The sequence below is a fragment of the Nocardia sp. NPDC049935 genome (assembly GCF_055586645.1).
This window is the reverse complement of the sequence record NZ_JBVJHV010000007.1, coordinates 339,413-395,982: the sequence shown is the minus strand read 5'-3', so window position 1 is coordinate 395,982 and position 56,570 is coordinate 339,413. Positions and strand designations below refer to the sequence as shown.

Below are 56,570 nucleotides of genomic sequence, written 5' to 3'. Positions count from 1 at the left end.
GTAGCCGGTATGGTCCACGCCCGCGTACCCCGGGAGCACAGCGCCGTCGACTCGATGGCGGGTGTGGTCGAGGCGTGCCGAGGTGCTCGCGGTGTAGGGCGGGCGCTCGGGCCACTGCTGGAGTTCGAACAGGGTGCCCCACGGGGAGCGGTAGTAGACCCACCGGTTTCCGGCGATGGGCCCCTCCGGGATCTCGATGATATCGCCGAGGATCGTGGTATCCGGTTGCCGGGCGAGATAGTCGGCGGCGGCGTCGATATCGGTGACCCGCCAGCACAGATGATGGGTTCCGAGGTCGACCACATGGGGCGCGGTGCTGTGGCCCGCCGGATCGGCGTCCCGGAGTTCGACGTGGATCGCCGGATCGGCCGTGATGAGGGTGGCCGGGTTCGGATGGGCGGTGTCCGGGCGCACCGAACCTTCGCCGACGATGGCGGCGAGATGCTCCGCCGCGCGGACCCGGTCGGGTACCCGGATACCGATGCGGTGCCGGCCGGGCGAGGACACCGCGGTGGTGGGAGTGTTCACGGGATCACCAGCAGCTTTCCCCGGGTACCGCCGGCCGCGAGATCGGTGTGTGCCCGGCCGACGTCGGCGAGTGCGTAGGACCGGGCCACCGGAACGCGGACGCTGCCCGCGTCGATCCTGCGCGCCAGATCGGCGAGCATCGAACCGTTCTCGTCGACGTAGCTCTTGCCGGGGGTGATACCGCGCTGGGGTTCGGGCTGTTGATTGTCATCGATGGAGACGAACCGGCCGCCGTCGCGGACCGCCGCGATCGAGGCGGCCAGCCCGGCGGTGTCGACCACCGCGTCCCACACACGATCCGGGAGGGCCGAGGCCGTGGTGACGGCTTCGGCCCCGAGCTCCGTCAGCTCGGCGCGGTCGCTTTCACGGGCGACGGCTCCGACGCGATGGCCTGCCGCGACGAGCAGTTGGACCGCGATACGGCCGACCGCACCCGCGGCACCCGTGACCAGGACCTTCGTGGGTTCCCCTAGATCGAGCCTGTACAGCGTCTGGATGGCGGTGAGACCGGCCAGCGGAACCGCGGCGGCGTCGCGCAGCGGCAGCGAAGCCGGGGCGGGCGCGAACAGCGACGCCGGCGCGACCACCGTCTCCGCGTATGTCCCGTATCCGCGCGCGGGCTGGGCGACCATGCCGATGACCCGGTCTCCGGGCACGAAGTCCGTGACGTTCGCGCCGGTCGCCGCCACGGTCCCGGCGACGTCCCAGCCCAGGATCGCCGGGAATACGAGATCCAGGCGGAGAAAACCGGATCGGGTCTTCAGATCGACCGGGTTGACCGCCGCGGCGGCGACGGTGACGGCGATATCGTCCGGACCCGGTTCGGGTTCCGGCATATCCTCGACGACGAACAGTTCGGGTCCACCGACTCGCGGTATCGTTGCGGCCTTCACTGAGCTCCTCCTGCGGGTTGTGGCTCTCGGACAGTTGCGCTGCGGGCGTTCTCCTCGGCGGCGGTCAGCACCAGCCCGCCGTCGACCGTGAGCGTGGTGCCGGTCGTATAGCTGGACTCGGGCCCGGCGAGAAACGCCACCGCGGCGGCGATCTCGTCGGCGTGGGCGGGCCGGCCCAGCGGGATCGCCGGGCGGTCGATCGAATGCGCCGCGTCGTCGTGGGCGACACCGTTCATCGGTGTCGCCGTCTCGCCGGGAGCGACGGCGTTCACGCGGATTCCGTACTGCGCGAACTCCAGAGCCATCACCTTCGTCGCCATGGCCAGGGCCGCCTTCGCGGCGCAGTACAGGGTGCCGCCGGTGATCGGCGTCGACTCGTGCACCGAGGTGACGTTGACGATGGTTCCGGACTTCCCGGTATCGATCAGCCGGCGCGCGAAGGCCGAGGACAGCGCGATCGGGGCGAGCGCGTCGATCGCCAGCACCTCCTCCGCGTGCGCGACGCTCAGACGGTGGGCGGCGGTCCGATCGTTGACGCCCGCGTTGTTCACCAGGCAGCCGATCTCACCGACGGTTGCCGGTGCCGCGTCGAGAGCGTCCGCGAGGGTCGCTGTCGCCGCTGCCGGGTCGCGGAGATCGAGGGCGAGCGGGACCGCCCGGACACCGAATCGCCGCTCCAGCATGGAGGTCAGGCGTTCGGCCCGGTCCCGGCCGGTGCGGTAGCCGGCGAGAACGTGCCGGCCCCGGCGCGCCATGGCCACGGCCACGGCATGGCCGATTCCGCTGCTCGCCCCCGTGATCAGGACCGCTCCCTGCGCGGGAACCATCGTTTCAGGCAACGGAGATCACCACCTTCGGCCGGCTGCGCGGCGCCTGGAGCGCGGCGAACGCGGCGCCGATATCCGCCAGCGGTACGACCGCTTCGACCAGCTGCTCGAGCCGCGCGCGTAGTGATTCGTACAACCGCGCGGCGCGCCCGTAGTGGTCGACACCGTGCCGGACGCCGATCACGCGGATACCGGACAGCGCGATGGCACCCGGATCGACGGTCTCCGGGCCGGGGCCGACCCCCACCAGCAGGCAGGTGCCGCCGGGACGCAACTGCGAGATCGCCTGGGACAGGGCGCCGTGCGCGCCGGATGCCTCCACCACCAGGTCGTATCCGCTGTCGCGCCCGGCGGGTACCGAATCGAGCAGCTGCCGGTAGAGACCGGTCTCGAGGTGGGTCGCACCGCCGGGATCCACCACATCCACGGTTACGGCGGCCTGTTGCAGGAGGATGACGGCGAGGCTGCCGATGGTTCCGGCGCCCAGAACGAGCACCCGATCGCCGGGGCGGACCGGGGCCGCGGTGAGCGCCTCCAGGACGGTGACCATCGGCTCGATCAGCGCATGCGCCGGTTCGGCCGGTCCGCGCCCCAGCGAGGTGACCACCCGGCCCGGCATCGGCAGGAACTCGGCCACCGCGCCGGGATGGCCGTACAGGCCGACCTCGGTCAATCGCCGGCAGAGATTGCGGTTGCCCGCCGCGCACCGATCGCACCGCCCACAGAAGATCATCGTGCTACCGGTGACGATTTCCCCCAGCTCCAGGCCGTGCACGCGCGCACCGATCGCGTCGATCACTCCGACCCATTCGTGCCCGAAGGAGTGCGGATGGGTCGCGCGCCCGTCCGCGAGATACGGGGAGGTGCCGTGGAACAGCTCGAGATCGGTACCGCAGAGCCCGGCATAGGAGATCCGGATCAGCACATCGTCGCCGGATATCCGCGGATCCGGCAGGTCGACCACTTCGGCGACGTCCGGACCCTTGATCACCGCCGCGCGCATCATCCGGCCTCCGCTGGAGCCGCGGCCGGCCGGGCCGGTCGGCGCGAGACGGCGAGCAGGATCAGCGCCCCGGCCGCCAGCGCGGCCCCCACGGCCGGTAGCGCACCGAGGCCCGCCCCGGCGCCGAGCGCGATCGAACCGATCCACGCCCCGGCCGCGTTCGCGAGCTGGAACCCGGCGATATTCACCGTCGCCGCCAGATGGGGGGCTTCGGCGGCCGCGCCGATCAGTTTGGACGCGAGCGGGGGAATGATGGAGAACCCGGCCGCCCCGAGAACGAACATCCAGACCGTCACGAACCACCGGGAATCCCCGGCCACCACCAGGACCGCGAGGGTCAGCGCCAGCGCCGTCAACGCGACCACCAGCGTGCGGTCCAGGGACTTGTCGGCGAAATGGCCGCCGAGCTGGTTACCGACGACCGAACCGAGTCCGAACACGAACAGCACGATCGTCACCTGACCGGCGGGCACCCCGCCGATATCGGTGAGATAGGGCGCGATATAGGTGAACACCACGAACAGCGCCGCCTGGCTCAGCGCGGTGAGCCCTATCGCCCACAGCACCGCGGGTTTGCCGAACACCCGGATCTCGGTGACGACGCTTCCGGCCGGATGGTCGGGCGCCCGGCGGGTGGCGGCGACGAGTGCCACGGTGACGATCGCCTGGAACATCGCGACGATCACGAACGACCACTGCCAGCCGACCTGATGCCCGATGAGCGTGCCGAGCGGCACGCCGAGCACGGTGGCGAGGTTGAGACCCAGCGTGACCCGCGCGATCACCCGGCCCTGGAACTCGGGCTCCACCAGTGAGGTGGCCAGCACCAGGCACAGCGCGAAGAACGTCGCGTGCGGCAGGGCGGTGACGATCCGCGCGACGACCAGGGTGGCGAAATTCGGCGCCAGCGCGGTCGCGATATTGCCGGCGACGAACAGCGTCATCGAGCCGATGATCAGCGGAGTGCGCCGCATCCCCGCGGTGGCGACCGTCATCAGCGGACCGCCGATCATCACGGTGATCGCGTACACCGTGACCAGCAGGCCCGCGGTGCCCTCGGTCATTCCGGCGTCACCGGCGATCTCCGGGAGCACACCGGCTACCAGATACTCCACGGTGCCGACACCGAATACGGCCAGCAACATGAGCACGATCGCCCTGTTGACCGGTATGGACGCGGCGGTACCCGCCGTCTGTGTCGAGGTCCGAGTGGACATGTGCAGCCTTTCCCTCTTCGGCCGGAGTGTGGGGTCGGGTGGTGATCAGGGGATCGCGCCGGTTGCCTCGACGACGGCGCAACCCCAGGTGAACCCGACTCCGATCCCGGTGAGCACGAAGCGATCGCCCGGCCTGATCTCCCCGGATGAGGCGAGCAGATCCAGGCCGAGCAACGGATCGGCCGCACCGGTGTGCCCGATATCGCGGCCGAGCTCGACCAGGGTCTGGTCGGGCCGTATCTTCAACGGCTCGAAACACTGTTTGCGCAGCAGCACATCGCCGAAGTTCGGCACGATCCAGGTGTGGATATCGTCGTGATGGGTGCGGGCGTCGTCGAGCGCGGTCTCGGCGCAGCGCGCCAGCGCCGCGCCGTTGCGGGTCCAGAATTCGTCGATCGGCCGGGTCTCGGTGAATCCGGCGACCCGGGCGCGCAGGTCGATCGGCGACCGCTGGGAATAGGCCGGCATATCGAGGGTTTCGTGACCGCGATGCATCCGTTCGAGAGCCGTATCGCTGACGACCGAGGTCGACAGGACCCGGAACGGACCGGTACCGGGTCCGACGACGGCGGCCGCGGCGCCGTCGCCGTAGGCGAGCCCGCTGTCGGAGGACCAGCGGTCGAACAGTGGCAGTCGCCAGGCGTCGGCGGCGGTCACCAATCCGTGGGCCTTGCCGCCGAACCACCGGCCGACCATCTCGATGCCGACGATCGCACCGGCGCAGGCGGTGCGGATCTCGACCGGCAGGCAGTCGTCGATACCCAGCTCGTTCTGCAGATAGGCTCCGCAGTTCCAGGCCTCGAGCCCGTTGTGCAGGACTACCGCGTGGACCAGCAGATCGATATCGGCCGCGGCCACCCCGCTGTCTCCTATCGCGCACTGCGCGGCACGGACCGCCATCTCGGGGGCGGTCTCGCCGCGACCGGGTGAGGAGACCGCGACCGCGCGCTGCCCGGTCTTCTGCCGATCGATCTCGTCGAGGCGTCCGGAGGCCACCGCGTCGTGCGCTCGTTCTCGCTCGTCGGGCAGATACGACCCGATTCCGTTGAGGTACAGCGATTCCCACCTCATCGCAGGCTCCCGATCGGCGTGGGGCCGGCCTCTTGCCGGCGTTCGTCGAGGATGCCCAGTGCCCGGGCGATTTCCGCCGCCGTGACGTCGTTGGCGAATCGGTGCCGGCCGATGCCGTACGGGAGGGGGAGTCGTTGCTGACCGTCGCGATGCCGGACGGTATCGGCGAGCGCTTCGTCGAGCAGTCCCGGTGTGGCGAGAACATCGGTCCACACCGGCAATCCGAGCCGCTGCATGACCGCGAGGATGCGATCGAGGTCCGGGCCCGATACATCTCCGCGCAGATGCCCGATCACCGACGTCAATGCCATATCGATACCCACGGCCTCGCCGTGCAGCAGTTCCGGGAGTGCCTGCATCTCGAGTGTGGGTGAGAACGTGTGCCCGTAGTCGACACAGCGTTCCAGGCAGGTTTCCCACAGATTCGGCTGCAACTCCTCCAGCATGAGGTGGATCGCCTCGGCCATCACCTGGTGGGCCGCGGCGTCGAGTTCGGGTGTCGTGCCCTGGAACCGGTCGGCGATCAGCGCACCGCCGTGCCGGTCGAGCAGGTCGAACAGTTCCGTGGAGCGGATCAACGCCATCTTGAGTATCTCCGCCATCCCGTTGGACAGGTGCCTTTCGGGGACCGTCGCCAGGAAGGCCCGGTCGAGGAAGGTCGCGATCGCGGGCGCGTAGGTGCCGAGCCGGTTCTTGCCGCGCCCGTAGTTGACCCCGGTCTTGACGCCGATTCCGGCGTCGACCAGACCGATGAGGGTGGTCGGGATCCGGATATACGGAGTACCGCGCCGGTACAGGCTGGCCGCGAGGCCGACGACGTCGAGGAGCACGCCGCCGCCGATGGCGATCACCGGTTCCCGCCGGCGGTCGATGCCGAAACCGTTCATGGCATCGACGACGCGCTCGACGGAATGCCACTCCTTCACCGATTCGTCCGCCCGGATCGGCACGATCGAGCCGCGCACGCCCTGGCGGGCGAACCATTGCCGGATCCGGTCTCCGTGCAGCCGCTCGACATTGGCGTCGATGACGACCAGTCGGCGCTCTCCCGGCCTTATCGAGGCCTCACCGCAGCCCTCGAGTAGTTGGGTGTTGTCCGGATGGAACAGGTCACGTGCGGCGATGACGTGATACCTGACCTGCTTGACCGATTCGACGGTCCACTCGGAATTCAACGACTCGATATGGGTCAGGCCCAGTCGCAATCGAATGCCGCTTCGCATAGTGCCCCCATGTATTCACGTTTCGGTCGGCGGTCGATGCGATGCGCCTCGTCACGCACGGCATATCGCGGCCGCTCGGTAACAGTGCGGCACCATGCCCGCCTCGTCGCAGTCGACGATCCGCACACGATGACAGTAGCCCATTCGTGTAGCGATCGCTATGCGAGTAGAGTGGGGCGCGACACACTGGTCGCGCGGCTCGCAGAGGAGATTCATGGTCGGCGTCCCCGGACAAGGGCGGAAGTTCGATATCGATCGCGCCCTCGATATCGCCATGGAGCAGTTCTGGCGGTACGGCTACGAGGGCACCTCGGTATCCGGCCTCACCAAGGCCATCGGAATCGCTCCGCCGAGCCTCTACACCGCGTTCGGCGATAAGCAGCAGCTCTTCGATTCCGTGATCGAGCACTATCTCGCCGGTCCCGGCGGGTGGATGCGGCGTGCGTTCGCCGAGGAACCGTCGCCCGAGCGGCTGGTCGTCCGGTTGTTGCGGGAGGCGGCGGTCCACTATGCCGACCCGGCCCATCCCGGCGGGTGCCTGATCATCACCGCCGCGGCCTGCGTCACCGACGGCAACGATCCGGTCGCCCGGCGGCTCCGGGAGCACCGGAACCGGAATATCGCCGAACTGGCACAGCGCCTCGGCACCGGCACGGGCCCCGGGAATCCGCTGTACGACCTCGGGCCCGAAGCGGTCGCGGAATACATCGGGGTGACCATCCAGGGCATGTCCTCGCGGGCGCGCGACGGCGCGACCGTCGCGCAGCTGAACGCCGCCGCCGATATCGCGCTCGCGGGTCTGGGTCTCGATCGATCCGCCCGGCGATGACACGCGCACGGAACTTCGGCCCGCCGATCGCGTGAGTACCGGATCGATGCCGTGGTGGGTCGGTATCAGGCCTGCTCGAGAATGAGATCCGCGGCGCGCCGGGCCAGGGCCGAGATCGGCCCGTTCAGGTTGCCGGAGATCATGACCGGCAGCACCGAGGCGTCCACGACGCGCAGGCCGGAGACACCGCGGACACGGAGACGGGAATCGACCACCTCGTCGCCCGGGCCCATCGCGGCGGTGCCGCAGGCGTGATATCCGCAGTTACCGCCGACCAGCCCGGCCTCGATGATCTCCTCGGCGGATTGCACCCGCGGTCCGGGCGCGGTTTCGTGTGCGATGCGGCCGGCGAGTGGGTCGGTGGCGAAGAGCCGGCGGATGACGCGGAAGACCTCGGTGGAGGTGGCGCGGTCGTGTTCGGTGGAGAGGTAACCGGGGTCGATATCCAGGGGTGCGTCGGGATCCGGGGAGGTGATGCGGACGCTGCCCTCGCTGTCCGGGCGCAGCATATAGGCGATGCACAGGATGCCCGGTTCGCGCTCGATCCGGAGGGCCTGCCCGGGTTCGGGCGGCAGCATGGAATAGGGCGCGATCTGCAGTTGGGCGTCGGGGCGGTCCAGGTCCGGGCGGGTTTTGAAGAATCCGACGATATCGAACGCAGGCGCCGCGAGCGGGCCGCCGCCGGTCTCGAGGTATTCGGTCATCGCCTGCCCCCGGCCTTCCTCGGAGCCGAGTACGCGGTTGTATCCGATGTCCTCGGTGAGGCGGAACTGCAGGGTGAGTACGCGGTGTTCGCGCATCCGCGCCCCGACTCCGGGGCTGTCGACGACGAGGTCGACTCCGGCGGCGGCCAGGATCGCACGGTCGCCGATCCCGGAGAGTTGCAGGATCTTCGGCGTGGCCAGGGCACCGGCGGACAGGATCACCTCGCGGGCGGCGCGGTATTCGACGATCTCGCCGTCGCGCCTGCCCTGGATGCCGGCGGCGCGGCCGTCGTCGAGCAGGATCCGGTCGACGGTGGTGTGCAGGGCGAGGGTCAGGTTGGGCCGGTCGAGCGCCGGGCGGAGGAAGGCGTCCGCGGCACTGCACCGGCGGCCGTCGCGGATCGTGGCCATCGTGTAGCCGATACGCTCTTCGTCGGCCTCGTTGAGATCTCGCGCGCGCCGCCAGCCGAGGGCGGCGCCGGCGGTGATCACGTCCTCGAGTAGCGGGTCGCCGCTTTCGGCGGTGGAGAGGAGCAGCGGGCCGCCCGCGCCGCGCGACTCGGTGGCGCCCAGCGGATTGTCCTCGACGGCCCGGAAAGCGGGGAGCATATCGTCCCAGCCCCAGCCGGGGTTTCCGAGCGCGGCCAGGGCGTCGTAATCGGCCCGGTGACCACGGTTGTACACCATACCGTTGACCGAACTGGAACCGCCGAGGGTTCTGCCCCGTACCCAGTATTCGACCTGCCGCGCCGGTCCGAACGGACGGGTCGGATAGTGCCACGCCGTGGTGGGGTCCCCCAGGAGTTCGCCGAAACCCCGGGGCACGGAGATGAGCGGATCGGTGTCCTGATCGCCGGCTTCGACCAGCAGGACGGTGGTATCCGGTGCGGCCGAAAGACGTTCGGCGAGTACGCAACCCGCCGTTCCGGCGCCGACGATGATGTAGTCGAAATCTGTCACGGAAACTCCCCCGGGTTCGATCGTTGCGGCCCGGCCATGGTCGACAGTCTAGTGCGGCGGGGCCTCCCGTTGTGGATACCGGTAGGCCGATGGTCGGGTCCGGGTGCTACGCGAGATCGGCGCGGGGGTGGCACCATCCGCGCGCATGTCTTGCGGTGTGTCCTGTAAAGCTATGTAAGACAACAGGATTCGAACTCTCTATCGTCAGCAAACTCCGGCGTGTCGCGTCTGGCGAATCCGCGGGCCGCCGCTGTAGTGATTCCAGGCGGGTGTGCACCCGTGGGCGTACGACGATGGAGGATCATATCGGTTCTCTCCCTTCATATTTAACTGTTGTTCATCTGGTGTTGGTGACCGTGCGGATGATGCGGTGAAAGCCGCGCACTGGTGGGCCAGGTGATGGGAAACGCTGTCGATCAGCAAATTCGAATGACGCGGGGTCTGGTCGCGATGCTAACAGCCGGCATCATCGGTTGTACACCGTTGAGCACCAAATCGGCTACTACACAAGGAAATAAGTACGAGCCTCTGGCGGGTCGGCGATGTCCGGGCTACCATCGCTGGTGCCACATTCAATAGCCGGGGGATAGCTATTCGGCCCCCCAACTTCGTGCCCGACCTCGCCCGCTGGCGTCGTGGTCGGTACACATCCATCCCGCATCCGAACGTACGCAATCGCTTCTGCACGCACACATACCGCGAAACGGGAAGAAATCATGACCGAACTGGCCGAACCCATGTCCGGATCCACCGAAGCCGCGCCGCTGAGCCTCGGCACCGAAGCCGCGCGAAATCTGGCGACCACCACCAAATCCGTCCCGCAGATGCAGGGCATCACCTCGCGCTGGCTGCTGAAATTGCTGCCCTGGGTGCAGGCCGACGGTGGTGTGTACCGGGTGAACAGGCGGGTGACCTACACCCTCGGAGACGGTCTCATCACCTGCTTCACCACCGCCGGCCGGACGGAGGTCCTGGCGGCCGACCTGCGCGAACTCCGGCATCTGCGGGACTACCCCGACGATTCGGTGCTGCAGGGTTTGGCGGACCGCTTCGTCGAACGGCAGTTCCAGCCGGGAGAGGTCATCGCCGAAGCCGGCCGGCCCGCCCAGGAGCTGGTCGTTCTCGTACACGGCAAGGCCGAGAAGATCGGCACGGGCCGGTACGGCGAAACGGCGACCCTCGAGATCATGACCGGGGGCCGGTTCTTCGGCGAACGCATCCTCGGCACGGATCCTCGGCCGTGGGATTTCACGGTGCGGGCCGCCACCGCGTGCACCGTCCTGGTGCTGACCGACCGCGCATTGGCCGAGGTGGGCGATCAGGTCGATTCGCTGCGTGCGCACGTCCGGGAGGTCGAGCGGTCGGAGACGCTGCTGGCCGGGCGCTCCAATACCGACGGCGAGGCGTCCATCGACGTGGTCTCGGCGCATAGTGGCGAGCCCGTCCTGCCGGGCACCTTCGTCGACTACGAACTGGCGCCGCGTGAATACGAGCTGAGCGTCGCGCAGACGGTGCTGCGGGTGCACAGCCGGGTGGCCGATCTCTACAACAAGCCGATGGACCAGATCGAGCAGCAACTGCGGCTCACCATCGAGGCCCTGCGCGAGCGGCAGGAGGACGAGATGATCAACAATCGCGAATTCGGGTTGTTGCACAATGCCGCGCCGCGACAGCGGCTCAGCACCCGGTCCGGCCCGCCGTCACCCGACGATATGGACGATCTGCTCGCGCTGGTGTGGAAGGAACCGGCCTTCTTCCTGGCCCATCCGAAGGCCATCGCCGCGTTCGGCGCCGAATGCAGCCGCCGCGGCATCTACCCGGCCGGCACCGATCTGAACGGCCATCGGGTGCCGTCCTGGCGGGGGGTGCCGATCCTGCCGTGCAACAAGATCGGGGTCACCGCCGAACGCACCACCTCGATCGTGCTGATGCGCACCGGTGAGGCCACGCAGGGCGTGATCGGGCTGCGGCAGACGGGGATTCCCGACGAATACGAACCGGGCCTGAACGTCCGCTTCATGGGCGTCGACGACAAGGCGATCATCTCCTACCTGGTCAGCGCCTACTATTCGGCGGCGGTCCTGGTGCCGGACGCGCTCGGCCTGCTCGACGACGTCCAGCTCGGCGCCGGAAGCTGACATCGTGCAACCCTTCGAGTTGCCCGACTTCTATCTGGCGCATCCGGCGCGGCTGAACCCCCACGTGGAAGCTGCCCGCGCTCACACCAAACAGTGGGCCTACGAGATGGGCATGCTCGGCGATTCCGTCGGCGGCGAGGTGGTCTGGGAAGAAGCGAGTTTCGACGGGATGGACTACGCCGGTCTGTGCGCCTACACCCATCCGGAGGCGCCGGCGGCGGTGCTCGACACCGTGACCGACTGGTACACCTGGGTGTTCTACTTCGACGACCACTTCCTCGAGGCCTTCAAACGCACCGGCGATCTGGACGGCGCGCGGGAATACCTCGACCGGCTGGCCGGATTCATGCCCTCCGAGGACGCGGCCATGCCCGAACCCACCAACCCGGACGAACGCGGCCTGGCCGATCTGTGGACGCGAACCGTTCCGTCCATGTCGGCCGGCTGGCGGGAGCGGTTCGCGCAGAGCACCCGGAACCTGCTGCTCGACTGTGTATGGGAACTCCGCAATATCAACACGGCCCGGGTGCCCAACCCGATCGACTACATCGAGATGCGGCGCAAGGTCGGTGGCGCGCCGTGGTCGGCGGATCTGGTGGAGTACGCGCGCGGTACCGAGGTACCCGGGGAGCTGGTGGGAAGCCGGCCCCTGCGCGTGCTGAAGGATACGTTCGCCGACGCGGTGCATCTGCGCAACGACATCTTCTCGTATCAACGGGAGACCGAACAGGAAGGGGAGGTCAACAACGGGGTCCTGGTGGTGGAACGTTTCTTCGAATGCCCACCCCAGCAGGCCGCCGAGATCGTCAACGACCAGCTGACCTCCCGTATGCACCAGTTCGAGAACACCGTGGCGACCGAGCTCCCCGTGCTCTTCGAGGAGTACGGACTGGATCCCGGCGCGCGGGCGGCGGCCCTGTCGTACGCGCAGGGGCTGCAGGACTGGCAGTCCGGCGGACACGAATGGCATATGCGCTCCAACCGCTATATGAACGGTTCGGCCGGGCCGCGAACACTGTCTCTCGGTCCCGGCGGGGTGGGCACCGCCCTGTCCCGGCCCGGATTCTGGAAGGGGCTGGCCGGGCCGGGCGGCGCGCGGAGTCTTGTGCGGCCGCCGCTGCGGTGTACCGGGCCGCTACCGCTGCCCGATTTCGATGTGCCGTTCGACCTCAGCCTGTGCCCCCATCTACCCACCGCACGGGTGGAGAGCGTCGACTGGGCGGAGCGGGTGGGGTTCCACGATCCGCTGCCCGAACTGGGCGGCCGGCGGCTGTGGACGCGCGCCGATACGACCGGGTTCGATTTCGCGCTGTGCTCGGCGGGCCTCGATCCCGATGCGACCGCGGAGACGCTGACACTGTCGGCGGAATGGCTCACCTGGGGGACCTGGGGCGACGACTATTTCCCGGTCGTGTTCCACCCCGCGGGCACCGTGGGGGCGATGGCGGCCGCGAAAGCCTGCGCCGCGCGGCTGTCGCGGTTCATGCCGCTCGATCCGGCGGTGTCCGCCGAACCCGGCAACACGCTGGAGCGGGCGCTGGCCGATCTGTGGCCGCGCACCGTCGCATCGATGGCACCGGAGGCCCGCCGGGCCTTCCGGGCCGCGGTGGAGTCGATGGTCGACAGCTGGCTGTGGGAGCTGGCCAACCATATCCAGCACCGGGTCCCGGATCCGGTCGACTATCTCGAGATGCGCCGCCGCACCTTCGGCTCGGATCTGACCCTCACCCTCGCCAGGATCGCTCACGGCGGCGTCGTGCCCGACGCGGTATTCGAGACCAGCACTATGCGCGCACTCGACAACGCCGCCCAGGACTACGGCTGCCTGATCAACGATCTGTTCTCGTATCAGAAGGAAATCGAGTACGAAGGGGAGCTGCACAACGCGGTTCTGGTCGTGGAGACCTTCTTCGGATGCGGGCGGGACCGGGCGGCCGCCGTGGTGGACGATCTCATGCGGGCCCGGATGCGGCAGTTCCAGCGGCTCGTCGACGAGGAGATACCTCCGCTGTGCGACCACCTCCGGCTCGATTCGGCCGCGCGGGCGGCACTGGACGGCTACATCGGGGAACTGCGGGATTGGATCGCCGGAATCCTGCACTGGCATCGGGGCACGAGTCGCTACCGGCCGGAGAATCTGCGCTACCCGGCCGGGCACCCGCCCACCGGAACCCACTCTGCCGGGACCCGCGGCGCCGGCCCGGGGGAGGCATCCCCGCCGGTTCGCCGCACCCGGGCCCCGGGGCCCAGCGGAATCGGGACCTCGGCGGCGCGAATCCCCGCCCGCGCCGGGGTCGCCGGACCACCGGCGGCTCGCGGTACCGATACGGGAAGGACCCTTCCGTGACCACTCCCGAACATCTCGTGGAGCCCGCTACCGCCCTCGGTACCGCGGCGGCCCGCACCCTGTCCACCACCACCAAATCCATTCCGCAGATGCAGGGGATCACCCCCCGGTGGCTGCTGCGCATGCTGCCGTGGACGGAGGTGGACGGCGGTACCTATCGGGTGAACCGCCGGCGCACCTACACCGTCGGCGACGGCTACCTCACCTGCACCCTCGCCGGTGCGGAATACCGGCTGATACCGGCGGAGCTGAGGGAGTTCGGCAGCCTTCGCGAACTCGCCGACGACGCGGCCCTGGACGAACTGGCCGGCGGGTTCCGGCAGCGCGAATACCGGGCCGGCGACACGATATGCGTAGCCGGCGGCGACAACGACGCCGTTCACGTGGTCGCGTCGGGCCGTATCGTCCTGACCGTCCCGGGCGAATACGGCCGGGAGGTCCGTCACGAGGTGATCGACGACGGCGGCCATATCGGCGGCGGTATGTTCCTCGGCGGGCAGTCCGGCTGGGAGTTCACCGCGACGACCGAAACCGCCTGTACGGTACTGACATTGACGCGGGAACGGTTCCGGTCGATCCGTGACGGCAACTCTCGTCTGGCCGCCCACCTCGCCGCGGTGCGAGCCGGGATTAGCCGCGCGAACGCCGATAAGTTCGGTCAGGCCGCGATAGATCTCACCGCGGGCCTGAACGGCGAACCGGTGATATCGGGGACCTACGTCGACTACGACCCGCGGCCGCGCGAATACGAACTCAGCGTCGCCCAGCTGCGGCTGCGGGTGCACACCCGCGTCACCGACCTCTACAGCGAACCGATGGATCAGCTGGACCAGCAGCTGCGGCTCTCGGTCGAAGCTCTGCGGGAACGCCAGGAACGCGATCTGCTGACCCATCACGACTACGGTCTGCTGAACAATATCGACCCGGCGCAGCGGCTGGCCTCGGAGACCGGCCGGCCCACCCCGCAGGATCTCGACCGGCTGCTGGCCCGCCGCCGCAAGACCGCGTTCTTCCTCGCGCACCCCCGCGTGATCGCGCAATTCGGCCGCGAATGCACCGCCCGGGGCGTCTATCCAGACCATGCGGACATCGACGGCCGGACGGTGCAGGCGTGGCGCGGTGTCCCGATCCTGCCCTCGGACAAGATCCCGGTCGCCCCGGACCGGACCGGCACCATCCTGGCCATGCGTATCGGCGCGAGCGACGACGGCGTCATCGCCCTGCGCCGGTCGGGTGTGCCCGACGAGTACCGGGACGGGATCTCCGTGCGGTTCGCCGGTATCGACGACCGGGCCGTGGCGACCTATCTCGTCAGTGCCAACCATGCCGCGGCGATCTTGGTCCCCGATGCGCTCGGCGCTCTCACCGGAGTGCGGACCAGCCCCTGAAACCCATCCCTGCGAACCGATCAGGACACCGCTCATGACACGGGAAATCGCTCAGGATCAGCACACTCCGACACCCCCGCGCTCGGGCGCCGAGGTACTCGCGCACAGCCGCGAGGCCTGCGCCTCGGCCCTGTACGCGTCCGTGGACGGCATGCCCGCCGAAGTCCGTCGTATCGCGGGCTACCACTTCGGCTGGTGGGACCGGCACGGACGACCCGAACGACACGACGGCGGAAAGGCGCTGCGGCCCGCGCTCGTCCTGTCGGCCGCCCGGCTGACCGGCGGCGATATCACCGACGCCGTACGCGCCGCGGTCGCGGTCGAACTGGTGCACAACTTCTCCCTGCTGCACGACGACGTGATGGACCGCGACGTCACCCGGCGACACCGGCCCACCGCCTGGACGGTATTCGGTATCGGGCCCGCGATCCTCACCGGCGACGCCCTGGTCACCGAGGCATTCGCGTTGATCGCCGCGTCCGCGCGCGCGGGTACGCCGGCGGCCTCCGAACTGCTGAGCCGCGCGGTGCTGCACCTGGTCGAGGGACAGTGCGCCGACCTGAGCTTCGAACAACGCCGGGATGTGGAAACCGCCGAATGCCTGGCCATGACCGACCGCAAGACCGGGGCCCTGTTCGGTTGCGCGGCAGCGCTCGGCGGCTTGTCCGGCAGCGCGGGACCGGGTGATATCGCACGCCTGCAAGAGTTCGGCCGCCTACTCGGCCGGGCCTTCCAGCACACCGACGACCTCCTCGGTATCTGGGGAGATCCGCGGACCACCGGTAAACCGGTGTACTCGGATCTCCGCAGCCGTAAGAAATCCCTGCCGGTGGTGTTCGCCCTGTGTTCCGGCACGCCCGAAGCGGCGGCGCTCGCCGAGCTGTATCACCGCGAAAAACCGCTCGACAGTCTGGAACTGATCACCGCGGCGCAACTCGTCGAGGCCGCGGGCGGTCGGGCATGGAGCCGGCGCGAGGCCCGGCAGCTCGCCGAACAGGCCACCGCGACGCTCGCCGCTGTCGGCGGTGACGCGGGGGCGTACTCGGATCTGGCTCTGCTCGCGGCGCTCGCCGCCGACCGGGACAGCTGAGGAGCGGCCGGATGATCGATTCGGAAACCGCCCCGCCCGCGGGCCGCGAAGCGCTGCCGGTCGAGCTCGTCGACGTATCGGGCCGGGCGATCGGCGCCTGCCCGGTGGCTCGCGCGCACCGCGCGCCGGGGCTGCTGCACCGGGCGTTCTCGGTGCTGCTGTTCGACCGATCGGGACGGGTGCTGATCCAGCAGCGAGCCGCGGTGAAAACCCGCTTTCCGCTGCGATGGGCGAACACCTGTTGCGGACATCCGGCCCCGGGGCGGCCGGTGACCGAGGCCGCGGGCGTCCGATTACACGAGGAACTCGGGCTCGCCGCCGAGCTCGCCGAGGTCGCGACGTTCACCTATCGGGCCGGCGATCCGCGGACCGGCCGGGTGGAGTACGAGTTCGACCATGTCGTCATCGGCACCCACGGCGGCGCCGAGCCCCGGCCGGACCCGGAGGAGGTGGCGGCCTTCGCCTGGATCGAGCCCGCGCACCTGGTCCGGGACCTGTCCGGCCATCCCGAACGGTACGCACCCTGGCTGGCCCGGGTCCTGGACCTCGCCGTCCCCGCACACCTCTCCGGAGCGTAACGCCACCGGACCGATGACCGGTCCGCTGCGCAGGCGCCTGGACGAATCCGGGACCGTGCTCCGGTGCGGGGCGGTGCCGACCTCGGCGTGTGCTGCCGACGGCAGACCTCGTTGTCCCACATGCGAATCAACTCTTGACCCGCCCGGTGAGGGTGCGGAAAACTACCCGCAATAACCGGAGTATTCAGTCCGGTTTGTTTCGGCTTAGCGCCGGGAACTCGAAGAGGCGTTGTCCATGTACGAGCACAGCCGTCATGTTGTGCGGGGGATGCCGATGCCGTGCGGCTCCGCGCCGGTGCGCGGGCGGCCGAGTTCCATTCCGAGGTCATCGAACGTCGCACTTCCGCCACACCCGCACGCACCGGTTCCGGTGCATCTGTGCGGTCCCGCGGCGAGGTACGTCCGATCTCGGGATCTCCCGGCCACGAGAGGAATTCGTGATGAAGACCGGAAAACACCCCGATCACCAGCCCGCACCCCTACGGGCGGGCCGGCTGGCGGCGGTACCGCTTCGCAACCCGAACTCGCTGGCGGCGGAACTGGTCCGGCATTTCAGGCACAATGTCGCGAAATGCCGGACCCTGCCCGAGGATGCCCTGAGCGGCGATATCACCGCGGTGACCGCCAACTGCCTGCGGATCGCCGCCACCATATTGGACGGAAGTGATACCCCCACCGAATGCGAGGTCGCGCAACTGGAGGCCGCCGCGGCCCGATGGGCGCGGGAGGGTATCCCGGTGGATGTCATCCTGCACGCCGTGCACGAGGGGACGAAACTGGCGCATTCACTGGTCACGGGGCAGTCGGGTCTGACCTCGGCCACCGATACCGCCGGGATAGGCGCTCGCACGGTCGATCTGCTCGATCTGATGACGACCACGGTGACCATGGCCTATCTGCGTGAGTTCCGTGCGGTGGCGGGTCAGCACCACAACGCGGTACACACCCTCACCGCCGCGGTGCTCAGTGGGCAGGCCACCGTGGGGATGGCCCGCGAATGCGGTCTCACCGTCGCGGATTCCTACCACGTACTGGCTCTGTCGATCCCGCAGCCGGCGGGAGTCGACGCCGAGGCCGACAGCACGGTCGTCGCCCGCCGGGTGCTACGCCGCGTGCAGTCCGAGCTGGCCATCCACGGCGGCGCCGAGGTGCTGTCGTTGCTGAGTATCCACGGCGGAACCGTGCTGATCCCCGCCGCCGACCGGCCCGCCGACCGGCTGCCCGGCGTTCTGGAAACGCTGTCGGAGGTGGCCGGCGTCCCGCTCACGGCGGTCCATCTGGAGGTCGCCCTCGACGCGATTCCGGAGATGTCACGCACCCTCCACGATATGCTCGATATCGCGATCCGCCTGCACCAGGCCCTGTCCGCCCGGACCGGGACCCGGCTCTACCGGTTCGAGGATCTCGCGGCCGAATACCAGCTCACCCGGCCGGGAGCCGTCCGCGAGACATTGGCCGGGAAGCTCGATGTCCTCACCGAATACCCCGATCTCCTGGAGACACTGCGCGTCTACCTGCTCCACGACCAGAGCCGTCAGCGCGCCGCCCGGCGGCTGCATATCCACCCCAACACCGTCGACCACCGCCTGAAGCGGATCGCCCAGTGCACCGGGCTCGATACGACCCGCGCCGAGGGGTTGTGGGCCCTGCGGGCGGCGTTGATCGCGCGCACCTATCCGCCGCGGCAGCCCGCCGTCACCGCGGGCCGCGACCCGTCGACCCTGCCGGAGGTCGCGGTCCGGCCGGTGCGCTGACCTCGCGGCTACGTCATGGCCGGGGTCGTCCGGCCGGGTAGACCGGGAGGTGGCGGTGGCCGTTGGAGATGAAGCTCGCCACCGAGGCCAGTTCCGCCGGCGGCACCGCGAGCTCCATATCCGGGAACCGCTCGAAAACGGCGGGGAGGGCCACCGCCGCCTCCAACCTGGCCAGCGGTGCGCCCAGACAGTGGTGGGCGCCGTACCCGAAGGCGAGGTGATCCTTGACCGTCCGGGTGGGGTCGAACTCACCGGCGGTGACGCCGTGGACCTTCGGATCCCGGTTCGCGCCGGCGTAACCGGCGAGAATCGGTTCGCCCCGGGCGATCTCGACACCGCCGATACTCAGATCCGCGACGGCGAATCGCAGCGGGACATGCGCCAGCGGCGCTTCGAAACGCAGGACCTCCTCGATCAGGTCCGGCCAGTGCACCCGGCCCGCGGCCAGATCCGCCCGGTGCCGCGGTTCGACGAGCAGCTGGTACACGGCCTGGTCGAGCAGATTGACCGTGGTCTCGTGACCCGCGCCGATCACCAGCATCAGGGTATCGGCGAGTTCCTGTTCGCTGAGCGGAGTTCCGGGATCGTCGCAGGCCGCGACCAACAGGCTCGTCATATCGTCGCCCGGATGCGCACGCCGGTGGGCGATGAGCCGGTACGTCACGCCGTACAGATCGGCGTAGTTGGCCTGGGATTCCTCCGGTGTGAGGGAGGTGTCGAAGACGCCGTCCACACATTTCCGCAGGTGCGCGCGCAGATCCTCGGGGACGCCCATCAGCTCGCAGATGACCCGGATCGGCAGTGGGTAGGCGAAATGTTCGCGCAGGTCCACGGCCGTGCCGGGCGGGGTGGCGGCGAGGGTGTCGAGCAGCTCCGCGGTGATCTCGGCGATCCGGGGTTCCAGGGCGGTCGTGCGGCGATGGGTGAACGCGGGGGCGACGATGCGGCGCAGCCGCCGGTGGTCGTCGCCGTAGGCGGTGAACATGTTCCGCACCGCGACCCAGGGGGTCAGCGGCCAGTCCGCGGCGATCTCGCCGTCGCGGAAGGCGGGCCAGTGCTGCGCGGCGTTCTTGGACACGTCGGGCCCGGCGAGCAGTTCCTTCAGCAGCGCCGCGTCGGTGACCGACCAGGCCCGCACGCCACCGGGCAACTCCACCGCCGTTACCGGTCCACGGTCCCGGAGCCGGGCGCTTTCGCCCTGGATATCCGACCCGGCGGGGTCGAGGACCACGGGGGTGATGTGCTCGTTCATCGAGAACTCCTCACGCGACTATCGAATGCCGCCGATCGGTGGACTCGGCGGGAAGGCGACCGGTAGCGAGACCAGCGCCCGGTAGAACGGGTCGGGCCGCCACTGGAGTTCTGATCGCGGAACGGCCAGCCGCAGTTCCGGCAGCGCGTCGAGGAGCTGATCGAGGGCGTCCTGCACGATCAGCACCGCCGGCGACCGGGCCGGGCAGGCGTGCGGCCCGAGCCCGAACGCCAGATGGGAGCGGTTGTCCAGGATCTCGCCGCGGCGGATGGCCGGATCGTTGTTGCAGGCGGCCATGCTGATGACCACCGGCTGATGGGCCGGCAGCCAGGTGCGGTCGACCAGGATCGGCTGGCGCGGATAGCTGATACAGAAGTTCGCCATCGGCGGATCGTTGAACAGCACATCGTCGAGCGCGTCCCGTGTCGACAGGCTGCCGTCGAGCACGGTCGCGGCGAAGCGGTCGTCGGTCAGCATCAGCAGCAGGGTGTTCACGATCAGGTCCTGCGGCGGTTCGAGCCCGGCCCCGTACAGCAGGACCAGCTGCTGCATCATCTCCTCGTCGTCCAGGCCCGCCTCGTGCCGCACCAGCCAACTGGTGACGTCGTCGCCCGGTGTGGACCTCTTGAGGTGCACGAGTTCCAGCAGCGCGCCCGCCAGCATCTCGTTCCCGGCGGCGGCATCGTCCATCCCGAAGATCAGCGCCATCCCCTCCGACGCCCGCTGCCCGATCTCCGGCGGCACACCCAGCATGGCGCTGAGCGAGGCGAAGACGAGCGGTTGGGCGTACTGGGTGAGCACATCGCAGTGGCCGGTCTCGCAGAAGGCGTTGATCAGCGGGACCGCGATCTCCTCGACCGTGGCGTGTAACCGGTGCAGATCGACCTTGCCCAGCGCCGACGCGACGGCGGACCGATACCGCGCGTGGTCCGGGCCGGCGCTGCGGATCGGATTGGGCCGGTATTCCAGCATCGGCAGCACCGGGCAGTCGGCGGGGACGCTGCGCTGCCAGGTGCGGGGGTCGGCGGGGAAATGCTCCGGATCGTTGAGGATCCGCAGTGCGGCGTGATAGCCGATGACCAGGGTGGCGGGTACCCCGGGCGCCAGCTCCACGGGCGCGAGCGAACCGTACCGCCCGCGCATCTCGGCATAATGCGCCTGCGGATCGGCCGCGAAGTCGGGCGAGTAGAGAGCGGTACGCGGGCCGGCGAAATCGCCGGGCATCACAGTCGACAGAGTTTGCCTGTCCATCTTCTAGGTTCCCCCGGTTCCAGATGGTTGTGTCGGCGGTGGTCGGGACGACCGTTGGCTGATCTGGTGACTCCGTTCTCGGACTATAGTGCGACTTAGTGGGTCTCGCAGTGCCACAGTTGCATTCGGCGTTCTTCGGTGCCAGGTCTGCGCAGCAGGGACCCTCGGTGCGAGGTGGGGACCGTCTGGGCGATTTCGTAGATCACTTGCGCCGGATGCGGCCCAGGATCCGGCGGAGAGGCGTCACCTGCCCTCCGGCGGTTCGCCGCGGCGGCATCGCCGGGCGGCGGCGGAGAGTTCGACCGCGAGGGCGGGGGAGGCCGCATGCGCGGCGGCCAGGGTGAGGAGATCGACGGCGACCGAACGGATCTGCGGGTCGGCGAGTCCGGCGCGGGCGGCGTCCTGCCAGGCATCGTCCAGCGGCCCGGCCAGCGAGGTGGCGGTGAGCAGGGTGGCGGGGGTGGACACTAGGGCGTGGACGGTATGCAGAGGCGTGGACCACGAATCCCCGGGCTGGGCGTCGAGGTAACGGATCTCCAGATGCCCGGCCGCGCGTACCGGCGGGAACAGGGTCGTGAGGTGATAGTCGAGGTCGTCGCGGGTAGGACGGCGGCCGATCTCGTCGTCGAGGGCGCCGGTGATCCAGTCGGTGAAGGTGGCACCGGGTGGTGCGGTCCAGTCCATCGGCCCGGCGGCCGGGACCGTCTGTCCCGACGGACGGACACAGAGCAACGGGACGTCGAGTGCCCAGTGGGCATAGGCGGTGAGGGGGTCGGGGCTCGCCGGACGCGGTAGGCGGGTGCGCGCCGGATCCAGACGCAGCCATGCCCGCATGCGCTGCGACGCCCAGCGCCCCGCCGGGACCCCCTGTGCGACCGGTGAACAGGCGAAGGCGGCGAGTAGCGCGGGACCGATCGCATACAGCGTCCGCCAGCGGGCCGCGACTTCCGACCGGTCGGAGCCGGCGTCGATACTGATCTGGGTGGCGGCGGTATTGCACATCATGACCGCGCCGAACGGTCCGATTCCCGCGAACGCCCGTTCCATCGCGCGGTACCGGGGTGCGGGCAGGATGCGCTCGGGAAGGCGTTCGGTATCGGCGGCGCGGGACAGCAGGCGCAGGCCGCGGCGGGCGAGCAGCCCGGCGAGGATCTCGGTATCGGCGCGCAACAGGTCGCACAGACGGCCGGGGTCGTCGCACGCGACGCTCGACAATTCGACCTGACCACCCGGTTCGACGGTGACCCGGCTGCCACCCGGCAGTGGAAACTCGGGTGATCCGGGATCGACCGAGCGGGGTGCGTGCGGACCGAGCGCGCGGGCCAGGTCGCCCGGATGTGGCCGGGCGCCTCGTGTCGTACCGGTCCGGCCCCGGACGGTGAGCCATTCGAGTTCCGCGCCGATGAGCGCGGGCGGACGTAGGGCGAAACAGCTGTTCTCGATGTACGCCGCCGCGGCGGCCCGCGACCGCCACACCTCTGTGGCCGGCGGCCGGGGCGAATTCCGGTGCGTGAGCAGGGCACCCATTACTACCTCCCCTTCTCGGATACCGGTGCAGTGGCAGGCCGGCGGTCACGCGTTACATCCGCTGTAACGAAGCGCCGGGTCGGCGGCACTGGGTCAGCGATGCGTTGTCCGCCGTGGCGGCGCGTGCCCGACCCTCACAGATTGGAAGATCCTCATGGTCACCACCCTGCTCCGGCGTCGTCTCGTCTGGGTGCCCGCTCTCGTTCTGGTCGTCGTCCTCGCGGGCGGTCTCTATGCCTTCCAGCCCTGGCGCCTGTTCACCGATGTCCGTGTGGACGAGGCGCCGGTGATCGCCACGGAGGGAGTGCCGGTGCGCACGGTCGCCACGGGCTCGTTCATTTCCCAGGAGCATTCGACCTCGGGCGCGGTGACGATCCAGTCGTCGCCCGACGGCACTGTCACACTGCGGATCACGGATCTGGACACCTCCGACGGGCCCGCCCTGCGGGTGTGGCTCAGTGACCAGCCGGTGGAGCCGGGGCTGGGACGGAACCTGGACGACGGCGCCTACGTCGATCTCGGCGCGCTGAAGGGCAACGAGGGCAACCAGAACTACGAAGTCCCGGCGGGGACCGATCTGGACGCGCTGCGAACGGTCACCATCTGGTGCGAACGGTTCGCGGTCTCCTTCGGCGCCGCCGCGCTCACCCCGGCCTGAGAGGTATGCGGCGGAACCGCCGGGCGAGCAGATGAGGGGGCGCCCGCCCGGCGGCTCCCTCGTTCGGTTCCGCCCGACCCGGTTCGCGTTACGCGCCGGTCGGTGAGTTCACCCGGCGAGGCGGAACCGCAGACCGGCGACCCCGACGCTTTCGCGGCATATGGTCCGTGGCGTCCCACCCGACAGAATCAGTGAGGAGTCGAATCCAGTGCTGGCCGCAAGGTTGTATCCAGGGGCAGAGGCAGATCAGCGGTTCCGTATCGAGGAGGTGCCGGTTCCGGTGCCGGGGCCCGGGGAAATGCTGATCGAGGTGGGTGCGGCGGGTGTGTGCCTGTCCGATGTGCACCTGATCGAGGGCATATTGAAGCCGCTGTACCTGCGGGACGAGGCCGTTGTTCTCGGCCACGAGGTCGCCGGGACCGTGACACGGCTCGGTCCCGGTGTCACCGGCCCGGAGGTCGGTGCCCGGGTGCTGTTGCAGGCCGGTGAGATCCGGGACGGCGTGACCTACACCCGGGGTGTCGACTACGACGGCGGCTGGGCCGAGTACACCCTCGCCTCCGTCGATACTGTGGTGCCGATTCCGGACGAACTGTCCTTCGAGGAGGCCTGCTTCATCCCCGACGCCGTATCGACGCCGTGGGCGGCGATCACCGCGACCGGGCAGATCCGCCCCGCCGAGGCGGTGGGCCTGTGGGGCATAGGCGGATTGGGCGCGCACGGAGTCCAGTTGCTGCGGCTGGCGGGCGCCGCGCCCATCATCGCGGTCGACCCGCTGCCCGCGGCGCGCGAGCGGGCGCTGGAGTTCGGCGCCGATATCGCCCTGGACGCTGCCGACCCGGACCTGCGGACGAAGGTGTTCGAGGCGACCGGTGGCATGGGACTCGCGGCCGCGTTCGATTTCGCGGGCGTACCTCCGGTGCGGGAGCAGGCGGTGCGCTGCCTGGCGCCCGCGGGGCGGCTGGTGCTCGTCGGACTGACCGATAAGCCGATCACGATCACCGACGGGACCGCGTTCAGCTACTTCCAGCAGCAGTTGCGCGGACATTACGGTTCGGCCTCCGAGCACGTACTCGAACTGGTGAAGTTGCGGCGCCTGCATCGGATCGACTTCACCCGATCGGTCAGCGGGGTGCTACCGCTGGCCGATGCCGCCGCGGCGGTGCACGCGCTGGAAACCAAAGAAGGTGACCCGATCCGGCTCGTCCTGAGGCCATGAGGGCCGGATGACCCCTGGACGGGACACGTCCCGGCCGCAGAAATCAGCAACGGCCGGGACGCCGCCGAATCGGGCGCGGTGGGTCCGTAACGATCGGAACCCGCACTGCCACTGAGTATCATGAGATCCACGTCCGATCCGGCGGCGGGCCCGCCGGCATGAACCGCGAACGTATCCACTTCGAGGGCGCCACCGGCAACAGGCTGGCGGGGGTGCTCGAACTACCGGCCGCGGCGCCGAAGGCGGTCGCGCTGTTCGCGCACTGTTTCACCTGCGGGCGGAATTCCGCGGCTGCCGTGGGTATCGCGCGCGAACTCGTCGAACATCGGATCGCGGTCCTGCGATTCGATTTCACCGGAATCGGCGCCTCCGACGGCGATTTCGCCGACACCACGTTCGGAACGAATATCGGCGACCTCGTCCGCGCCGCCGACCATCTGCGCGCCACCCTGGCACCGCCGTCCATTCTCATCGGGCATTCCCTCGGTGGTGCGGCCGCCCTGGCCTGCGCGGAGTCCATTCCGGAAGTCCGGGCCGTCGCCACTCTCGGCGTGCCCGCCGAACCCGGCCATGTCGAGCATCTGTTCGCCGGCCATGCGCCGGAGATCGAAGCGGCCGGCGAATCGACGGTCCGGTTGGGTGGTCGCGATATCTGGATACGCCGGGAATTCGTGCACGACCTGCGCGGTCAGAACCAGCGTGCGCGGATCGCGCGGTTACGCCGCGCGCTGCTGATCATGCATTCCCCACAGGACAGTGTGGTGAGCGTGGACAACGCCCGCCGCATCTACGACGCCGCGGTACACCCCAAATCGTTCGTCTGCCTCGACGGCGCCGACCACCTGCTCACCGACCGCGGTGACGCCGCTTACGCGGCGCGCCTGCTCGCGATCTGGGCCGATCGCTACCTCGGCACCGAGTAATAGGACTCGAAATCTCTCGAAAGGAAAAGCTATGACACAGACGGTTCCCACGGATATCACCTTCGCGCCCGAATTCGGGGTCACGGCGGGCGTCTTCGTGAGTCTGGACGACCTGGATCCCACCGGTGCGATGCACAACGCCCGGTATCCGCTGATATTCGAGCGGGCGGTGATCGAACACTGGGTGGGGCGTGGGTGGAGCCTCGACCCGGCCCGGTCCACGATCCCCGATGTGCTGCAGGTGGTGCGCGAACTGTCGCTCACCTACGAGACCCCCGTCTTCGGGATGGGCGCGATAGTGCTGCATATCTGGGTCGAGGAGATCCGGCGGACCAGCTTCATCTACGGGTTCGAGTTCCGGTCCGCCGACGGCGCGCTGCGGCACGCCGTGGGTCGCCGGGTGCAGGTCCGGCTGGACCCCGAAACCCTGCGGCCCTGCCCGATCAGCGCGGAGGGGCGCGCCGAACTCGAACGAATCGCCGCACCGGCCCTCCCCGGGAAGGCGTGACCGATCCGCCGGATGTTCCCGGGTTCGGAACGGGCCGCCGGGCGATCAGGCCCAGGAATCGGTGAGAGTGGGCGCGGCGGCCACGAGGCCGGCGGCCAGCGCGAGATCGCCGGCGGCCCGGTAGGCGACCGTCGCCGGATCGCGGCGCCCGCCCGCGAGTAGGCAGAAGTCGACGATATCCATATCGATGCTGGTCACCGGGTCGTGGCGGCCGTCGGACGCGAGTGGGACGGTCCACCGGCCGCCGCCGGGGCCGGAGAGGGTGATCTCGGCGGTGCCGGCGGCCCGGACGCCGCCGCGGGCCCGGACCGCGTCCGGCAACATACGGATGCCCAGGTCCGCCAGGTCGGCCAGGATTTCGGGTGTGGGGACGGGTGCCCGGATACCGAGGGTCCGGGCGATATCGGTGGTGCGTATCCAGGTTTCCAGGGCCCGTGCGCGTACCGCGTCGGGGAGCGGCAGTTCGGTGCGCAGCGGGATCATCGTCGCCGGGGGAGTGCGGGTGAGGGCCGTGCAGATCCGGGCCGCCTGAGCGAGCCACCGGGCCCGCACCTGATCCGGGGTGCCGGGGTGCCGGGGACGGCCGGCCGTTTCGCCGCCGGTGGCGGTGACATCGAGATAACCCGCCAGCACCCCGTCCACCGCGGCGAGACGCGCGACCGTCTCGCGGATCGACCGATCGGGCGCACCCGCCCCACCCCGCGCGGTAACCGGCCGCAGCCAATCGGTGGCCGACAGGCCGCGCAGTACCGCGTCGAGCACCAGTACCTGCGCCGCGTACGGGCAATAGCGCGCCGCGGCCCGCACGGTGTCGGTCCAGCGGCGGGCCGCCGATTCCCGGAATGCCGTGAGCAACTCGCGACGGGTCCCGGCGGCCGGCCCGGTGGGCCGCTCGGCGGCCGCCTCGCCGACGAGGGACACGGTCGCGCGCATCTGCTCCAGATAGGTTTCACACGCCCCGCAGTCGGCCAGATGTTCGATGAACCGCACCTCGACCGCTTCGTCCAGCGCTCCGTCGAGGAATGCCGTGACGAGTTCTGCCGATTCGTCGCAATCCATTGCCTGTAGCCTTCGGGGTCGGTTGCCACCTGCGGATATCCCGTGCAGCTTAACCGGATGCGTACGGCGGCCGTAACGAATCCCGTACCCGGCGCCACTGTGTGCCGTGGAGAACAGTTCTGTCCTGACGCAATGCCGGCCGGTGGCGAAATCCGACTCCGGACGACGGCGTACGGCTCGACCGCGCGTGCTGGTGGTCGACGACGACCCGGCGACTCGCGCGGTGGTCCGGACATATCTGGAACGGGACGAATTCACGGTGCGCGAGGAGCGTGACGGCGAGACCGCGCTCGTGGCACTGAGCGGGGCTGCTTCCGCTGCGGGCGAGGACTGCATCGACCTGGCCGTTCTCGATATCTGCCTGCCGGGCCGCAGCGGTCTGGAGATCTGCCGGGAGATCCGGGCCGGATCACACCGGCCGGACCTGCCGATCATCCTGCTCTCCTCGCTCGGCGCGCGGGACGGTCACCGGGAACACGGCCTGGAGGCGGGCGCGGACGACTGTGTCGCGAAACCGTTCAGTCCGCGGGAACTGGCGCTTCGGGTCGGCGCGGTGCTGCGCCGGTGCGGTGTGCCGCGGGCGCCGATCGAACCGGAATTACGCGACGGCGGGATTCAGGTGTGGCCCGAATCCCAGGTGGTGCTCGTCGCCGGCGCCCGGGTGGAGTTGACCCGCCGGGAATGCCAGCTGCTGATCTTCCTGCTCCGGCATCCGGGCACGGTGTTCACCCGGCAGGAACTGCTGTCCCGGGTGTGGGGGTGGGAATACGGCGACCTGTCGACGGTGACGGTGCATGTGAAGCGGTTGCGCGCCAAACTCGGTCACCACCAGCGTATTTCCACCGTGTGGGGGTCCGGGTACGCGTGGGGGCGGATCGAGCCTTCCGGTCCGGTGACGCGTGGACCGGGACGACGGCGAACGCATCCGGACACCGGGCGTTGGTGAGTTCCGGGAGCCGCTTCGCGGGGGCTCGGTGCCGACGTCTCGCGGGGCTCAGTGCCGCCAATCGCGGAACGCGGCGAGGAGTTTTCCGCGGGCCGCGTCGGAGATGCTGTCGGCCGGGAGTTCGCCCACGGTCGAGATCGTGCGGCGGAACTGGTCCAGGTAGGTGTCACAGCCGTCGCACAGTGCGAGATGTTCGACGAAGCGCTGTTCGACGGCCTCGTCGAGCGCCCCGTCCAGGAACGCGGTGACCAGTTCCACGAATTCGTCGCAGTTCACGGGCGCACCGACCGCCGAACGTCCAGATAGTCCTCGAGCGCCGACCGCACGACCGCTCGGGCCCGGTGCAGGATCACGCGCTGGTTGCCGGGCGAGATATCGAGCATCTCGCACACCTCCTCGGAGCTGTATCCTTCCACATCGCGCAGCGTGATCACGATACGACCGCGATCGGGCAGGGTCGCGACCGCGGCGGCGACGGCGGCCAGGAGTTCGGCGCGTTCGGCGGCGTTTTCCGGCTCCGACCAGCGCCGCGGTTGTTCGCCCGGCAGCCAGTGGCCGGGGTACGGATCGCCGGCCGGGCGGAACCGCTCGGGTTCGACCGTGGGGCCTTCGTCGTCGGAGGTGAGGCTGCCGAACGGGATGGTCCGGCTCTCCTTGACGCCGCGCTTCTTCGCGGTGTTCACCAGGATCCGGTACACCCAGGTCTTGAGCGCGGACCGGCCCTCGAAATCGTCGATACCGCGGATCACGGCCAGCCAGGTCTCCTGGACGACCTCTTCGGCGGAGGCGTTCGACGAGACGAAGGAGCGGGCCAGCCGCAGCATCGAACCGGACCAGGCGTCCAGCACCAGGTGGAAGGACTGTTCGTCACCGGCGCGGAGCCGAGCGGCCAGGACATCGTCGGGCGGCAGCGTGCCCTCGGAACTCACGGGGGTCTCCTCGATCGGAAAACGACTCCCGGGCACTCTAGCCCCACCGGCGGGGAGCCGCCCGGTGTCATCCGTGCGAGCGGACGGCACCGGGCGTCGTGGCCTACCGGTATTCGGGATTCTCGAAATCGAATCGGGCGCCGGCATCCCATTCCGAGCGCTGATTGCCGTGCGCCGGGATACCGCCGTTGTCCTTCAGTAACCGCGCCAGATGGATGAGGTTCCAGGTCATGAAGGTGGTGTTGCGATTGGTGAAATCGTTGTCCGGGCCGCCGGATCCGGGATCCAGATAGGACGGTCCCGGGCCGGCTTCACCGATCCATCCGGCATCGGCCTGCGGCGCGATAGTGTACCCGAGGTGCTGCAGGCTGTAGAGCAGGTTCATGGCGCAGTGTTTGACGCCGTCCTCGTTTCCGGTGAGCAGGCAGCCGCCGACCCGGCCGTAGTAGGCGTACTGGCCGCGATCGTTGAGGATTCCGGAGCTGCCGTAGAGTCGCTCGACGACCTTCTTCATCACGGAACTGTTGTCGCCCAGCCAGATCGGACCGGCCAGCACGAGAATATCGGCGGCCATCACCCGCTCCTGAAGGGCGGGCCAGGCATCCGAGGGCCACCCGTGCTCGGTCATATCCGGGTAGACGCCGGGCGCGATATCGTGATCCACCGCGCGGATCTCGGATACCTCGATCCCGTTCTTGCGCATGATGTTCGCGCTGACGTCGATGAGGCCCTGGGTGTGGCTGGTCTCCGGGGAACGTTTCAGGGTGGCGTTGATGAACAGCGCGCGCAGGTCGTGGAAATCGGTCATGGTCGTGTCCTCGGGTCGGAGATGCCGGGTGGGACAGGGGTGGGGCGCGGAGCGCGGGAGCGGAAGTGGCGCCGGGCGATATCGGCGGCGACGACCGCCCAGACCACCCCCAGCGCGACGAGCAGGCCGGTGGGGTAGTCGCGGTCGAGGACGGTCGGATTGCCCGCGATCGCCCCGGACCGGCGCAGGACCGGGATCGAGATCACCAGCAGGGTGGCGGTGCACAGGCCGCCCCAGACGACCGAGGTCCACCAGTTCGCCGGTAACCACGCGCGGACGGCCACCGCGACGGCCGCGCACAGCGGCGCGATGATCGCGTCGTGTACCAGGATGCCGCCGGCGAACCAGGTGGCGATCGACATCAGATCGCGCGAACTCTGCGCGAGAACGAGATCGATGCCGTACCAGGCGAGCCAGATCCCGCCGAGCGTCAGCAGTATGCGTACGGCGGTCATGCGCGGACCTCGATTCGGGACAGCCATTTGGTCTGCAGGACACCGGGCCGGTTCGGGGCGATCAAACGGCAGGGATAGCCGTGGTCGAGGGACAGTTCCTCGCCGTTGAGGCGTAACGCGACCAGGGTCTGGTCGTCGACGACATGTGTATCGGGTAGCAGGGTGCGGCTGTAGAGCCCGCCTCGTTCGAGCGATTGGATCGTGGCGTCACCGCCGGGGTAGCCGCCGGCCGCGTCCAGGAGATCACGGAGGCGGATCCCGGACCACGTCGCCGACGCGCTCCAGCCCTCGACACACGCGATCGGCAGGATGGCGGTGGTCTGTGGAAGTGCCTCCAGTTCGGCCCGGGAGAAGGCGCGTTCGGTGGTTCCGGTGGCCACGGTGAGGCGGTAGCCCGGTTCCCGGGCGCGTTCGGCGACGCCCGCCGCGGTGGCCGTCCGGTTCACCGGAAGACCCTGCGGCCCTTCGCCGGTACGAGGTGACAGCACCGAGAGCCGGCGGAGCCACGGAACGGATTGACCGGCCACGGCGAGCCCGGCCAGGGCGGTGGCGGCGACCGTGGCGCCCAGGATCCCGCGCCGGGATATCCGGGAGCCGGCCGCGGCGCCGGTGCCGGGTGTCCCGGTTTCCGCGTCGGGAGGAGGCGGTCCGGATGCGGGTTCGGTGGCGCCTGGTTCCGGGCGGCTCAGCGCGGTCCGCACCACCGGGAGTTTGACGGCCAGATGGACGGCCAGCGCGCCGGTCGCGACGAAGGCCATGGCGTAATGGGTGGTGGTGAAGAAGAACTTCCACGGATAGAACTGCGCGGTATTGAACAGCCCGGTGACCAGCAGGAAGATCATCGACCCGACCAGCAGCGCGATCGACCCGCGCTCCAGCAGCCGGAGCGGATTGCCGATCAGCGGCCGGGCGAACAGCCGCGGGAATACCGACCACAGTTTGACCAGCAACAGCGGGATCGCCATCACGCCCGAGATCACATGCGCGCCCTGGGTGACGCGGTAGAGCCACGGCGGGTTGGCCGGCCAGTGGAACCAGACCGGTGGATGCTGGACCCAGTGGCTGATGAGTCCGGTCGCGAAACAGACGGCGACCGCGATGCCGAGTGCGATACCGACCCGCGCGGCCACGGCGGCGGAACGGTCCGCCGAGATCCTGCGGGTGAGGGCGGCGGGTAGGAGCAGGCCCTCGTCGGGTTCGGGATCGTGCCGGGTGGCTGCCGGACTCATACGCTTTCCTCCGTCGGAACCGCTCGCGGCCGCCGCGGCGCCGCCGGAGCACCCGCGTATTCGATAGCGGGAGATTTGCCCTGGATTTCGGTCACGGGACCGACGTTACGGTCGGCGGTGGCCGGAAATCACGCGAAAAGCGGTGAACAAAGTGTGACGGCGGGCCCGGAACGGTCCGCGGGCGGCCGGCGCTCCGGTCGCGCGGACGTCATTGTTTCGTCACCGAATTCTCCTGTCCACCAGCCGATCGGATCGGTGATGATCGAGGCGATCGGCGGTGTTCCGAAGGCGGGGGCGGGTTGTCACGCGGTTGCCGTTCGTGGCCACCCGGGGCCGGGAATCCGATCGGGCCCGGCGCCGGTGATATCCGGTAGCCGGTTCGTGACCCGCGGTGGTCGCACCGCGTTCTGACGAGGGAGAGTGAGATGGAACCGACAGTGGCGGCGACGCCGTGGCGGGTGCTGCTGGGCGTTGCGGCCGCCGTGCCGTCGGGCGCGGCGGTGGGACTGCTCGCGACCACGGCGGGTGGGGGCGACGGGCCGTCGTGGGGTGCGTGGGTGGTGCACGTCCTGGTTTTCGGGGCGGTGTTCGGCCTGCTGGTCTCGGGCCGGAGGCAGACCGCCGCGTCGGCCTTCGCGGTGGGCCTGCTGTTCGGTCTGGCGGATTGGGTGGTGTGGCGTCTGACCCTGAGGGTGCTCGCGGCCGGGCACGTTCCGGAATGGTCGCTGCCGGAGGCGGTCGCGGGCTATGACGAGCTGGTGCGGGTGGTGCTGCTGGGCGCTGTCACCGGACCGCTGTTGTACGGGCTGACCGCGCTGTGGGGTCGGTGGGCCACCGTCGGTCCGCGCCCGCGCCCGCCGCATATCGTGGTGGTCGGCGGCGGGTTCGGCGGTGTCGGCGCGGGACGCCGGCTGGACACGCTGGTCGGACGGGGTCTGCGCGCCGAGGTCACGGTGATCAGCGAATCGAATTTCCTGCTGTTCACGCCGCTGCTGGTGGAGGTCGCCTCGAGCACCCTCGAGTCCCGGCATATCACCGCGCCGGTGCGCGCGGCGCTGCGCAATATCTCGTTCCTGCACGGCCGGGTGGAATCGGTGGACCCCAACCGGCGGGAACTGATCGTGACCGCCGGCAGCGGGGGCAGGCAGCGGGTGCCCTACGACGAACTGATCGTGGCGGTGGGCGCCGTGCCGCGGTTCTTCGATCTGCCGGGTGTCGCGCAGCATGCGTTCGCGATGAAATCCATCGACGACGCCAACCGGTTGCGCGATCAGGTGCTCGCCGCGCTGGAGCGGGCGGATCTGGAAACCGATCCGGTCGAGCAGATCCGGTTGCTGACATTCGTGGTGGCCGGTGGGGGATTCGCGGGCACCGAACTGGTCGCGGAATTGTCCGATCTGGTCTACGGCGTGCTGCACCACTATCCGCGCCTGCACGACGCGACGCCCCGGTTCGTGCTCGTGCACTCCGGTGACCGGTTACTCCCCGAACTGCCCGCGGACCTGGGCGACTACGCCCGGCGCACGCTCGGTGCCCGGGGGATCGAATTCCGGCTCGGCACACGGGTCGTGGAGGCCGGACCCGGTTTCGTACGGTTCTCCGGCGACGAATGCGTCGAGACACGCACCTTCGTGTGGACCGCCGGCAATCGCCCGGCCGCCCTCGTCGAGCGAATCGGATCGGCCGGTACCGGCGGTCCGCTCGAGGTGGACGAAAATCTGCGGGCCCGCGGGATGAACGGGGTCTGGGCGATCGGGGACTGCGCGCGTATCCCGGTTCCGGACCGGCCCGGAACCTACTATCCGCCGACCGCGCAACACGCCGTCCGCGAGGGGAAGGCCGTGGCGGACAATATCGCCGCGGTGATCACCGGAAGGCGGCCGAAGCCCTTCCGGTACGGCGGCCTGGGCGTTCTGGTGTCACTGGGGCACCGGCGGGCGGCGGGCCGGGTGTTCGGCCGCACCGTATCCGGGCAGTTCGGGTGGTTGCTGTGGCGCGCGGTGTATCTGGGCAAACTGCCCGGCGCCGAGAAGCGGCTCCGGGTCGCCGTCGACTGGCTGCTGGATCTGGTGTTCTCCCGCGATATCGCGCTCACCTCGACCGCACTCGTATCCACTACGGCATCGGACAGGGATCGACATGTATGACCTACCCTCGGCAACGCTCGTACCCGAGGCCGGCGAGCCGGATTCCCCGGCGGACCGGCCGATCCTCACCTCCGCGCAGGGCGCCCGGGCCGGTGCACTGGCCGGCCTGGCCGGCGGGGTCGCGTTCGGCGCGGTGATGGCGCTGATCGGGTTCCTTCCGACCGTGGCCGCGCTGGTACGCGCCGACAGTCCGGTGGTGGGGACCGCGGTGCATATGGTCATCGCGGTGATCCTGGGAGCCGGGTTCGGGGTCCCGGCCGCCCGTCAGGCCGCCGACGGCGGCGACCTGCTGTTCTGGGGGTCGATCTACGGTGTGGCCTGGTGGTTCGCAGGCCCGCTGACACTGTTGCCCGCGCTGTCCGGGAATCCGGTGCGCTGGACCGTCACCGACGCCCGGGAGTTGTTTCCCAGCCTCGTCGGTCATCTGCTGTACGGCGTGGTGACGGCGGCCGTTTTCGCCTGGGTGACCCGGCGGCACCGGGAGCGCCGCGAGGCGGAAACCGATATCCGGGCCGCCGCCGTCGCGGCGTCGGCCGCGGTGGTGTGCGGGCTGCTGCTGTCGCTGGTGCTGCGGCCCATGCAAGGCGGGGGTTACACGCTGGTGATCGCCGGATCGTTTCTCGGCGCGGGGTACGGCCTGCTGTTCGGGACGCGGCGGGAGGGAATCGGCCCGGCGTCGATCCGCGGCACGGTGTACGGACTGCTGTGGTGGCTGGTCGCCGGTCTGACGCTGCCCTCGCTGCTCGCCGGTGACGGTCTCGACTGGACCGCGACCGCGGCCCGGGACGCCGTTCCGGCGCTACCGGGGTATCTGCTGATCGGGGCCGGGACGGCCGCGGTGTTCGTCCTGGTCGACGGGGTGCTGCGGGCAGCGCGCTCCGGCGACGTCCGGGACCGGTACACCGACCGTCTCATCGCCGGGCGGGCGGTATCGGTACTGCACGGGATCGGGGCCGGTCTGGTGGGCGGTGCGGTGTTCACCGCCGTGATGGCCGCGATCGGTTTCCTGCCGACGGTGGCGGCACTGGCGGGTTCGGAATCGGTGGGTGTCGGGCTGATCCTGCACCTGCTGATCTCGATGACCCTCGGCACCGGATACGCGATCGTGTTCCGCGGCCGCAGTTTCGACGCCGCCGCCGGAATCGGCTGGGGTGTGTCCTATGGCCTGCTGTGGTGGGTGCTCGGCAACCTGCTCCTGCTGCCGTTGCTGCTCGGCGACGTACCGCAGTGGTCGGCCGAGATGCTGGCCGCGGCCTTTCCCTCGCTGATCGGTCACCTGCTGTACGGCGGAGCATTGGGGCTGGTGTATCAGCGGTTGGAAGCGTGGGTCGCGCCGTCGTCGCCCGGCCGCAGCCGGGCGGTCTCGGCACGCACGCGGGCCCGCGACGACCAGATCCGCACGGCGGCACCGGCGCTGTGGAGTCTCACGGTGTTCATCGCGGCTCTGGTTCCGGTGCTGGTCTACTGACCCGGATCCACCGCGCCGATCCACCGCGCCGCAGCGTAGTGCGGTCTCGGCGCGGCGAGAGGCGGAGCGGCACTGTGCTGCCGTCCCGCCTCCCGGTGTGTACGACCTTCGGTGTGGCGGTCCCACCGCGGGGATTCCGGGGTTTCGCCGCCACTCGTCGATTCAGGAGGTCGCGCTGTCCTTTCGCATGGTCGCCGCCGTGATGCCCGCTCCGGCCAGGGCGATCGCCCCGGCGCCCAGGAAGGCGGCGGAGAAACCGTTGGTCAGTTCCGGTAGATCACCCGCCCGGTCCGCGCCGAACGCGGCGGCCACCGCGGTCATCGCGGCCAGGCCGATGGCCGATCCGACCTGATAGGCGACATTGACGATGCCCGAGGCCAGCCCGCCTTCCTCGGGCGGCGCCGCGGAGATGGCGGTGCCGAGGGAGGGGATGAACGCCAGGGACATACCGCCGGCGGCCACCAGGGAGGCGGGCAGCACGTCGATCCAGAAATTTCCGGTCGGACGGATGAGCGACATGAGCGCCAAACCGGCCGCCAGGACGAGCAATCCGGTGACGATCATCGGCTTGGCGCCGAACCGCTGCATCGCCCTGGGAGCGATCACGATCATGCCGAGCATGATCAGGGTGGTCATCGGCAGCAGGGCGGCCCCGGACGGGAAGGCGCTGTAGCCGAGGACCTGCTGCAGGTACAGGTTCAGGAAGAACCACATCGGGACCCAGGCGGCGCCGAGCAGCAGTTGCGCGATATCGGCGGCGGCGAGGTTCGGGGCGCGCAGGATTCCCAACCGCATCAGCGGTTCCCGGCGCCGCGACTGGATGACCACGAATCCGGCCAGCAGGGCGGCCGAGACGGCCAGGACACCCCAGGTCTGCCCGGACGCCCAGCCGGCCTCGGGGGCCCGGACCACCGCGTAGACGGCGGCGGCCAGTCCCGCGGTGACCGTGATCGCGCCGAGCAGATCCACCGAACCCGGGCGGGCGGGTGCGGCGGGCATCAGGGCCGGGACCGCGATCAGGGCCAGCAGGGCGATCGGCACGTTGATGTAGAACACCCAAGGCCAGCTGATGTATTCGGTGATGACGCCACCGAGGAATACCCCGGCGGTACCGCCCGCCGGGGCGGCCGCGCCGTAGACCGCGAGGGCTTTGGTCAGTTCCCGCGGTGCGGAGCCGAACAGCATCATCAGCAGGGTCAGTGCCGAGGGGGCGATGAGTGCCGCGCCGCCACCCTGGATCGCGCGTCCGGCCAGTTCGACCGCGATATCGCCGGCGGCGCCCGCGACGACCGAGCCCACCAGCAGCACGATCCAGCCCGCCGCGAACACCTTGCGCGCGCCTAGTAGATCCGACAGCCGCCCGCCCAGCAGGAGCAGACCACCGAAGGCGATGACGTAGGCGTTGAAGACCCAGGACAGGTTCTCCTGGGAGAAACCAAGTTCGGCCTGCATCTCGGGGAGTGCGATGCCGATGATCGAGGTGTCCATGATGACCATGAACTGCGCGGCGGCGATCACCGCGAGCGCCCACCACCGTTTCGAGGTGGTGGGTGATGTCTGTGTACTCATGACGACTTCCGTTCTTCCGGGCCGGAGTACCGGCGGAAGACAGATATACCCCTAGGGGGTATGAATGTCCAGTGTTGCTATATACCCATAGGGGGTATATGTTCATTCGCGTAACCGCCGGTCAGGAGAACAGGGAGAGCACAATGAACGCCTCGATACACGCCACTCACACCGAACATCACGGCCACGGCGGTCACGGTGCGGGGGCGCACGCCGTCGCACCGGTCGCCCACGCCGGGCAGCACGCCCATCACGACACGGCCGCCCACGGGGGTCACGGTGCGTCGTTACCGGGCGGGTTGCAGATCACCCAGGACGGCTACACGCTGGATCTGCTGAACCCCGTGGTGGAGCCGGGGGAGATCGACTTCCGGTTCCGGATTCTCGGTCCCGATGGGGAGCCGGTCACCGACTACACCCCGATCCACGACCGCGAACTCCATCTGATCGTCGTCCGGCGCGAGCTGACCGGCTTCTGGCATGTCCATCCCCGGCGCGCGGACGACGGCACCTGGTCGGTGCGGTTGAACCTGCCGGACGCCGGCGCCTACCGGGTGTTCACCGATATCGCGCCCCGCGCCCTGGGCCGCACCCTCACCCTCGGCGCCGACCTCGCGGTCCCCGGCCCCTACGCCCCGCTGCCGGTACCGGCGCCGGGACGCACCGTCGTGACCGGCGGATACGAGGTGGAATTGCGCGGTGACCTGGTGGCGGGAGCCGGTGACCTGCTGACTCTGACCGTGCGCCGGGACGGCGCGGCCGTCACCGATCTCGAGCCCTATCTCGCCGCCTACGGACACCTGGTGGTGATCCGCGCCGGGGATCTGGCCTATATCCACGTCCACCCCACCGGGGAGCCCGGAGACGGCGTGACCGCACCCGGTCCCGAGATCGCCTTCCACACCGCGGTACCCGGACCCGGGATCTACCGGCTGTTCCTCGATTTCCGGCACGAGGGCGTGGTGCACACCGCGGCCTTCACCCTACGGGCCGAGGCGCCGCGGCACTGAAAACGACGAACACCGCGCCCGGCCGTCGCATCGACGGCCGGGCGCGGTGCTGTCGCGGGTCAGGTGCTCGCGGTCCGGACCTCGCCCGTGACGTCCGTGCCCGCGGCGCCGGGGCACTCGGGGTCCGGATCCGGATGGCGGTCTAGGCGGGCGAGGGCAGCGGTGGTGGCGATGCCGACGACGACCAGCCCGGCCCATACCGCCCATTCGGCTCCCGCGTCCCGGGCCGCACCGAAAACCGCTCCGGTGGCGAGGTTCCCGGCCAGGATTCCGATACCGACGATCGTGTTGTAGAAGCCGTAATGCGTGGCGACCAGCCGCCCTTCGGCGAGAGTGACCACGGTATCCATCTCGAAGGGGAACACGGTGGCGGTGCCGACCGCCAGCACCGCGGCGCACAGCAGCAACGCCGCCACGGCCCCGCCGGTGCCCAGCGCCTCCGGCCCCGGGATCAGCGCCATCGGCAGGAACGCCGCGGTCAGCACGGCCATACCGATCACCAGGGCGCGGCCGCGGCCGAAACGGGCCCGGAACCACGCGGTGATCCGCATCTGACCCGCGATCGCGATCACCCCGGAGACCACGAATATCCCGGAGATCAACAGCTGCGCGTGGTCCGGAGCGAGGATCTCGGCCTGCAGCGGAAGCGCCAGATACACCTGGAACGACAGCACATACGAGCCGGTCATCGCGACCGCGAACGCCACGAAGCGCCGGTTGGCGAGCAGCGCGCGCCACTGCTTCAGAACCGGGCCCCGCTCGTCCCCGGTGTGCTCACGCCGCGCCGGCAGCGCGAACAGCTGGGCCACCGTCAGCACGGCGAACACGGCCGCGGCCACCGCCGCGGTGGTGCGGAAATCCAGCAGCATCAACGCCATCCCCACGAGCGGGCCGGCCAGGATGCCCGCCTGGTAGAAGATGTTGAACAGCGCGAACGCCGGTACCCGGCGCGGTCCCGCCTCGGCGGCGAGATACGCGCGGACGGCCGGGTTGAACAGGGCGCCGGCGAATCCGGTGGCCGCCGACGCGATCAGCAACGCGGGAAGGTTCGTCGCGAACACCAGGAGCGCGAAACCGGCGGTCCGGAAGAGACATCCGGCGACGATGAGTGGTTTGTAGCCGAACCGGTCGGCCAGCGTGCCGCCCACCAGGAACATGCCCTGCTGGGAGAAATTGCGCACGCCCAGCACCAGGCCCACCGCCCACGCGGCCAGCCCGAGCGGTCCGGCCAGATAGCCGGCCAGATACGGCATCAGCATGTAGAAACCGAGATTGATGCCGAACTGATTGATCATCAGCAGGCGGGCCGGCGTGTCGAAACCGCGGAATTCGGCCGCGACGCCCATCAGCGCTCCTCCTCGGTGCCGGCGACCGCTGCGGCGCGGGGATCGCCCACGTCACGGCACCGTGTCCACGATCGCACCGGACCCTCCGCCGGTGACGAGACGGTCGCCGGACCCGCCGGCGGTTCGGTACGCAGCAGATCGTGCGCGCGGCAGTAATCGTCGTTGTAGACGGTGTCGAAATAGCGTTGCGGTCCGTCGGGGAACACCGCCGCGATGCGGGTGCCCGGCTCCCGGGTCCGGGCCGCCCAGCCCGCGACCAGGGCGACCGCGCCCACGCTCCAGCCGCCGCTGATGTGATAGGTCCGGGCCAGGGCGCGGGCCGACCAGACCGCTTCGTCGGGGGCGATCCAATGGATTTCGTCGAAGGCGTCGTAGTCGACATTGGCGGGATGGATACTCGAACCCAGCCCGCGCATCAGCCGCGGGCCGGCCGGTAGGCCGAAGATCGTGGAGTCCACGGTATCGACGCCGATCAGCTCCATCGCCGGATGGAACCGCCGCAGCACCCGCGCGACCCCGGCCGAATGCCCGCCGGTGCCCACCGCGCACACCAGCACGTCCACCCCGCCGAGCTGTTCGATCAGCTCCAGCGCCAGCGGTTCGTATCCCGCGATGTTGTCGGGGTTGGAGTACTGATCCGGGCACCATGCCGCCGGCTCGGCGGACAGCAGCTCCGCCACCCGGTCGCGACGGGCCTGCTGCCAGCCGCCGGCCGGATGGGGTTCGGTGACGATATCCACGGTGGCCCCGTAGGCGGCGAGCATCCGGGCCACGATCGGTTCCAGACCCGGATCGGTGACCAGGGTGACCGGATGCCCGTGGGCGACCCCGGCCAGCGCCAGCCCCAACCCGAGCGTTCCGCTGGTCGACTCCACGATCCGGGCTCCCGGTGCGAGTTCACCGCGACGGCGGGCGCATTCGACCATGTGCAGGGCGGGCCGGTCCTTCATCCCGCCGGGATTGAATCCCTCCAGCTTTGCCCAGAATCCCCGCGGCGCCGGGGCCAGCGGGCCGGAAACCCGCAGCACCGGTGTATTGCCGACCAGCGAATCCGGAGAGAGGGCGGCGCCGGGCGCCGCGATGGTGCGGGCGCCGGCCTCGGCCCATTCGGGCAGCACGATATTGTCCATCGACCTGTGGTCGCTTTCTGGTATCGGGCACACGTGTGCCCTCGACGGTGAACGGTGACGGACACCGGCCGCCCACCCGTGGTGGCGCGGCCTGGCGCTGACCGATCAGCGTCGGGCGATACAGAACAGGGTCAGGATCTGCTGCCCGCCGAGCGCGGGCCGGGAAGCGGGCGGGCCGCGGGGGCGGCGGCCCGCGGCGAGGGCGACCGAGATCGCGGCCAGGGCGGCGGATACCAGGGTGCCCAGCCAGAGGAAATCGAAGAGATCACTCGCCCGGGGCGGAAGGACCACCTGGGGAACGCAGTGCACCGCGTGCGTGGGGCAGTGGGAATCGAAGGCGTCCGACGCGTGTGTGTGCCCGGCGCCGGGAGCGGTGGTCGCGGTGCTCACCGCGTGATCCGGATGCGCGTGGGCGGCCGGGGTCAGCGGATCGCAGTGCAGCAGCGAGACCGCGGTCAGCAGTACCACCAGAACAGCGCGCAGAACGGGCCGCGACCGGTACCGGCGGCGAACGGGAACGGGCCGTGCGGCCCGGGCCTGCGTCGCGGTGGCGGTCACCGATGTCCTTTCCTGCGCCGGCTGCCGGCGGCCCGCGTTGCCGCGGCACCACCGCCGTGGTGGTCTCGACCCAATCTAGCGCAACACCGGGGTGTGCCCGCCGAGGCGAGCGGAGCGCCGTCGCGCGGGCTTCCGGCCTCCGAGAACGGCCGCTACCGATGCGCCGGTCCTACCTATGCGCCGACGATCACCTCACCGGACCGCACGGGTCCGGCGAGACAAGGGTGGTGCTGTGGAGAGTATTCAGATTCTGGGAGCGGGTGAATGCGGGCTTCCGCTGGCGCACCGGCTGTCGGCGGCGGGCCTGCCGGTCACACTCGTCGCCGCGCGTGACGCCGCGCGGATTCTGAACGGGACGGTGACCAGCACCCAGGTGAAGTTCCCGCGCACGCTCGACCTCGAGGCCGGCGCGGGACTGGGGCATTGGCGTTCCCGGGCGCCCGAGATACGCGGCATCCGGCTGGCCATGGTGATGGAGGGGCAGCGAGTGCTGGAATGGACCGGTCGATTCGGCCGGCCCGCGCAGAGCGTCGACCAGCGCACCGTTTTCGCGCGGTGGCTCACCGACTTCGCGGCCGCCGGCGGGGACCTGGAGATCGCCGATCCCTCGCCGGCCGAACTCGAGCAGCGGGTCGCCCGTGCCGACCTGACCGTCGTCACCCGGGCGTCCGCGGCGACGGCCGCCTGGTTCCCCGTCGATACGGAGTGGCCGGTGGCCGCGGGGCCCGCCCGGCAGCTGGCGGTCTTCTACCTGGACGGTGTCCCGGACGATCCGGACGATCTCGGCACGTATGTGTCACTGCCCGGGCTGGGTGAGATCGTCTCCTACCCGGGGCTCACCGGTGCGCCCGGGCAGGAACGGCGCTGCGAAATGCTGTTGATCGAAGCGGTACCGGGCGGCCCGCTCGACGTGTTCACCGCGCACGAGTCCGCGGCCGAGCGGATCACCCGGGCGCTGCGCCTGCTCGGGTCGATCCTGCCCGCCGACCTCGCCGAACGTTATCGCACGGCCGAACCCACCGACGGCGGTGCGAGCGCGATCGGTGCCGTGACCCCGGTCGTGCGGCATCCGGTGGGGATCACCCCGTCCGGACTGCCGGTTCTCGGCGGTGGCGATGTGGTGTGCCGGATGGACCCCGGCGGCGCCCAGGGCGCGAACAACGCCGCCCAGTGCGCGGCGGCCTATGCCGCCGCGATACTGGCCCGCCCGGAGGGCCCGTTCGACCGGCCGTGGATGGAAGCGGCCGCGACGCCCTGGCTCACCGGGACCGCTCATCCCGCCGCGCGCTGGACGGCGGCCGTGCTCGCCCCGCCGCCAGAACTGCAGCAGCTCATGCTGGCCGCCCAGAGCGACCCCGTGCTGGCGGACGCGTTCGCCGATACCTTCGCCCGGCCCGCCGATATGTCTCGGTTCACGGCCGGTGCGCACACCGGCCCGCGGGTGCCCTGACCGGTATCCGGTGGGTCGCGCTCAACCGCCGGCGGCCGTGTCCTGACTCGAGGGGTTCAGGGCAGCGCCTGCGGTGGGGCCGGCGGGAAGGTCACCGGGAGTTCGGCCAGGGCGCGGTGGAAAGGGCCGGGGCGCCAGGTGAGTTCGCCGGCCGGTACGGCGGGCCGCAGATCCGGTAGGGCGTCCAGCAACTGGTCGACCGCGCCCTGGGCGATCAGATAGGCCGCCGATCGGGCCGGGCAGGCGTGGGGTCCCGCGCCCCACGCCAGATGGGAACGGTTGCCGGTGTGATCGCCGGTGCCGAGGGCGGGGTCGTTGTTGCAGCCGGCCAGACTGATCACCACGGGCTGGTGCGCGGGTAGCCAGACCTCGTCGATCAGGATCGGCTGCCGCGGGTAGGTGACGCTGAAATTCGCCATCGGCGGATCCTCGAACAGGACCTCGTCCAAGGCGTCCCGGGTGGACAGCGCGCCGCCGAGGAGATTGCCGCCGAACCGTTCGTCGGTGAGGATCAGCAGCAGGGCGTTGACGATCAGATTCTGCAGCGGCTCGATTCCGGCGCCGTAGAGCACGACGATCTGATGGATCAGTTCCGATTCGTCCAGGTCCGCGGGGTGGCTCAGGATGCGCGAGGTGATATCGGCTCCCGGATCGCCGCGCTTGAGCTCGACGAGTTCGAGCACGGCCGCGCTGAGCATCCGGTTCCCCTCTTCGGCGTCGATGCCGTCGAAGACCGCCTGGGTCGCTTCCGCGACCTTGCCGCCGATCTCCGGTGGGCACCCCAGCATCGCGTTGATCGACTGGAATGCCAGGGGAAAGGCGTACTGGGTGACGAGGTCGGCCGCGCCGCCCGCGCAGAACGCGTTGATCAGCGGGACGGCGATCCGCTCGACGACAGCGTGCAGTGCGTGCAGATCGACCGCGTCGATCCCGGCCGTGTTGACGGCGCGGTAACGGGCGTGCTCCGCGCCCGCGCTGCGGATCGCGCTCGGCCGCCACTCCAGGACGGGCAGCACCGGGCAATCGGCCGGGATATCGCGTTGCCAGGCCCGCGGGTCCGCGGGGAAACGCTCGGGGTCGTTGAGAATCCGCAGCGCCGCGCGATATCCGAGCACCAGCGTCGCGGGGACTCCCGGCGCCAGTTCGATCGGAACCAGGGAGCCGTACCTGTCGCGCATCTGCCGGTAGGCGCCGTGCGGATCGGCGGCGAACTCCGGGGAGTACAGCGGAACACGAGGCGCGTCGGTATCGGCGGGTGAGATGCGGCTGCCGGTTACGGGCGTGGGTACGAGCACAGTGGACGACTCCAGCGAGGGGCGATGATCATCGGCGGCCGCGGGCAACGACGGCCGCGCGGGACCAAGAATCACCCGATAGGTAGAGATCCGGCATCGGTAGAGCCGTGCCACCGGTATGTCCGGCGGCCGGCCCGATCGGCCACGCCCGGTCCCGTCAGCGCGGACGCGGGTTCGGCCGGCCACGCGGCGGCTTGCGGGCGGCTTCCTCGCTCACCTGGGCCCGGCGGTCGGGAGGTACGAGCGAACGGATTCCGGCTCGGGAACCGATCATGAGTTTCTGCAGTACGGCGGCCATTTGCGCGTCCACGGTCTTGTAGGAGCTGCCGCGCCGGGCCGCGATGGCCGTATTCGTCCACCCGGCCGCGGCGAGTACGGCCACCTCCTGTTCGGCGGTGGACAGCTGCTCCCACGGCGACGGCCGGCCGCGCCGCACCGGATGTTCGACCGGCAGTCGTTCCATCGACAGGTTCCCCAGTGCCAGCTGCGCCACCTCCCCGAGTTCCGGTCGCAGTAGCGTGCCCTCGCGCAATGCCTCGTCGAACAGCTTGTCGCCCAGTGCTTTTCGGGCGATGTCCGCGGCGTACTCGGTTTCGGCGGCGAAGGGGCCCAGGTTGGCGATATCCACGCCGATCCCTTCCCTGAGTGTGGTTCCCCCGCCGAGCAGGCATGCGATATCGCGTGCCCGGTCCCGGACGGCGGCGGCGCGCGGGTCGGGCGCGGCGCCGACCAGGCGGGCCAGGGCCCAGGCCCGGATGTGCACGGCCCAGACCGCGCCCCACCGGTCGCGCATCGCGAGCTGATCGGCCAGCGTCGTCCGCGCCACGGCCAGTGCCTCGTCCGGGTCGCCGTGTTTGCTCGACGCGATCGCCCAGGCCAGCCTCGCCCAGGACACCGCCCACCCGGCGCCGGAGCGCTCCGCGTTGCCCAGGTGGCGGCGGCAGGTGTCCAGGGCCTGTCCGGAGGTGCCGAAGAACGCGGCAGCCAGTGCCTCGAACAGTTCGCTCATCGCGGCACCGCCGTCGTCGCCCTCGGCGGCGAACCGCACCCGGGCCCGGGCCAGGACCGCGATCGCGCGGATATCGCAGCGGATCAGCATCAGCTCGGTCCCGCGGGCGAATTCGACGGCGGCGGGCAGGCCGAAGTCGCGATCGGGTTCCGCCCGCCACCGCGTCCCGGACTCGGCGGCGGGCAGGCAGCGTGCGACGCATTCGTCGAGCATGTGTTCGGCGTCGCGGTGCATTCCCTGGCACATACTGATCCAGGCGATCAGCGACATCGAAACGATCTGCAACGGAACCGGTTCGGGGTCGAGGTCCCGGCTGGCCGCGAGTGCGCGCTCGGCCCACCGGCGCGGTTCTCGGAGCGAGCCGGTGAAGAAGGGTATGCGCAGGGCGATGAGCCCGGCGGCGATCTCCAGGCCGACGGCCGCCTCGCCCGGAGTGGCGATACTGCCCTCCATCGCGCACAGCAGGTTGTCCCAGGCCGCCCGGGCCCAATCGAGCAGCGCCCGCTCGTCGGGCCCGAACCAACCGGCGCGGGCCGCGACCACCTTGTCGCGGTAGTAGCGGCGATGCCGGCGCGCGAACCGGTCGGCTTCCGCACCGCGTTGCGCCAGCCGGTGCCGGGCGAAGACGCGGATGGTCTCGGCCAGTGAATAGCGCACTGTCGTCGTCGCGAGGTGGATCGATACGAGAGACTGATCCACCAGCCGTTCCAGCAGGCCTTCGATCTCCTCGCGCGTCAATCCGTCGCCGGGGGCGGTGTCGTCGTCGGCGCAGATCGCCACCACGGCTTCCAATTCGGCGCCGACGTCCTGCCCCGCGTCGGCGCCGTCGTGGTCGGCGTCGTACCCGGCCGCGAACACCGACAGGCGATCGAACAGCACCCGTTCCTTGTCCCGGCAGAGGTCGTAGGACCAGGCGATGACATCGCGGATCCCCTGGTGCCGGGCCTCCGCGCCGACCCGGGGGCCGTGTTGCCACTGCAACCGGCGGTCGCCGGCCGCGCCGCTGAGGTCGCGCAGGATCATCGGCAGCGGCTGGCGCGAGAGGCGCGCGGCCGCCAGCCGGATGTAGAGCGGGTGGTTGTGCACATGCCGGCAGATCGCGGCGGCGGTATCGGTCTCGTCGTCGGTGAGCGTATGCCCGACGAGGTCCGCGCGAGCGCGGAACATGGTCAGCGCCTGTGCTCCGGACAGCGCGGGCACCGGTACCAGTTTCTCGTCGACCCATCCGATCGCTTCCCGGCTGGTGGCCAGCACGGTGAGCCCGGGGGCCGCGTCGAGCAGATCGGCGATCACCGCGCCCGCACCGGCGAGCACGTGTTCGCAGTTGTCCATGACCAGGATCGTCTGCACATCCCGACCGGCCGCGTCGCGCCGGCGCACCGCGGCGACCACCGCGTCCCAGGCCGGTCGTCCGGAGAAATCGGCCTCGATCACCGAGACCGCGATATGTTCCTCCACCGCCGCCGCGTCGGCGTCCCGGGGGAGCAGCGCCAGCCGCACCCAGTGGACCGGGACCCGCCGGGCGCGCTGGAACCGCTGGACGGCCTCGATCGCCAACCGGGTCTTCCCGATACCGCCCGCACCGATCAGGGTCACCAGCCGGGCCTCGCCCAGCAGGGCCATTCCGATTCTCTGCAGTTCCCGGTCGCGACCCACGAAATCGCTGGTATCCGCGGGAGGCAATCCCCGGACAGAAGTTCGTTCTGCCGACACACCCGGTAGCGTAATGGTCCGGTGCGCGCGGGGATCGATCCCGGCCGAACCCGGTTCAGCCACGGCCCGCGGCGTACTCGGGCGCCGCCACCCGGCGTCCGAGGCGCCGGGCGAGCACGACCAGCAGCGCGACCTCCGCCGCGATGGTCAGCGAGCCGGTGACCACGGCGGTGGGGGAGGCCGCCATCATGAACGCGGTATGGCCGACGAGGATTCCGCCGATCAACCAGATCAGCTGCCGGTCACCCCATTCCGGCGCCGCCCGCCAGCGCAGCACCCGGCACGCGGCGGCGAACGCCACCACGGGGGCGATGAGCAGCGGGATCCACAGTGGGAAACCGGGGCCGTACAGGTTGTCGGGGCGCAGCCCCGGCGGGAGCAGCAGCCCCAGGAACACCACGGTCGCCACCGCCGCGGCGACGCCGACCATCCACGCGCGCGGGACCGTGGCCGCGGGTCGCGGCATCAGGAAGGGGTGGCCGGGCAGGTAGCGCAACGCCACGGTCGCCAGGACGGCGATGGCGAGCAGGAAGGCGACCGTCCACCCCCACGGGGTGCGGTAGCCGGGATCCTCGGTGCCGGAGACGACGAGCCGCAGGCCGAGTACGCCGGCCACCGCGAGCACGGCGGTGCCCGCCAGCCCGCGCGTGCGCAGATACGGCCGGCCGCGATGGTGCGGGAACAGCAGATCGGTGAGCACGATCGGGATGAGCACACTGAACACCACGTGCACCCCGATCTGGGATACCCAGTAGGTCCAGTTCACGCCGAGCGCCCGCCACCCCCAATCGGCGGCGCCGTACATATCGGGGCTGGTCAGGGCCTGCAGGCCGAGTCCGTCCTCGGCCAGCTGGTAGGCCAGGCCGAGCAGTAACAGGCTCGGCCATCCGGCACCCGTGCGGACGGCCGCCTCCCGGACCACCAGCACTCCGGCCCCGTACATCACCATCAGCAGGGGCAGCAGCAGCCAGGTGAACGGGACCGCGACCGCGGTGAAGGTCAGTTCCGCGCACAGCGTGGTCAGCAGGACCAGCGTCCATGCGGCTCGTAGCCGTCCGGGGCGATTCGCCGCGCTGTTGTCGGTCATGGTGCTCCCTCCGGTTCTCCGGGCGATGCCGTGCGGTGGTGGTGGACTCAGTGGCCGCGGGCGTCGGCCAGCCCCTGGATATCGATCTTGTTCATGGCGTGGACGGCGGTGAGAATTCGTTGCGCCGCCTCCGGTTCCGCGTCGGCGAGCAGTTCACCCATCGCTTTCGGGATTACCTGCCAGGTGATTCCGAAACGGTCGGTCAGGGAACCGCCGGGTCCCTCCTCGCCGCCGTCGGTGAGCCCGGCCCACAGGGTGTCCACCTCCTCCTGTGTTTCGCAGTCGGCGTACAGCGAGATGGCCGCGGTGAAGGCGAAGCGGGGTTCGCCGTTGTAGGCGACGAAGCGCTGGCCCGACAGTTCGAAGGAGACTGTGGTGACCGCTCCGTCCGGAGCGTGCTCGACGGTGTGGATCGCGGAGCCGGGGAACAACTCCGTGTAGAACGCGGCGGCTTCTTCGGCTCGGCCGTCGAACCACAGGAAAGTACTCACGGGCATATCGGTTCTCCTCAGGTGAATCAGGCGGTGGTGCCGAGCCGGTCATCGAGTCGCACGGTGGTGGACAGTTTGTCCATACCGCGACCGACCAGGCGTTTCGGCAGATAGGGCAACAGCCGGATCGAGCCGTTGCGGATCCAGAGCTGGGCCCGGGTGTCGGGCATGAGGCCGCCGTCGCCGGCGCTGCGCGCGAATTCCTGTGCACGGTCGGCGAATTCGCGCATCCGGCGCTCATAGGCCGGGTAGGCGATCCGGTGGTCGCCTTCGGCGGTGGCGAGTTCCTCGGCCAGGAGATAGGCGCCGACCAGTGCCAGGCTGGTGCCGATACCCGACATCGGCGAGGCGCAGTAACCGGCGTCGCCGAGCAGCGCTGTCCGGCCGCGCGACCAGACCGGGACCTCGATCTGGTGCACGCGGTCGAAGTAGAAATCGGGGGTGTTCCAGATCTCCGGGAGGATCCGCGGGACCTCCCAGCCGTCGCCGTCGAAGGCACGCAGCACGATTCGCTTCTGCTCGTCGAGGTCCTCGCGGTCGTAGGACAGCGGCGCCGAGCGCAGGAAGAAGCCGGCGACCGCGGTGCCGGGCTCCTTGCGGGGCCGCAGAGCGGCGGTCCGGCCGGGCCGGCCGTTGCCCGCGGGCATGGTGTACATCAACTGCCAGCCGTCGAGCTCCACCGTCGTCGGGACGGTGAACAGGCAGATATAGGAGCCCAGGTCGCGGATATAGCGCTCGTCGGCGCCGAAGACCAGCCGGCGCACGGTGGAGCGGACACCGTCCGCGCCGATCAGCAGATCGAAACGCCGGGCCGGCGTGTGCGCGAACTCCACCCGCACACCCGCGTCGTCCTGTGTGACCGCGGTGACCGAATCACCGAAGAGGTACTCGACGTCGTCACGGGTCCGCTCGTAGAGGATCTTGGCGAGATCGGTGCGCAGCAGCGCCATTTCGGCGACCGGGCCACCCGAATCCCCGAACACCTCGGTGCTCATGGTGGCGACCCGTCCGCCGGTCTCGTCGATGAACGCCATGCCGCGGGCGCCGGTGTGGGCTCGCAGGACCTCGTCGACGATGCCCATCCGCTGGGCGACCTGCCGGGCGGTGCCCCGGATATCGACCGCGTGACCACCGCTGCGCGGTTCGGGGGCGCGTTCCACAACGGTCGGATGGAAGCCGTATCGGCGTAACCAGTACGCCAGGGTCGGTCCGGCGATTCCGGCGCCGGAGATCAGGACGTTCCGGCCGTTCATAGGGGTCTCCTGGGTGTCGTCGAATCGGGGCGGCGCGGGTGCGGGCGGCGGGCGTGCCCGGATCCGCGCCGCAGTGTTGCGTACGCTGTATCGGTACAGGCTCGAAGGTAGCCAAATGTCTTGCCGAAAGCCATGTCAGAAGCGAATTGGTGTACTAGTCCACTCGGCCGGTGATCTAGTACACTCGACCGGAAACCCACCGCTGAAGTGGAGGAATCATGCCGAGGACCCCGCGTCCGGAAGCCCCCTATCTCGTCATCGCGGGAGATCTCCGCGACCGGATCCGCGACGGCCGGCTGAAACCCGGTGACCGGGTGCCCTCCATCCGGCAGATCGCCGCGCGCTGGGAGGTCGCGATCGCGACCGCGACACGGGTGATGGCCACCCTGCGCGACGAAGGGCTGGTCGAATCGCGGGTGGGGGCCGGCACGGTGGTGAGCGCGCCCGCCGGTCGCCGGCGGGCCCCCGCGGCGGACCGGCCGCGGGCGTGGCCCGCGCCCGAATTCGTGGATCGGGATTCGCAGCGAAAGCGGGTGTTGCGCAGTGCTGTGGCGATCGCCGACAGCGAAGGACTCGAGGCGGTGTCGATGCGCCGGCTGGCGGCCGACCTCGGCGCCGGACCGATGTCGCTGTACCGGTACGTGGCGAACAAGGAGGAACTGCTCACACAGATGGCCGATGAGGTGTTCGGCGAGCTCGATCTGCCCGCGCCGGGCGGCCGGGAATGGCGGGCGGATCTGGAGCTGGCCGCGTACCGGCAGTGGCGGCTGTGCCGGCGGCATCTGTGGCTGCCCCGGGTCATCTCGTTCACCCGGCCGCTGCTCGCGCCCAATATGATGGCCCAGACCGAATGGATGCTGGCCGCCCTGGACGGCCTCGGCCTGCCCCTGACGGTCCGGATGCACGAGGCGCTCACCCTGCACGCGCTGGTCGTCACCCTGGCGATGACCATGGCCGAGGAAACCGAGGCCGAACAGGACACCGGTATCACGCGGGCCGGCTGGGAGGCCGCCCAGCGTTCCAGGACGCGCGATCTGTTGCACAGCGGTGAGTTCCCGCTACTGGCCGCCCTGTCCGACGAGGCGCCGACGGATCTGGAAGCACTGTTCGAGTACGGCCTGGCCCGCCACCTCGACGGGTTCGAGGTCTTCGTGGCGGGCCGGTCGCGCCACGGTATCGCGGAGAAATGAGATCGGGCCGCTACACCATGGCGGCCGGGGCGACCGAGATCAGCCCACCGTCGACCAGCAGATCCTGGCCGTTGATATAGGACGCCTCCGCCGATCCGAGGAATGCCACCGCGGCCGCCACCTCCGCCGGCGACCCGATCCGGCCCGCGGCCACCGTCGTGCCCATCGCGGCGGCGATCTCGCCGGAGGCTTCGGCCCGGAAGGCCGGAGTGTCGATATAGCCGGGACTCACGGAGTTGACCCGGATGCGCCGGTCGACGAGATCGGCCGCGAGGGTCCGCGCCAGGCTCTGCACGGCGGCCTTGGTCGCGGTGTAGAGGGCGGCGGCGGGCGCGCCCCGGTGCGGGGCGAACGAGGCGGTAAGGACGATCGCGGCGCCGGGCCGCAGGAGCGGCAGCGATTTCTGGACGGTGAAGAAGGCGGCCTTGAGATTGCTGTCGACGACCCGGTAGAACTCGGCTTCGGTCACCGCCGCGACAGGCCCGAACGCGCCGATACCGGCATTGGCGAACACCAGGTCCAGTCCGCCGAACCGTTCCCCGATGGTGGCGGTCAGCGTGTCGAGGTCCGCGAGATCGGTGGCGTCGCCGGCTATTCCGGTCGCGCGGTCGCCCAGATCGGCCACCGCGCGATCCAGCCGCGCCTGGTCGCGCCCGGTGACGACCACCTCGGCGCCCTCGGCGAGGAGCCGGCGCGCGGTCGCCAGACCCATTCCGCTGGAGCCTCCGGTCACGAGCGCGATCCGGCCGTCGTATCGAGAAACAGGGGGTGTCATGGTTTCAGCGTGCGCGCGTCCGGCGGCGGCGAACAGTGCGTGTTCATGGTGGGTGTGGCACCACCACGATGCGGGCCTCGGGCCGGTGCGGCGAGCCGCAACCGCCGCAGCCGATCGGCGGTGGGTGTCCCGGGGCGGGGGTTGTACAGCACCAGCTGCCATTCGGCGCGGTCGGCGACGGTCAGTGTGGTCACGTCGAAGAACAGGGCGCCGGCTTCGGGGTGGCGCAGGGCGTTCACCGCCTGGGCCGGGACTCCGACATCCTGGCGTGCCCAGAGATCGGTGAACTCCGGACTCGAGGCGGTCAGCCGGTCGGTGACCCGGGCGAGTTCGGGGTCGCCGGGGCAGAGCGCGGCGCTCGCCCGGTAGGCGGCGACCACCGCGGGCGCGTTCGCCGTCCACAGCTCGTCCATCGCGCGGTAGCGGGGGTTGGTGAAATAGGTGATCAGGCAGTTGTCGTCGCCGTCGCCGTAGCCGAACACCGTCGCCGCGATGTCGTTGAACGCCCGCACATTCCAGTAGCGGTCACGCAGGACGGCCGGACCCGCCCAGGCGGCGACCAGCTGCCGCATCTCGGGCGGGACCGCCGCCCCCGGCGCGCAGTGCGCCGGGGGCGGGTTCAGCCCGGCCAGCAGGTAGAGGTGGGCCCGTTCCGGTTCGGTCAGCATCAGCACCCGGGCCACGGCATCCAGCACATCATCGGACACCGTGATCTCGCGTCCCTGCTCCAGCCAGGTGTACCAGGACACCCCCACACCGGCGAGGACGGCGACCTCCTCCCGTCGCAGCCCGGGCGTGCGCCGCCGGCCCGACGCCGGGATACCGACGTCCTCGGGGCGCAGCCGCGCCCGCCGGGCGCGCAGGAAATCACGGAGCAGTTCGCGGCGCGGGGTGGTTTCGCTGGTCACAGCGACGACAACACCGGGCCGCGGGGGGAATTCCCGTCAGGTGCCCGAGCCGGTGGGTACGGGTTCGCGCCCGGTGAGGATCAGCAGCAGCTCGGTCATCGGCGCGCGCACCGGAGTCCCGGCCCCGGCCGACCATCGGGCATCTGTCGCGATCAGCCGGTGGCCGGCGAGATCGCGCCGCGCGTGGAACGGCCAGCCCATCTCCCAGATCCGTTCGGCCGACCATTCGGCGGCCCGCGCCGGGATCTCCCGCCGGAGACCGAGGGGTATCGCGATGTCCTGGCCGTGGACCACCAGGTCCATGAGACGGTCGGTCGCCGTCGTCCCGACCGGTTTGTGCCGCACGGGGATCAGCGCCCGCAATTCGGCGAGCAGCGCGTCCGGTGTGCGGCTGTCGGCGTAGCGGATGGCGGTCTCGAAGTTCATCCGCGCGATGCTCCCGCGCGCCAGGGCCAGTTGCCACAGCAGCCAGCCGAGCCGGGCCCGGGAGGTCAGCAGGATATGGGCGACGATATCGCGGACCCGCCAGCCCGCGCACAGCGTCGGATGGTCCCAGTGCGCGGCCGGCAGTCCGGCCAGCAGATCGGCCAGGGTGCGGCGTTCGTCGGTCACGGCCGCCCAGACGAGTTCTTCGGTGTTGTCGCTGCTCATCGCGGTACCTCCAGTGCTCGGATCGTCTCCGGTACCGTAGGAACTCCACTCGGGTGGAGGTTCCAGTAACTGTGACGCACCTCATATATCCGCGGAACGCGGTGAGTATCGGCGAAGCGTCCGTGCGCACCGGCGTTCCGGTCCGCACGATCCGTTTCTACTGCGACGAAGGACTGCTCACCGCGTTCCGGACCGGCGGCGGGCATCGGGTTTTCACCTCGGAGGACCTCGACCGGCTGCGCACGATCCGGCGGTTGCGCGCGGTCGGCCTGGGGCTGACCGTGATCGCCGGGGTTCTGGCCGGCGATCGGCCGGCCGGCGCGGCGTTCGCCGCGGAACGGGCCGCGGTGGCCGCGGAACTGGGTGAGCTGTCCTGGCGGCACGCGGTGCTGGGCGCGCTCGAGCAGGCGGACGGTCAGGATCAGGCGCTGACGAGTCTGGCCGCGGTGGCCGACCGGGCGGCGGTCCGCACGACGCTGATCGATTTCTGGCGCACGCTCCTGTCCGCCATGCCGGCCGCGCTCTTCGACGATTTCGCCGCGATGGATATCCCGCCGATCCCGGCCACGCCGCGGCCCCGGCAGGTGCTGGCGTTCGCCGAGTTGGTCGGACTGGTCCGGGCGCCGGTGCTGCGGCAGGTGGCCGCCCGGCAGCTCTGGCGGCGCGACGAGGAGTCGATCCGGGACAAACGCGCGCTGCTCTCCGATCTCGCCGCCGCCTACGCTCCGGCCGCGGACCGGGTGCTCGCCGGTGACGAGCCGGCGGCCGGACCGGAACTGGACCTGTTCGTCGCCGCGCACGCCCGGGCGCGCGGCCGCCGCGACACCCCCGCGTTCCGGCGCGGTCTGTCGGCGGGCCCGCCGGCCGGGCATCCCGCCGCGTCGCGCTACTGGGCGCTCACAGCGGAGGCGATCGGCAGCCGTTGCACCACCGGCGCGGTCCAGGACTGGCTGGACGCGGCGCTGCGCCGTCCGGCGGGGCCCGAACCGGTTCGGAGCCGCTGAGCAGGGGCGGTTTCGGGTTCGGGTCCGCCCGAGTACGCTCCGACGGGTGGGCGGGAGCAAACGAATCCGGTGGTGTATCGCGGCGGCGCTGTGCGCGGTGGCGGTACTGCCGGGGTGCGGGAACACGGTGTCGGGCAGCGCGATCGCCGCGGAGGGTGACGGCCCGGCGGCCTCGGGCTCGCCGGAGATGACTGCGATCGCCGGGCGCTGGGTCGGGACGTATACCTGTGTTCAGGGTGATACCGGGCTGACCCTCACCATCGAACCGGCGGGCCGGGCCCAGTTCCGGTTCTATCCGGTGCGGTCGAATATGTCCGTGGAAACCGGCACCTTCGAGATGCGGGTGTCCTTTCAGGCCGGGCTGCCGCGGTTCGAGCAGGTCGCCTGGCTGGAACAGGCCGAGGGGTATTCGATGGTGGATCTGGCCGCGACCCGCCTCGACGGCCACACCATGAGTGGCACGGTGCTCGCACCGGGCTGCTCGGCCTTCAGCGTGAGCCGGGAACAGACGTAGTATCCCGGCGGTGCCCGCCGGTGGGCGTCAGCGGCGCCGGGTGCCGCCGCACGGAGCGGCCTTGGCGGTTTTGGCGCGATCGACCTCGTCGTCGGTCAGCGCGCGAACGGGCAGATCACGGCGCTCGACGCCGTCGGCGCGGATACCGTTCAGGGCGATCGCCATATAGCGGCGCCAGACATCGGGGTTGATCGGTTTGGCGAACTCGGCCAGGCCGTCGACCATATGGATCATCGCGAAGAGGTCCGAGGCCTCGATATCGGGTTGCAGGACCCCCGCCTCCCGGGCCCGCGCCACGATCGCGGCGATGGCCGGTTTGATCCGGTCGCGGATGCCGTGGAAACGCTCGGTGTCCAGGTCCAGTTCGAGGATCACCTCACCGAATCCGCGGTTGACGGCCAGATGCCGGCAGGCGTATTCGACGAATTCGACCAGCGCGAGCCAGGGGTCGGGATTGGACCGGGCGGCCTCGGCGGCGTCGGCGAAATCGCCGAGGCTCTGCTGGAAGACCTCGGTGATGAGTTCGTTCTTGTTGGCGAACCGGCGGTAGACCGTGCCGACGCCGACACCCGCGCGTTCGGCGACATCGTCGAGCGTGATCTCGAGTCCTCGATCGGCGAACAATTCCTGGGCGGCCTCGACGATGCGCTGCTGATTGCGTGCGGCGTCGGCGCGCAGCCGCCGCGGTGCGCGCAGGGTCGTGGCGTGTTTCACAGCCACATTCTAGCAACGGCGGGATTATGTGGAGGTCGATCCTCCGTTATTGTGATAGCGTTCATCGAAGCGGAGATGCTTCCTCCGGTTATCTGATCTTTCCTCCACTGACCACCTTCTTTCAAGGGGCGAGATGACTACCATGATCGAGCGCGGGCCTTCCGCGCAGGACACACCGACGGGCAGGCGTGGTTCGCACGCGCTGCGCTGGTGGGTGCTCGCCGTCCTCGGCGTCGCCCAGCTCATGGTCGTGCTCGACGCGACCGTCGTGAATATCGCGCTGCCCCAGGCGCAGCGTGACCTCGGGTTCGACGATGCGAGCCGGCAGTGGGTGATCACCGGATACGCCCTGGCCTTCGGCAGCCTGCTGCTGCTCGGCGGCCGTCTCAGCGACCTGTTCGGCCGGCGCAACACATTCATCATCGGCCTGATCGGCTTCTCGGTGGCCTCGGCCGTCGGCGGCGCGGCCACCAATTTCGAGATGCTGGTCGGGGCACGTGTCGGCCAGGGCATCTTCGGCGCGCTACTCGCGCCCGCGGCCCTGTCCCTGCTCACGGTGACCTTCACCGAACCCAAGGAACGGGCCAAGGCCTTCGGTATCTTCGGCGCGGTCGCCGGTACCGGCGGCGCGATCGGCCTGCTGCTCGGCGGCGCGCTCACGGAGTGGGCGTCGTGGCGCTGGGTGATGTTCGTGAACCTGGTCTTCGCGGCCGTGGCCCTGGTCGGCGCGGTGCTGCTGCTGGCCCGGCACGCCGGGGGCGCCCGCCCGAAACTCGATATCCCGGGCACGGCGGTGGTCACCGCCGCGCTGTTCGCCGTCGTGTACGGATTCTCCCACGCCGAAAGCCACGGCTGGGGCGATTCGGCCACCCTCGCCTTCCTGATCGGCGGCGCCGCGCTGCTGGCGCTGTTCGTCTGGCTCGAGACCCGGGTGGCGCATCCGCTGCTGCCGCTGCGCATCGTGCTCGACCGCACCCGCGGCGGGGCCTACCTGGCGGTATTCGTGATGGGGATCGGGATGTTCGCGATCTTCCTGTTCCTGACCTACTACATGCAGCTGACGCTGGGCTACTCGCCGATCATGACCGGTGTGGCGTTCCTGCCGATGGTGGCGGCGATGGTCGCCTCCTCCACCACCACGCCTTCGCTGCTGCTGCCCAAACTCGGCCCCAAGGTCGTGGTGAGCGGTGGATTCGTGATCGCCGCGGTCGGCATGGCCTGGCTCACCCGGATCGGTCTCGACACCGGGTACGCCACGCATATCCTGCCCGGACTGATCCTGCTGGGCCTGGGTCTGGGCGGCGCGATGTCGACCGCCTTCCAGAGCGCCACCGCCGGCGTGCGTCACGACGACGCCGGGGTCGCCTCGGCGATGATCAACACCAGTCAGCAGGTCGGCGGGTCGATCGGCACCGCGCTGCTGAGCACCATCGCGGCGTCGGCCGCCGGTGACTACCTGGCCGCCCGGACTCCGGATCGGCTGACCGTCGCGCAATCGGCCATCGAGAGCTACACCACCAGCTTCGCCTGGGCCGCGGGCATTTTCGCCTTCGGCGCGGTGGTGCTCGGATTCCTGCTGCCGAATGCGCTCCCGGCTCCGGCCGAGGGGGAACCGGTACTCGCGCACTGACTCCGCTGTCGTTCCGAACCGCCCGTCGCCGCAACCGCGGCGGCGGGCGGTTCGCCTGCGCGCGGGGAAATCGACCTGCTCGGCTCGTTTACCGTTCACCGAATTGCACGATTGTGCCGATACTGTCGGGTCCGTCGAGGCAACCGCGAAACCTCAGGGGTTGCGATGGGCCACCAGGCTTCCCGCAGGACCGTACTCACCGCATTCGCCGCCGCCGCGGCCGCCGCCACTCCGGCCGGTGGATTCGCGCTACTCGCGCCGGCCACCTTCCCGATGGTGGCCCGCGATCTGGAAGTGATCACCGTCAGCGATCAGTCGGTGGCGGTGACCTGGACGACCGCCGC

51 protein-coding genes (2 of these 51 running past the window's edge) are annotated in these 56,570 nt (G+C 70.0%); 21 read left to right on the top strand and 30 right to left on the bottom strand.

Translation table 11 applies throughout. The annotated features are described in order from the left end of the window. The 7 genes in view from ACZ6SF_RS26700 to ACZ6SF_RS26670 are tightly spaced (at most 45 nt apart) and all read right to left on the bottom strand, a layout consistent with a single transcriptional unit that may run on beyond the window. On the bottom strand, positions 1 to 528 hold the 5' portion of the coding sequence (locus ACZ6SF_RS26700; RefSeq protein WP_466065528.1) for a VOC family protein. Its footprint begins 312 nt before the window's first position; 528 of the gene's 840 nt are visible here — the first part of the coding sequence; its start codon is at positions 526 to 528; its stop codon lies off the left edge, out of view. Further along, positions 525 to 1,421 carry an NADP-dependent oxidoreductase gene (locus tag ACZ6SF_RS26695; protein ID WP_466065526.1) on the bottom strand — a complete coding sequence of 299 codons (897 nt, stop codon included), beginning with the start codon at positions 1,419 to 1,421 and terminating at the stop codon, positions 525 to 527. Before ACZ6SF_RS26695 ends, ACZ6SF_RS26700 begins: the two co-directional genes overlap by 4 nt. Next, complete coding sequence (locus tag ACZ6SF_RS26690; protein WP_466065525.1) at positions 1,418 to 2,260, bottom strand: SDR family oxidoreductase; 843 nt, start codon at positions 2,258 to 2,260, stop codon at positions 1,418 to 1,420. The genes ACZ6SF_RS26695 and ACZ6SF_RS26690 overlap by 4 nt, the downstream gene beginning before the upstream one ends. Beyond that, positions 2,253 to 3,254 carry a zinc-dependent alcohol dehydrogenase gene (locus ACZ6SF_RS26685; RefSeq protein WP_466065524.1) on the bottom strand — a complete coding sequence of 334 codons (1,002 nt, stop codon included), beginning with the start codon at positions 3,252 to 3,254 and terminating at the stop codon, positions 2,253 to 2,255. The genes ACZ6SF_RS26690 and ACZ6SF_RS26685 overlap by 8 nt, the downstream gene beginning before the upstream one ends. Continuing rightward, complete coding sequence (locus ACZ6SF_RS26680) at positions 3,251 to 4,468, bottom strand: MFS transporter (RefSeq protein ID WP_466065523.1); 1,218 nt, start codon at positions 4,466 to 4,468, stop codon at positions 3,251 to 3,253. Before ACZ6SF_RS26680 ends, ACZ6SF_RS26685 begins: the two co-directional genes overlap by 4 nt. Before the next feature lie 45 nt (positions 4,469 to 4,513). Continuing rightward, on the bottom strand, positions 4,514 to 5,539 hold the full coding sequence (locus ACZ6SF_RS26675) for a 3-oxoacyl-ACP synthase III family protein (protein ID WP_466065521.1): 1,026 nt from the start codon (positions 5,537 to 5,539) through the stop codon (positions 4,514 to 4,516). After that, positions 5,536 to 6,762: a sedoheptulose 7-phosphate cyclase gene (locus tag ACZ6SF_RS26670; RefSeq protein WP_466065519.1), complete on the bottom strand. Its 1,227-nt coding sequence runs from the start codon at positions 6,760 to 6,762 to the stop codon at positions 5,536 to 5,538. Before ACZ6SF_RS26670 ends, ACZ6SF_RS26675 begins: the two co-directional genes overlap by 4 nt. A gap of 214 nt (positions 6,763 to 6,976) precedes the next feature. On the opposite strand from ACZ6SF_RS26670, the gene ACZ6SF_RS26665 reads away from it, so the two are divergent. Further along, complete coding sequence (locus tag ACZ6SF_RS26665) at positions 6,977 to 7,591, top strand: TetR/AcrR family transcriptional regulator (protein WP_466065518.1); 615 nt, start codon at positions 6,977 to 6,979, stop codon at positions 7,589 to 7,591. 65 nt (positions 7,592 to 7,656) lie between these two features. Here ACZ6SF_RS26665 and ACZ6SF_RS26660 read toward each other — a convergent pair whose 3' ends face one another. Beyond that, positions 7,657 to 9,255, bottom strand: coding sequence for a GMC family oxidoreductase (locus ACZ6SF_RS26660; RefSeq protein ID WP_466065516.1), 1,599 nt, complete (start codon positions 9,253 to 9,255; stop codon positions 7,657 to 7,659). 716 nt (positions 9,256 to 9,971) lie between these two features. On the opposite strand from ACZ6SF_RS26660, the gene ACZ6SF_RS26655 reads away from it, so the two are divergent. The 6 genes from ACZ6SF_RS26655 to ACZ6SF_RS26630 all read left to right on the top strand — a co-directional run bounded on the left by ACZ6SF_RS26655 (position 9,972) and on the right by ACZ6SF_RS26630 (position 18,550). Beyond that, positions 9,972 to 11,393 carry a family 2B encapsulin nanocompartment shell protein gene (locus tag ACZ6SF_RS26655; protein ID WP_466065514.1) on the top strand — a complete coding sequence of 474 codons (1,422 nt, stop codon included), beginning with the start codon at positions 9,972 to 9,974 and terminating at the stop codon, positions 11,391 to 11,393. A gap of 4 nt (positions 11,394 to 11,397) precedes the next feature. Further along, positions 11,398 to 13,740 (top strand): terpene synthase family protein, encoded by a 2,343-nt coding sequence (locus ACZ6SF_RS26650; protein WP_466065512.1) that lies wholly within the window; start codon positions 11,398 to 11,400, stop codon positions 13,738 to 13,740. Next, entirely contained in the window at positions 13,737 to 15,128 is a 1,392-nt protein-coding gene (locus tag ACZ6SF_RS26645) for a family 2B encapsulin nanocompartment shell protein (protein WP_466065510.1), read from the top strand. Before ACZ6SF_RS26650 ends, ACZ6SF_RS26645 begins: the two co-directional genes overlap by 4 nt. Before the next feature lie 34 nt (positions 15,129 to 15,162). Beyond that, positions 15,163 to 16,218, top strand: a complete 1,056-nt coding sequence (locus ACZ6SF_RS26640) for a polyprenyl synthetase family protein (protein ID WP_466065509.1) — start codon at positions 15,163 to 15,165, stop codon at positions 16,216 to 16,218. An 11-nt stretch (positions 16,219 to 16,229) separates the two neighbouring features. Then, positions 16,230 to 16,796 carry an isopentenyl-diphosphate Delta-isomerase gene (idi, locus tag ACZ6SF_RS26635; RefSeq protein ID WP_466065507.1) on the top strand — a complete coding sequence of 189 codons (567 nt, stop codon included), beginning with the start codon at positions 16,230 to 16,232 and terminating at the stop codon, positions 16,794 to 16,796. 440 nt (positions 16,797 to 17,236) lie between these two features. Further along, a complete protein-coding gene (locus ACZ6SF_RS26630; RefSeq protein WP_466065505.1) occupies positions 17,237 to 18,550 on the top strand; it encodes a PucR family transcriptional regulator in 1,314 nt (437 codons plus the stop codon). A 13-nt stretch (positions 18,551 to 18,563) separates the two neighbouring features. On the opposite strand, the gene ACZ6SF_RS26625 is transcribed toward ACZ6SF_RS26630, so the two are convergent. The 3 genes from ACZ6SF_RS26625 to egtA all read right to left on the bottom strand — a co-directional run bounded on the left by ACZ6SF_RS26625 (position 18,564) and on the right by egtA (position 22,580). Next, complete coding sequence (locus tag ACZ6SF_RS26625; RefSeq protein ID WP_466065504.1) at positions 18,564 to 19,802, bottom strand: cytochrome P450 family protein; 1,239 nt, start codon at positions 19,800 to 19,802, stop codon at positions 18,564 to 18,566. A gap of 18 nt (positions 19,803 to 19,820) precedes the next feature. Then, the gene (locus tag ACZ6SF_RS26620; RefSeq protein WP_466065502.1) at positions 19,821 to 21,053 is read right to left on the bottom strand and encodes a cytochrome P450 family protein; all 1,233 of its coding nucleotides are present in this window, start codon (positions 21,051 to 21,053) and stop codon (positions 19,821 to 19,823) included. A 243-nt stretch (positions 21,054 to 21,296) separates the two neighbouring features. Beyond that, positions 21,297 to 22,580, bottom strand: a complete 1,284-nt coding sequence (gene egtA, locus ACZ6SF_RS26615) for an ergothioneine biosynthesis glutamate--cysteine ligase EgtA (protein WP_466065500.1) — start codon at positions 22,578 to 22,580, stop codon at positions 21,297 to 21,299. A 154-nt stretch (positions 22,581 to 22,734) separates the two neighbouring features. On the opposite strand from egtA, the gene ACZ6SF_RS26610 reads away from it, so the two are divergent. From ACZ6SF_RS26610 to ACZ6SF_RS26595, 4 genes are all read left to right on the top strand, one after another. Continuing rightward, positions 22,735 to 23,238 (top strand): DM13 domain-containing protein, encoded by a 504-nt coding sequence (locus tag ACZ6SF_RS26610; RefSeq protein ID WP_466065498.1) that lies wholly within the window; start codon positions 22,735 to 22,737, stop codon positions 23,236 to 23,238. 280 nt (positions 23,239 to 23,518) lie between these two features. Beyond that, on the top strand, positions 23,519 to 24,457 hold the full coding sequence (locus tag ACZ6SF_RS26605) for a zinc-binding dehydrogenase (RefSeq protein WP_466065497.1): 939 nt from the start codon (positions 23,519 to 23,521) through the stop codon (positions 24,455 to 24,457). A 158-nt stretch (positions 24,458 to 24,615) separates the two neighbouring features. Beyond that, positions 24,616 to 25,380 carry an alpha/beta hydrolase family protein gene (locus tag ACZ6SF_RS26600; RefSeq protein ID WP_466065495.1) on the top strand — a complete coding sequence of 255 codons (765 nt, stop codon included), beginning with the start codon at positions 24,616 to 24,618 and terminating at the stop codon, positions 25,378 to 25,380. 31 nt (positions 25,381 to 25,411) lie between these two features. Next, positions 25,412 to 25,888: an acyl-CoA thioesterase gene (locus ACZ6SF_RS26595; RefSeq protein ID WP_466065493.1), complete on the top strand. Its 477-nt coding sequence runs from the start codon at positions 25,412 to 25,414 to the stop codon at positions 25,886 to 25,888. Between the two features lie 45 nt (positions 25,889 to 25,933). On the opposite strand, the gene ACZ6SF_RS26590 is transcribed toward ACZ6SF_RS26595, so the two are convergent. Beyond that, positions 25,934 to 26,947, bottom strand: coding sequence for a zf-HC2 domain-containing protein (locus ACZ6SF_RS26590; protein WP_466065491.1), 1,014 nt, complete (start codon positions 26,945 to 26,947; stop codon positions 25,934 to 25,936). A 187-nt stretch (positions 26,948 to 27,134) separates the two neighbouring features. Here ACZ6SF_RS26590 and ACZ6SF_RS26585 point away from each other — a divergent pair, with 187 nt between their 5' ends. Then, on the top strand, positions 27,135 to 27,893 hold the full coding sequence (locus tag ACZ6SF_RS26585; protein WP_466065490.1) for a response regulator transcription factor: 759 nt from the start codon (positions 27,135 to 27,137) through the stop codon (positions 27,891 to 27,893). A 48-nt stretch (positions 27,894 to 27,941) separates the two neighbouring features. Here the strand turns inward: ACZ6SF_RS26585 and ACZ6SF_RS26580 are convergent, their stop codons facing one another. The 5 genes from ACZ6SF_RS26580 to ACZ6SF_RS26560 form a co-directional block, all read right to left on the bottom strand. Continuing rightward, positions 27,942 to 28,169 (bottom strand): anti-sigma factor family protein, encoded by a 228-nt coding sequence (locus tag ACZ6SF_RS26580; protein ID WP_466065488.1) that lies wholly within the window; start codon positions 28,167 to 28,169, stop codon positions 27,942 to 27,944. After that, positions 28,166 to 28,822 carry an RNA polymerase sigma factor gene (locus ACZ6SF_RS26575; RefSeq protein ID WP_466065487.1) on the bottom strand — a complete coding sequence of 219 codons (657 nt, stop codon included), beginning with the start codon at positions 28,820 to 28,822 and terminating at the stop codon, positions 28,166 to 28,168. The genes ACZ6SF_RS26580 and ACZ6SF_RS26575 overlap by 4 nt, the downstream gene beginning before the upstream one ends. Positions 28,823 to 28,925: 103 nt before the next feature. Then, entirely contained in the window at positions 28,926 to 29,630 is a 705-nt protein-coding gene (locus ACZ6SF_RS26570; RefSeq protein ID WP_466065485.1) for a flavodoxin family protein, read from the bottom strand. Then, positions 29,627 to 30,085, bottom strand: coding sequence for a hypothetical protein (locus ACZ6SF_RS26565; protein WP_466065483.1), 459 nt, complete (start codon positions 30,083 to 30,085; stop codon positions 29,627 to 29,629). The genes ACZ6SF_RS26570 and ACZ6SF_RS26565 overlap by 4 nt, the downstream gene beginning before the upstream one ends. Then, a complete protein-coding gene (locus ACZ6SF_RS26560) occupies positions 30,082 to 31,314 on the bottom strand; it encodes a molybdopterin-dependent oxidoreductase (protein WP_466065482.1) in 1,233 nt (410 codons plus the stop codon). Before ACZ6SF_RS26560 ends, ACZ6SF_RS26565 begins: the two co-directional genes overlap by 4 nt. 425 nt (positions 31,315 to 31,739) lie before the next feature. Here ACZ6SF_RS26560 and ACZ6SF_RS26555 point away from each other — a divergent pair, with 425 nt between their 5' ends. Next, a complete protein-coding gene (locus ACZ6SF_RS26555) occupies positions 31,740 to 33,461 on the top strand; it encodes an NAD(P)/FAD-dependent oxidoreductase (protein WP_466065481.1) in 1,722 nt (573 codons plus the stop codon). Further along, positions 33,454 to 34,929, top strand: a complete 1,476-nt coding sequence (locus ACZ6SF_RS26550) for a hypothetical protein (RefSeq protein WP_466065479.1) — start codon at positions 33,454 to 33,456, stop codon at positions 34,927 to 34,929. Before ACZ6SF_RS26555 ends, ACZ6SF_RS26550 begins: the two co-directional genes overlap by 8 nt. 162 nt (positions 34,930 to 35,091) lie before the next feature. Here ACZ6SF_RS26550 and ACZ6SF_RS26545 read toward each other — a convergent pair whose 3' ends face one another. After that, a complete protein-coding gene (locus ACZ6SF_RS26545; RefSeq protein WP_466065477.1) occupies positions 35,092 to 36,498 on the bottom strand; it encodes an MFS transporter in 1,407 nt (468 codons plus the stop codon). A 143-nt stretch (positions 36,499 to 36,641) separates the two neighbouring features. Between ACZ6SF_RS26545 and ACZ6SF_RS26540 the strand changes: the two genes are divergently transcribed. Continuing rightward, complete coding sequence (locus ACZ6SF_RS26540) at positions 36,642 to 37,508, top strand: hypothetical protein (RefSeq protein WP_466065475.1); 867 nt, start codon at positions 36,642 to 36,644, stop codon at positions 37,506 to 37,508. Positions 37,509 to 37,567: 59 nt separating this feature from the next. Here the strand turns inward: ACZ6SF_RS26540 and ACZ6SF_RS26535 are convergent, their stop codons facing one another. The 3 genes from ACZ6SF_RS26535 to lpqS form a co-directional block, all read right to left on the bottom strand. Further along, complete coding sequence (locus ACZ6SF_RS26535; RefSeq protein WP_466065473.1) at positions 37,568 to 38,854, bottom strand: MFS transporter; 1,287 nt, start codon at positions 38,852 to 38,854, stop codon at positions 37,568 to 37,570. Then, positions 38,854 to 39,984 carry a PLP-dependent cysteine synthase family protein gene (locus ACZ6SF_RS26530; RefSeq protein ID WP_466065471.1) on the bottom strand — a complete coding sequence of 377 codons (1,131 nt, stop codon included), beginning with the start codon at positions 39,982 to 39,984 and terminating at the stop codon, positions 38,854 to 38,856. Before ACZ6SF_RS26530 ends, ACZ6SF_RS26535 begins: the two co-directional genes overlap by 1 nt. A gap of 105 nt (positions 39,985 to 40,089) precedes the next feature. Further along, positions 40,090 to 40,542 (bottom strand): putative copper homeostasis (lipo)protein LpqS, encoded by a 453-nt coding sequence (gene lpqS / locus ACZ6SF_RS26525; RefSeq protein WP_466065470.1) that lies wholly within the window; start codon positions 40,540 to 40,542, stop codon positions 40,090 to 40,092. Positions 40,543 to 40,774: 232 nt separating this feature from the next. Between lpqS and ACZ6SF_RS26520 the strand changes: the two genes are divergently transcribed. Then, on the top strand, positions 40,775 to 41,992 hold the full coding sequence (locus ACZ6SF_RS26520; RefSeq protein WP_466065468.1) for a styrene monooxygenase/indole monooxygenase family protein: 1,218 nt from the start codon (positions 40,775 to 40,777) through the stop codon (positions 41,990 to 41,992). 56 nt (positions 41,993 to 42,048) lie between these two features. Here ACZ6SF_RS26520 and ACZ6SF_RS26515 read toward each other — a convergent pair whose 3' ends face one another. The 5 genes from ACZ6SF_RS26515 to ACZ6SF_RS26495 form a co-directional block, all read right to left on the bottom strand. After that, positions 42,049 to 43,287, bottom strand: coding sequence for a cytochrome P450 (locus tag ACZ6SF_RS26515; RefSeq protein ID WP_466065467.1), 1,239 nt, complete (start codon positions 43,285 to 43,287; stop codon positions 42,049 to 42,051). 157 nt (positions 43,288 to 43,444) lie between these two features. Beyond that, positions 43,445 to 46,009 carry a helix-turn-helix transcriptional regulator gene (locus ACZ6SF_RS26510; protein WP_466065465.1) on the bottom strand — a complete coding sequence of 855 codons (2,565 nt, stop codon included), beginning with the start codon at positions 46,007 to 46,009 and terminating at the stop codon, positions 43,445 to 43,447. Between the two features lie 55 nt (positions 46,010 to 46,064). After that, entirely contained in the window at positions 46,065 to 47,096 is a 1,032-nt protein-coding gene (locus ACZ6SF_RS26505; protein ID WP_466065463.1) for a hypothetical protein, read from the bottom strand. 47 nt (positions 47,097 to 47,143) lie between these two features. Further along, entirely contained in the window at positions 47,144 to 47,593 is a 450-nt protein-coding gene (locus ACZ6SF_RS26500; protein ID WP_466065462.1) for a VOC family protein, read from the bottom strand. Positions 47,594 to 47,613: 20 nt separating this feature from the next. Beyond that, on the bottom strand, positions 47,614 to 48,840 hold the full coding sequence (locus ACZ6SF_RS26495) for an FAD-dependent monooxygenase (protein ID WP_466065460.1): 1,227 nt from the start codon (positions 48,838 to 48,840) through the stop codon (positions 47,614 to 47,616). 218 nt (positions 48,841 to 49,058) lie between these two features. On the opposite strand from ACZ6SF_RS26495, the gene ACZ6SF_RS26490 reads away from it, so the two are divergent. After that, positions 49,059 to 50,030, top strand: coding sequence for a TetR/AcrR family transcriptional regulator C-terminal domain-containing protein (locus ACZ6SF_RS26490; RefSeq protein ID WP_466065458.1), 972 nt, complete (start codon positions 49,059 to 49,061; stop codon positions 50,028 to 50,030). Between the two features lie 10 nt (positions 50,031 to 50,040). Here ACZ6SF_RS26490 and ACZ6SF_RS26485 read toward each other — a convergent pair whose 3' ends face one another. From ACZ6SF_RS26485 to ACZ6SF_RS26475, 3 genes are read right to left on the bottom strand one after another with little or no spacing between them, the layout of a single operon-like run. Further along, on the bottom strand, positions 50,041 to 50,805 hold the full coding sequence (locus tag ACZ6SF_RS26485) for an SDR family oxidoreductase (RefSeq protein WP_466065456.1): 765 nt from the start codon (positions 50,803 to 50,805) through the stop codon (positions 50,041 to 50,043). Continuing rightward, on the bottom strand, positions 50,802 to 51,713 hold the full coding sequence (locus ACZ6SF_RS26480; protein WP_466065454.1) for a helix-turn-helix transcriptional regulator: 912 nt from the start codon (positions 51,711 to 51,713) through the stop codon (positions 50,802 to 50,804). The genes ACZ6SF_RS26485 and ACZ6SF_RS26480 overlap by 4 nt, the downstream gene beginning before the upstream one ends. Positions 51,714 to 51,749: 36 nt before the next feature. Next, complete coding sequence (locus ACZ6SF_RS26475) at positions 51,750 to 52,364, bottom strand: maleylpyruvate isomerase family mycothiol-dependent enzyme (protein ID WP_466065452.1); 615 nt, start codon at positions 52,362 to 52,364, stop codon at positions 51,750 to 51,752. 71 nt (positions 52,365 to 52,435) lie between these two features. Here ACZ6SF_RS26475 and ACZ6SF_RS26470 point away from each other — a divergent pair, with 71 nt between their 5' ends. Further along, positions 52,436 to 53,368 carry a MerR family transcriptional regulator gene (locus tag ACZ6SF_RS26470; protein ID WP_466065450.1) on the top strand — a complete coding sequence of 311 codons (933 nt, stop codon included), beginning with the start codon at positions 52,436 to 52,438 and terminating at the stop codon, positions 53,366 to 53,368. 46 nt (positions 53,369 to 53,414) lie between these two features. Continuing rightward, entirely contained in the window at positions 53,415 to 53,882 is a 468-nt protein-coding gene (locus ACZ6SF_RS26465) for a hypothetical protein (protein WP_466065448.1), read from the top strand. Positions 53,883 to 53,909: 27 nt separating this feature from the next. On the opposite strand, the gene ACZ6SF_RS26460 is transcribed toward ACZ6SF_RS26465, so the two are convergent. Beyond that, positions 53,910 to 54,596, bottom strand: coding sequence for a TetR/AcrR family transcriptional regulator (locus ACZ6SF_RS26460; protein ID WP_466065446.1), 687 nt, complete (start codon positions 54,594 to 54,596; stop codon positions 53,910 to 53,912). A gap of 133 nt (positions 54,597 to 54,729) precedes the next feature. Between ACZ6SF_RS26460 and ACZ6SF_RS26455 the strand changes: the two genes are divergently transcribed. Next, positions 54,730 to 56,226 (top strand): MFS transporter, encoded by a 1,497-nt coding sequence (locus ACZ6SF_RS26455; RefSeq protein ID WP_466065444.1) that lies wholly within the window; start codon positions 54,730 to 54,732, stop codon positions 56,224 to 56,226. A gap of 165 nt (positions 56,227 to 56,391) precedes the next feature. Beyond that, on the top strand, positions 56,392 to 56,570 hold the beginning of the coding sequence (locus ACZ6SF_RS26450; protein ID WP_466065442.1) for a phosphohydrolase. It continues 1,303 nt past the right edge of the window; the window shows 179 of its 1,482 coding nt (coding positions 1–179); its start codon is at positions 56,392 to 56,394; the stop codon falls past the right edge of the window.

Excerpts from the sequence above, each read along its gene's own strand:
- ACZ6SF_RS26685 (WP_466065524.1), bottom strand. The coding sequence starts at position 3,254 with ATGATGCGCGCGGCGGTGATCAAGGGTCCGGACGTCGCCGAAGTGGTC.
- ACZ6SF_RS26680 (WP_466065523.1), bottom strand. The coding sequence starts at position 4,468 with ATGTCCACTCGGACCTCGACACAGACGGCGGGTACCGCCGCGTCCATA.
- ACZ6SF_RS26675 (WP_466065521.1), bottom strand. The coding sequence starts at position 5,539 with ATGAGGTGGGAATCGCTGTACCTCAACGGAATCGGGTCGTATCTGCCC.
- ACZ6SF_RS26670 (WP_466065519.1), bottom strand. The coding sequence starts at position 6,762 with ATGCGAAGCGGCATTCGATTGCGACTGGGCCTGACCCATATCGAGTCG.
- ACZ6SF_RS26665 (WP_466065518.1), top strand. The coding sequence starts at position 6,977 with ATGGTCGGCGTCCCCGGACAAGGGCGGAAGTTCGATATCGATCGCGCC.
- ACZ6SF_RS26655 (WP_466065514.1), top strand. The coding sequence starts at position 9,972 with ATGACCGAACTGGCCGAACCCATGTCCGGATCCACCGAAGCCGCGCCG.
- ACZ6SF_RS26640 (WP_466065509.1), top strand. The coding sequence starts at position 15,163 with ATGACACGGGAAATCGCTCAGGATCAGCACACTCCGACACCCCCGCGC.
- idi (WP_466065507.1), top strand. The coding sequence starts at position 16,230 with ATGATCGATTCGGAAACCGCCCCGCCCGCGGGCCGCGAAGCGCTGCCG.
- ACZ6SF_RS26630 (WP_466065505.1), top strand. The coding sequence starts at position 17,237 with ATGAAGACCGGAAAACACCCCGATCACCAGCCCGCACCCCTACGGGCG.
- ACZ6SF_RS26625 (WP_466065504.1), bottom strand. The coding sequence starts at position 19,802 with ATGAACGAGCACATCACCCCCGTGGTCCTCGACCCCGCCGGGTCGGAT.
- ACZ6SF_RS26620 (WP_466065502.1), bottom strand. The coding sequence starts at position 21,053 with ATGGACAGGCAAACTCTGTCGACTGTGATGCCCGGCGATTTCGCCGGC.
- egtA (WP_466065500.1), bottom strand. The coding sequence starts at position 22,580 with ATGGGTGCCCTGCTCACGCACCGGAATTCGCCCCGGCCGCCGGCCACA.
- ACZ6SF_RS26610 (WP_466065498.1), top strand. The coding sequence starts at position 22,735 with ATGGTCACCACCCTGCTCCGGCGTCGTCTCGTCTGGGTGCCCGCTCTC.
- ACZ6SF_RS26600 (WP_466065495.1), top strand. The coding sequence starts at position 24,616 with ATGAACCGCGAACGTATCCACTTCGAGGGCGCCACCGGCAACAGGCTG.
- ACZ6SF_RS26595 (WP_466065493.1), top strand. The coding sequence starts at position 25,412 with ATGACACAGACGGTTCCCACGGATATCACCTTCGCGCCCGAATTCGGG.
- ACZ6SF_RS26590 (WP_466065491.1), bottom strand. The coding sequence starts at position 26,947 with ATGGATTGCGACGAATCGGCAGAACTCGTCACGGCATTCCTCGACGGA.
- ACZ6SF_RS26570 (WP_466065485.1), bottom strand. The coding sequence starts at position 29,630 with ATGACCGATTTCCACGACCTGCGCGCGCTGTTCATCAACGCCACCCTG.
- ACZ6SF_RS26565 (WP_466065483.1), bottom strand. The coding sequence starts at position 30,085 with ATGACCGCCGTACGCATACTGCTGACGCTCGGCGGGATCTGGCTCGCC.
- ACZ6SF_RS26560 (WP_466065482.1), bottom strand. The coding sequence starts at position 31,314 with ATGAGTCCGGCAGCCACCCGGCACGATCCCGAACCCGACGAGGGCCTG.
- ACZ6SF_RS26555 (WP_466065481.1), top strand. The coding sequence starts at position 31,740 with ATGGAACCGACAGTGGCGGCGACGCCGTGGCGGGTGCTGCTGGGCGTT.
- ACZ6SF_RS26550 (WP_466065479.1), top strand. The coding sequence starts at position 33,454 with ATGTATGACCTACCCTCGGCAACGCTCGTACCCGAGGCCGGCGAGCCG.
- ACZ6SF_RS26545 (WP_466065477.1), bottom strand. The coding sequence starts at position 36,498 with ATGAGTACACAGACATCACCCACCACCTCGAAACGGTGGTGGGCGCTC.
- ACZ6SF_RS26540 (WP_466065475.1), top strand. The coding sequence starts at position 36,642 with ATGAACGCCTCGATACACGCCACTCACACCGAACATCACGGCCACGGC.
- ACZ6SF_RS26535 (WP_466065473.1), bottom strand. The coding sequence starts at position 38,854 with ATGGGCGTCGCGGCCGAATTCCGCGGTTTCGACACGCCGGCCCGCCTG.
- ACZ6SF_RS26530 (WP_466065471.1), bottom strand. The coding sequence starts at position 39,984 with ATGGACAATATCGTGCTGCCCGAATGGGCCGAGGCCGGCGCCCGCACC.
- ACZ6SF_RS26505 (WP_466065463.1), bottom strand. The coding sequence starts at position 47,096 with ATGACCGACAACAGCGCGGCGAATCGCCCCGGACGGCTACGAGCCGCA.
- ACZ6SF_RS26500 (WP_466065462.1), bottom strand. The coding sequence starts at position 47,593 with ATGCCCGTGAGTACTTTCCTGTGGTTCGACGGCCGAGCCGAAGAAGCC.
- ACZ6SF_RS26495 (WP_466065460.1), bottom strand. The coding sequence starts at position 48,840 with ATGAACGGCCGGAACGTCCTGATCTCCGGCGCCGGAATCGCCGGACCG.
- ACZ6SF_RS26490 (WP_466065458.1), top strand. The coding sequence starts at position 49,059 with ATGCCGAGGACCCCGCGTCCGGAAGCCCCCTATCTCGTCATCGCGGGA.
- ACZ6SF_RS26485 (WP_466065456.1), bottom strand. The coding sequence starts at position 50,805 with ATGACACCCCCTGTTTCTCGATACGACGGCCGGATCGCGCTCGTGACC.
- ACZ6SF_RS26475 (WP_466065452.1), bottom strand. The coding sequence starts at position 52,364 with ATGAGCAGCGACAACACCGAAGAACTCGTCTGGGCGGCCGTGACCGAC.
- ACZ6SF_RS26455 (WP_466065444.1), top strand. The coding sequence starts at position 54,730 with ATGACTACCATGATCGAGCGCGGGCCTTCCGCGCAGGACACACCGACG.